Below are 57671 nucleotides of genomic sequence, written 5' to 3'. Positions count from 1 at the left end.
GTATTCAGTACATCCGCAGGTAATACCACAGTTTTGGCATTATTAGATTTAGCCATATCTTGCATGGCTTTGACGTATTGTTCACCCAGTAAGTACGCAACTGGAATTTCTTTATCGCCGACGGCTGAACTCACCATTTCAATTGCACGCTGTGAAGATTCTGCCAGTACCACTTGAGCTTCTGCATCACGACGAGAGGCTTCCAAACGACCATCCGCTTCTAAAATAGCCGCTTGTTTTTCACCGTCTGCCTTGGTCACTGTCGCACGACGTTGACGTTCAGCGGCCGCTTGCTCTTCCATCGCAGCTTGCATGGTATGAGAAGGTTTAATATCTTGAATTTCTACAGTTTTAAGCGTAATACCCCAGTCAGAGATATCGTCAGAAATAGCAGCTTTAAGTTTAGCCTTAATATGATCACGCGATGACAGTGCATCATCGAGGTCCATTTCACCAACAATAGACCGCAAAGAGGTTTGAACTAAGTTTTGAATCGCCCATGTGTAGTTTTCAATACCATAAACTGCTTTTTCAGGCGTGGTTAAGTTGATATAAGCCACAGCATTCATCAGCAGTACCGCATTGTCACGTGTGATCACTTCCTGAGAGGGAATATCTAACACGATATCTTTGGTTGTGACTTTATAAGCCACTTCATCGACATACGGAATCACAAAGTTCAGCCCCGGATTGAGCGTTGTATGGTATTTACCTAAACGCTGAACAATCCATTTATAACCTTGGGGAACAATACGGACACCTTTAAAAATGGTGACGGCTACAAAAACTAAGAGCGCTAAAAAAACAATAGAAACACCAGACATGTCATTTCTCACTTATTTATGGATTGTCAGTGGGGTGGTTGCTGCTGCTGTGCAGTTGGACGACTAAATCATTGCCTAAAATATCGGTCACGCGAACACGGTCGCCGACTTGAAGTGCATCTTGGGTACGGCAATGCCATTCGTCTGAACCTAAAACAGGCATCGGGAAGCGAACTTTAACGCTGCCATGATTGAGCTGGGTTTGAATCACCATACCCACTTGGCCAATCGTCGCTTCACGGGACAGACCTGCTTTGGTTTTATCAATGGATAAAGGCTTAATAAATTTGAACCACAAAAATGTGCAGAGCACGGCAAAAATAATCCAAACCACAATTTGGACATTAAAGTCCATGGATGGAAAGATCCAATATAAGATCCCAACCAAAATTGCAGAAACGCCAAACCATAGCGCAGCAAAAGACGGCAAAATTAGTTCAAAAAGCATCAAAGCGACGCCCAATACAAACCAGTGCCAAGGTTCTAAAATAAATTCCATACATCTACTCTTATATAAGGGTGAATTGATATAGATGAACCAGTATCTATATCAATGTAGCAGATGTATAACTCAATGAATATAAAAAAAATCGTTGAATTATATTTTCGCTTTTGGTGCTGGTTTAAAGGCCGCAGGGGACTGTTTAAAGTTATCGATCGCCTTAATAATGCTATTCACTTTGAGTTGTGCGGCTTTTTCACCTTCTAAAATCGTCGCATTGCTCGACTTCAAATCGAGTGTGCCGATATGTCCCACTTTAGGTTGAATCACGAAATTAGCATTTTTCAGTTCTTCATTAATACTTTGTTGTCCCATGATGTTAATGGTTTGATCGAGTAAACCAAACATGCTTACGGCTTTGCTACCATCAGGGCGCGCAGAAATATCCACCGCAATCACGATATCTGCACCCATATCACGTGCGGTTTTCACTGGAATTGGGCTGACTAAGCCACCATCGACATATTTCACTCCTGCAATGGTTGCAGGTACAAATACATTCGGAATGCTGCACGATGCACGTACCGCTTGGCCGGCATTACCACGGTTAAATTCAGTTTTACTGCCATTATCCAAACGGGTGGCTACAGCAACAAAGCGTTTTGGAAATTGTTCAATCGATTTATTGCCGACGTTTTTATTAACAAAGTCTTGCAGTTTTTGCCCTTGAATAATGCCTTGGCTATTTAAGGTTAAATCACGAATATCAGACTCTTTAAAGTTCAGGGCCAATTGCTGCATTTGATAAGGCGTTTTTCCACTAGCATACAAGCTGCCGACAAAACTACCCGCACTGGTCCCAGTCACAATCTTAGGTTTAATACCATGTGATTCGAGTACTTTAAGCACGCCAATATGAGCAAAACCTTTGGCACCGCCACCACCGAGCGCAATCGCGATCACAGGTTCACGTGCTTTGGCAGGTGTAGGTGTCGTGGTTGCAGGCGTTTTGGTTGCAGAATCACAGCCAGTGAGTGCCAATACAAAGAGGCTAGGAATCAGGTATTGCAAAAGTTTCATTGGTGAAATCTGATGGTTAAATATACAAAGTACACATCACATCAAAAAAAGAGCCATTTGACTAGGGCTTTTTCCAGTGCTTTTGTAACGGCAAGGCCAACCATTCGGGATTTTTTGGGGAAAATTTTCCATCATAAATCTTCAAAATTTTTTCGAGATCAGTTTCAAAATCTCCACTGGGTTCAAAAACACCCAAGCAATGAATGGTTTTCTTTGCATAATCAAAGCTAAACATCACAATAGGTATCTGTGCTTCATAGGCAATATAGTAAAAACCACTGCGGATTTTATCGGCTTTTTTTCGTGTTCCCTCAGGTGCCATTCCAATCCAAATTTGATCTGTCGCTTGGACAATTTCAGTAATTTCACGCGTCAGTCCATGTGGATTTTCACGCTGCACAGGGATCACGCCGACCCAATCCAAAAGTGGTTTTAAGGGGGTATCAAAAAGGGTGTTTTTACCAAAAATGGTTATTTTTATCCCGATTCCAAGCAAGGCGAGAAAACCATGCCATGCATCTATATTAGAAGTATGCGGAGAAATGATCGCTACAGCTTTGGCAAGGTTGGGAAATTCGCCGTCAAATTTCCATCCTTGTGCCAAAAAAAGTTTTTTAAAAATAGCGCGGCTCAGGGGGGAGCCGCGTGATGGAACTTGATCGGGCAAAACTGGAAATAATTGAGTCTTTTGATTCATTGCATATTCTTATATAAGTGAAATCCATTTTCGACGTGATGCACTTTAAAAATACGGCATCAGTATTGACCTTTATCTTAGGTCGATGATTTTTTTAGATCATTGGCAAAATAGCCGTATTTTGACTACTCTAAATGTAACTTCAGCGCATTCAACATTTAGGAACTTATGATCCAGCTTCGTCAGCTCTATCTTTTACTGTTTTCCTTATATTGGGCGCAAGGGTTACCTGTCGGTTTTATGACGCATGCTTTACCAGTGATTTTAAGAGCGCAAGGTGTATCTTTGGCGCATATTGGTGGTTTTGGATTACTCATGCTGCCATGGTCGATCAAAGTTTTCTGGGCACCGTGGATTGATCGGCATGGTTCAAGGTCCAAAGGGCACTATCGGAGTTGGATTATTCCAATGCAGTTGTTGTCCGTGGTGGTCTTGGTCTTCCTGTCTTTTTTGCCGATCCAAAGCTTGAATGAACCAATGTATTTGCTGCTGTTTTTTGTGGCTTTACTCAGTATGAATTTGGTCGGTGCAACTCAAGATGTCGCAACCGATGGCTTGGCCGTCAATATTTTAAAAACTGACCAACAGCACTGGGGCAATACCTTTCAGGTGATTGGTTCAAGACTCGGCTTTATCGTGGGCGGTGGTGCTGTACTTTGGGCCTTGGATTGGTTGGATTGGCAAGCCACCTTTCTGTTTTTAGCGGCATTGGTGTTCATGAATACGATTCCTATTTTTCTCTATCGAGAACCTTCAAAGCCACAGCTCAATATAAAATCCTCTCAAGAGCATGATAACAACCATAAACATACTTCAGGCTTGTTCTACGCCATTCGCCAGTATCTGACTTATTTTACTCAAACTAAAACTCTCACACTGTGGCTGATGATTTTATTGAGTTTTAAGCTTGCAGATGGTCTAGCAGGTCCTTTACTTAAGCCACTGATGGTCGATTTAGGATTGAGTTTTAGTCAAATTGGTCTGTATGTCACCATGCTAGGTGCAGTGGCTGCTTTAATTGGGGCAGGGCTTGCTGGTCTTAGCTTGAAGTATATTTCTCGGGCGCAAGCCTTGGTTTTCTATTCGGTATTGAAAATATTCAGTTTATTGGCCTATGCATGGCTGGCTTTGCAGTTCGAGGCAAAACGGCCCGTCCATGAATGGCTGATCTATGGGATCAATGCTGCCGAAGACATGATTTCAGCCATGCTGCTCGTGATCATGCTGACTTTGGTGATGCAATATAGTCGTAAAGCATTTGCAGCAACGGACTTTACATTTCAGGTTGCCATTATGGCTACGGTGAGTGGGGGGCTGTATAGCATCAGTGGCATAGTGGCCGATCAGTTGGGTTATAGCACTTATTTATTTTGGATCACAGGTTTGGCTGCATTGAGCTTAGTCCCGATTCTATTTTGGGGAAAAGCATCAAAAAATGACCAAAATCACTTCTAAATCATGATTTTGGTTGTTTTTTATCAGCTAAAGCACTAAAAGAGCAATGCAAATATTATTTTAATAATTTTGTAATATGTTTCGCGTGTGTAATATCTGTTACAAAATAATTTAAGGAAAATTTTTGATGAAAACTAAGTTAGCAGCGGCTATCGCATTGAGCCTTTTGGCTGGGTCAACCTTTGCAGCACCAACCTTCTACGGTGAAATTGATGCGTCAGTTGATTATTTACCTGAAGATAATAAAACGGGTGTTTCAGATAAAGATGTCGTTGAAATCAGTTCAAACAGTTCTTTCTTGGGTTTAAAGGGCGATGAAAAACTGACTGACCGTTTAAGCGCAGTTTATGCAATTGAATGGGCATTTAACTCAGACGGCGAAGGCGATGACTGGTCTAAGCGTAACCGCTTCGTTGGTTTGAAAGATGCGAAACTTGGGACATTGAAAGTCGGTGCACACGATACACCATTAAAACAATTGTCTAGTCCAGTTGATACATTCAATAACTACGTGGGTAACCGTGCTGATGTTACAGGCATCATGACGGGTGAAAACCGTGTAGATAACGTTGTTGTCTATGAATCACCAGCATTTAAAATTGCTGAAGGTGCAATTAAAGTTAATGCATTGCTTGCAACAGGTGAGTCTTCAGGAATCAAGAGTGATAAAGGTGTAGTAAAAACTGCAGGTCGTGGTCTTGGCGATGCTTGGTCGGCGTCTGTTGTCTATGACAGCCCCGTTGTTGTTGCAGGTTTAGCCTATGACAAAGCCATTCCATCGAACTTTGGTGGTGTAGGGATCTTAAATGCTGAAAGTCCTGAAGTTGCAGGTACAAAAGCATTTGCTGCTGCAAATACCGTTCGTGCGATTGGTCGTGTAAATCTTGAGGGTGGTTTGGCACTCAAAGCACTGTATCAAACATCAGAGGTTGAGGCTGCTAAAGGTAATGATGTTGCAGCAGCAAATATTGATGATGCTCAAGGTTGGTTAGTCGGCGCAGAATACAATCTACCTTCTGCAAAAGCTTGGACAGTAAAAGCACAATATAGTCAAAATACCACGACTTATAAAGCAGGTGAGGATTACGAAGCTCAGCAATTCATTGCAGGTGCGGATTATGCATTTAGCAAACAAGTGAAAGCTTATGGTTATGCAGGTTACTTAGCACTTGAAAAAGGTTCGAATGAAAGTGAACAACCTGTTCTAGGTACAGGTCTAGAATTTAAATTCTAAAACTTTGATTTAAGTTGTTCAAAAGGCGATGTTTTACATCGCCTTTTTTGATTTTTCTTGCTTGGTTTTGATCAGTTTTAAGTGATTTTTAAGTTTGAATTTTTAGATTAGGGCATCAAAGATCAATAATTGATGCCAATATGCTTCAGGTCATAGCTAAAATACAGCAAAAAATTCCAAGACTTAGTTTAAGTCAATTTAACCTCGTGCTTGCCTTATGGCTTGGGGTGGTTTTGAACCTCGCGTTTTATCAGCAAATCCAGCAGCTCACACCTTATACGGGGCTGAAGGCCGGACTATTTTTAGCGGCAACCGTACTGGTGGTAGTGGCACTTTATAATGTGCTGATGCAACTCCTGCAATGGCGATGGAATTCAAAACTTTTGGCGAGTGTTTTGCTGATCATTGGTGGCTTGAGTGCCTATTTCGTCAATAGTTTAGGCGTGACCATTACATCTGACCAAGTGCAGAACATGATGCAAACAGATGTAAAGGAAGTGCAGGATTTAATCTCGCTACAATTTTTTATCTGGGTCTTTGGACTGGTTATTTTGCCAGTGCTATTGATCTGGCTTTTGCCACTGCATAAAGAAGCCCTAAGCACGGTCGTAGCCAAAAAGGGTCTACATATAGTGCTATCGCTCATCCTTTTGGGTGCTTTGCTGTTTGTTTATTTTGTCGATTATGCTGCGATCTTTCGTGAGCATCGTGACTTAAAAGGCATGCTCTCACCACAAAACAGTATCGCTTCGACATTTTCCTATTATCACAAAAAAGCACCGAAACAGAATTTGCCATTGCTGAACTATGGTGAAGATGCACATATGGTTGAAAACGTAAGCGCCAAAAGCTTACCAAAATTGATGGTCTTAGTGGTTGGTGAAACTGCGCGCGCGGAAAGTTTTTCACTCAATGGTTATGCTAAAAATACCAATCCTGAACTCAGTCAGCAAAATATTATCAATTTTAGCCAAGTCAGCTCATGTGGCACCGCAACCGCTGTGTCTGTTCCTTGTATGTTCTCGGGTATGCCGAGAACCGAATATGATGAACAGCTTGCAAGTCATCGCGAAGGTTTACTCGATATTGCACAGCGTGCAGGCTATAAGGTGACGTGGCTAGATAATAATTCAGGCTGTAAGGGCACATGCACACGTGTTGAAAAATATGAATTTCCTGAAGCGCTGAAGAAAAAGTGGTGTGATGCCGATGGCGAATGTCATGATGAAATCTTAGTGGATGGTTTGAAGGCATATTTGGCTTCGATCCCCAAAGCAGATCCAACTCCCCGTTTGATTGTATTACACCAAATGGGCAGTCATGGCCCTGCTTATTTCAAACGAAGTACCGCAGCGTTTCAAAAATTTAAGCCAACCTGTAATAGCAATGCCATACAGGGATGTAGCTCTATAGAATTAATAAATAGTTATGACAACAGTATTATCTATACCGACCATGTGCTGAGTGAATTGATTAACACCTTAAAAGTGACTGACAATTATCAAACAGGACTGTGGTATTTGTCCGATCATGGCGAGTCGACAGGTGAGCATGGTTTGTATTTACACGGTTCTCCATACGCAATTGCACCGTCACAGCAAACTCATGTGCCGATGTTGATGTGGTATTCACCGGCGTGGCAAAAAAATAATTCAGCGCAATATACTTGTTTAATGGCACAAAAAAGCCAAAAATTAAGTCAGGATAATCTATTTCCATCGCTATTGAGTTTGCTCGATGTGCAGACTCAAGTGATTGATGAAAAAAACAATATGTTGCAACAATGTACTTCAGTACAGCGCAGGACTTAAGCCATGCACAAAATACTTATTATTGAAGATGATTTCATGATTGCCGAATCGACTAAAACTTTGTTGAACTATCAACAGTTTGAAGTCGAGTGGGTGAATAATGGTATCGATGGCTTAAAGCTCATAATGCAAGGGGGAATTGATATCGTCTTGCTAGATCTGGGTTTGCCGATGATGGATGGTATGCAAGTCCTGAAACAAATTCGTCAAATGCAGCCCAAATTGCCGGTATTAATCATCTCGGCACGTGATCAATTACAAAATCGTGTAGATGGATTAAACCATGGGGCAGATGACTATCTGATTAAGCCTTATGAGTTTGATGAATTACTTGCACGGATTCATGCACTCCTTCGACGCACAGGGCTGAGTTCAGTCGAAGCACCACTGAAAATTTTAAAACATGGTGAATTGATTTTAGATATCGAACAGCATCTTGCACGCTATAAGGGGCAATATGTTGATTTATCAAACCGTGAATGGGCGATATTGATTCCACTGGTGACGCATCCGAATAAGATTTTTTCAAAAGCCAATTTAGAAGATAAGCTTTATGATTTTGATAGTGATATCAGCAGTAATACCATTGAAGTGTATGTGCATCATCTCAGAACAAAATTAGACAAAGATTTTATTCGCACCATTCGTGGTTTAGGTTATCGACTCGGTTAAGGCAAAGGAATTATCGACCATGCAGCAGCCTTATTCTCTGAAAAAGAGACTAATTATTTATGTGTCTGTTTTCAGTATGCTTTTGGGCTGTCTTTTGGTGTTTTCAGCTTATCGAATTGCACTTGAAGAAATTAATGAAATTTTAGATGCGCAAATGCAAAATTTGGCGGAACGTGTTGCAGAGCATGATCCGCAGCCTATTCGCAGCGAATTTGATCAACATAAGCATTATCATGAAGAAGATTTATTTGTTGATGTGTGGACCTATCAATCCAATGCGCATCAAACTCATCAATTAAAATTATTGGTCGCGCCTCAGCCCAAAGCCGGTTTTTATACCCACAGTACCCAACAGGATGAGTGGCATACCTATATTTTGCCACTCGCAGATCGGCAAATTCAGGTCAGTCAGCAAGAGTCGGTTCGGCAGCATCTTGCTGCTGAATTGGCCAGTAGCATGTTTATTCCCTATTTGGTTTTTATACCTTTTGCATTATTCGCTTTGGGATGGTTGATTCAACGCAGTTTAAACCCACTGGAAAAATTTAAAAAAGAACTGGCAAAACGGGATGCCTTTGAACTTTCTCCAATCTCTCAAATGCCGTATCCAGAGGAAATTGCACCGACTATTATTGAAATGAACCAGTTGTTTGAACGAATTTCATTGTCACAGCAGGAACAGCGCCAGTTTATTGCTGACGCAGCGCATGAGTTACGGACCCCGATTACAGTACTGAATTTGCAAATGCAGATTTTGCTACAAAAATTTCCACAAGATGACGCTCTACAAAATTTGAGTAAAGGTTTAATTCGTATTCAGCATTTGGTCAGTCAATTATTGAGTTTGGCAAAACAAGATGCCTCGGTCTTTGAACTTGAGCGCAAACAACATTTTGATCTTAAGCAAGTCGCAACCAATTGCGTGGAGCAACTGGTACATTTGGCGATGCAAAAAGATATTGACCTTGGCATGGAGCAACAACAAAGCATTGCCTTATATAGTCTTGAGCCAACGGTACATTCAATCATTTTTAATTTGATTGATAATGCCATTAAATATACCCCTGCACAGGGCATGATTAATGTCTCCGTCTTTGAACATGCGGGGCAGGCGGTTGTACAGGTTGAAGATAGTGGGCCTGGCATCGACCCAGCTTTATATGAGCAAATTCGAAAACGCTTTTATCGAATTTATAATCATGAAGAAATTGGAAGTGGTTTAGGGCTAGCGATCGTGGATAAAGCCGCAAAACATATCGGTGCGGATTTGAAATTTTCTAAAAGTGAAACATTGGGTGGTCTGAAAGTGAGTTTACAGATCCCATTTAGTGAATCATGAGTGACTCAATCATTTTCAGATCAAGCTCAATTCAGGGACTTAATTAGATCCATGTAAAAGGTTTGCTGTTTTGCTGCGTAGTCGATGCAGTGAAATGGCGAGAAAACAGCACATACATGACACAATTAAATGCCCAAATGATCCATACGGTCCAAAGGTTATGACTCAGAAAATGCGCACCCCGCATCATTTGCGCCCAGCCAAAAGCAAAGCCTAAAATCAGCCCTGCAGATAAAAAGAAGTAGGCACGGGCAGGTCGATGTATTCGATAAACAAAATATCCAGTGATTAGGGCAAAACCAGTTGCAGCATGACCACCGGGAAAACAGTGTCCTTGGCGTGCTGAAAAATCCCAAGAAAAGCCATGGGCTGTAGCGACTGTCATATTCCAAGGGCAGGCATGTGCAGATTGTGATTTGAGCAACCCAATGATTGCCGTGCTGAGTAGAGCCACTACGATAAAATAACCAAATTCAAACTTGCGTGCTTTTAGATGAGGATATTTAAAACTGCATATCCATGCTGCGATATAGAGAACATAAACGCCTATGACGATATTCTTGATATAGCGATGGTTCAGCACAGCAAGTGCCCAATCATTACGATGAGGAAAACTACCATGTAGGTCGACCCAAGGCTGAATAAAAGCTTGGTCGAGCGAACCACCAACGGGGAAAAAATAAAGTAGGCCAATCATACTGAGCGTGAGCAGCAGGGCTTGTCGTAATAAAAAGGAACGGTTTGAGAGCATAAGTCGTGTGATGTGCTGAAATTATTTTGTTTGAATGCTGCTATTTGAAACCACGAAGCTTAAATCAGACTTAATCGGCTATTTGAACTGTATCGATATCGATAGTGAAGAAGGTGCATAAAGCAAAACGGGCATTGTGTTAAAGTTTTTGAAAACTCAGTAATAAAGATTTATGAGCATACGTGCAGTCCTTTTTGATTTAGATAATACTTTGACTCACCGAGATCACAGCGTTCAGGCGTATACGCAGTATTTAGCCAAGTCTTATCAGTCGACGCTGGTGGAGGTAGACCTTGTACAGATTAAACGTATTATTAACCGTATAGATAATGGGGGATATCCGAAAAAAGAACTCCTTACTCATCCGAGTATTGGGGCATCTGTCGCTTATGCTCTACAAACGGAGCTGAATTGGATACATCAACCCGATTTTGATGAGCTCACAAAATTTTGGTTTCAGTACTTCGGTCAGTTTGCCGTGGCGATGCCTGGGGCATTGAGCTTGCTGCAGCAACTAAAACAACAGCAGTATAAATTGGCGGTGGTGTCGAATGGTGGACATGCCACACGACTGAACATTTTAAATGGACTAGGTTTTGCATCGTATTTTGATCAGATCATCAGCTCGGAAAGTGCCGGGATCAGTAAGCCCAAAGTTGAAATATTTCAGCATAGTTGTCGTGAATTGGGCGTGGCTGAAACCGAGTGTTTATTTATTGGTGATCATCCTGTCAATGATATTTATGGTGCGAGCCAAGCAGGGATGTCTGCCGTTTTGCTTGAAGGCTTTCATGCTTTAAGTGCAGAACAACAGCACAGCATTCCCAATAAAATTCAGCATTTGGATCAGGTCTTAGATTTTCTAAAATAAGGTGATTTAAACTCAAGCTTTAAGCGAAGTTCAGGGTAAAAAAAGCGGCATAAATGCCGCTTTAGATTGTGCTGTTTAGAACATGTTTTCTTCAGAGTTTGCCGAAATACGGTGAATACTTAAGTCTGCACCACGGAATTCTTCTTCTTGATCTAAGCGAATGCCCATTGTGACTTTGAGTAGACCATAAACGATGAATCCACCTGCCAATGCAATCAAGATTGCGAGTAGCGTGCCGATACATTGAGAGATCATTGAAATACCGCCTAAACCGCCCAACCATTTTTGTCCAAATACACCCACTGCAATACCACCGAAAGCACCACAGACACCGTGTAGTGGCCATACGCCAAGTACATCATCGACTTTGAGTTTGTTTTGAGTGTATGTAAATAGTTTGACAAAGATCAGACCTGCGATAGCGCCGATAATTAACGCACCGACAGGATGAACTACATCTGAGCCTGCACAGATTGCAACCAAACCTGCTAAGGGACCATTATGTAAGAAACCGGGGTCATTTTTACCCATAAAGTTTGCTGCAAGCGTGCCACCCACCATTGCCATGAGAGAGTTAATCGCAACCAGTCCTGAAATGGCATCCAAACGTTGTGCACTCATCACGTTAAAGCCAAACCAACCGACGATTAAAATCCAAGAACCTAAGGCAAGGAATGGAATACTTGAAGGCGGGTGCGCGCTGATACGACCGTCTTTTTTATAGCGTCCATGACGTGCGCCAAGTAAAAGTATTGCAGCTAAAGCGATCCAACCGCCCATCGCATGTACCACGACCGAACCTGCAAAATCATGAAATGCTGCGCCAAATGTGCGTTCTAACCATGCTTGTAGCCCAAAATTACCATTCCATGCCATGCCTTCAAAGAATGGATAGACCAAAGCGACCAATAATAATGTGGCAATCGCTTGAGTCCGCATTTTTGCACGTTCAGCAATACCACCTGAAATAATCGCTGGAATGGCTGCGGCAAAAGTCAGCAGGAAGAAACAACGCATTAAGTTGTAGCCATGATCGGCTGCTAAAGTGTCCCCAATATGGAAAAAGTGCTGACCATAAGAGATGTAATAACCCACAAAAAAGTATACAATTGCGGAAATAGAAAAGTCAGTCAAAATTTTACTCAGCGCATTGACCTGATTTTTATGTCGTACTGTACCTAATTCTAAAAATGCAAAGCCAGCATGCATGGCAAGAACCAATACTGCACCAAGAAGGAGAAAGAGGAGATCTATATTTTGCATAAGGTGTTCCAGTTTAGTGCGCTAGTTCACGAAAAGAACTTCAGTATATCGAGCGAAAAAAAATGGAAAAGAGATTGGCGCTAGGGAAATTTTGATTAAAAAAACTTAAAAATACATAAGACTCGATATAAAGCAAAGACTTGCATTTAAAGCTTAAAAGTGCACCAAAAAGATGCGCATCAATATTTACAAGAGAAAATTAACTAAATGATTCTTAAATGGAAAAGGCTGAAAAGTGAATATGTTTGAAACTTATTTAATTTTATAGCGCCAAAAAGGGATTAATTCAGGGCATTGAATATTTTTTGAATTTTCATCGGAATGCGAGAAATTTGGGCATGTATTTGAGTTTACTCGCAGATATTACGGTGAGCGGTTATTATTGTGCAAATGAAATGAAAGTTGAGAAGAACACAGCTTTAAAATTTGCCTATCATTGGGTCATTTTGTTCATTGAGTTGGTTATTCTGTAGTGCAAATACATGACAAATTATTTCAAAGGGCTTTTATTAGAGTGTTGTAGCGGAAATGCGGTTTTGAGCTCTTTTAGTTCCGGTTGATGAGGAGAATACTAATTTAAGCGAGACGTTGAGTATTGATTGCCTCCGCCCAATCACAGCATCCACATCGTGGGCAAACATCTTGTGCGCCATGGATATACATAGTTTTACCGCAATGCGTACAGGCATAGAGATGATGCATTTTGATATCTCGAACCGCTTTATAGGGTTTCGGAAATAGTGGCAGTCCATAACGCACTTGTTCAGGTGGGTAAAACAAAATACTAAATTTTCCATCACTTTCTAATAAACCAACTCGAACTTGTCCAAGATGCTCCACATTTTGCTGACGCATTTCAGAGAAGAATTCATCATGTGACATTTTACCTTGTTTAATCTTTTCTAAAACCAATTCACCATCTTCAACAATGTAGAGGGCTTTGCCTTCAATTAAATCTTCAAAGGGTTGGTATTTCATCATGAGCCAAGTGATTACTCGGTATAAACCAATTACCACCGTCATCACAATGAGAGCTTGCAGGAGGGGGAGCTCCTCTTCAAACATTGGGTCGCCTGCAATAGAACCCAAAGCAAGGAGGATGGCAACTTCAAAGATGGATAACTGACGTACGCCGCGTTTGCCTGTTAGGCGTAAGAATACGATGATTAAAACGAACATAATGACGCTACGCAAAATCACTTCGGCAGCAAAAGTCCATGTGGTGTCATGGATGAATATTTGGGCTAAATCCATGTCTCATCCTTTTTTATCGTTATATGTTTTAACTTAGCAAAGCGCTAGGCAATAAAGCAGCTCAATTGTGTTAATTTTTAAGCATTATTTGAAAATGGATTTCATGCTAACGGTATTGTATGCATGAGATATTTGATGAAAAAAGTGCTTTAAAATAGCCATAAAAAAAGCACCGACGAATCGATGCTTTTGATGTGGTCTGGCAATTTTTAAAGATGCTCAGTTATTTAATATGTTCTGCAATATCCGTAAAGATTACACCTAAACCATGTGCGCCAGCATCTGGATAGCCAAGACTGCGGTCACCCACAGTGCCTGCACGTCCCATACGCGCCACGATTTCTTTGGTCTTCTCAGCGCCTTGAACCGCCGCTTTTGCACCAAGGACAAAGTTTTCTTTAAACGATTTATCGGTATGGGCAGACCAAGAGTCTGCACATGGCACTAAGGCATCAATCAGGGTTTTATCGCCAACTACTGCACCACGTCCAAATGAACGCTCTCCAGTGGTTTGAATGTCTTTGACCGCAGCTTGCAGCATCTCTGCGAAATCAGCGACAGTTAAAACTGATTTGCCTTGAATTGATTTCGCTGCCGCACGGAATGCTGAACCCCAGATTGGGCCAGACGCGCCACCACAATGTTCCATAATGATCATTGAGCAGTTCAGCATGAATTCATCCATCTGCTGCGCTTGAATCAGACTTTGCCATTCACGTTTTAATTGCTTAAAGCCTTTCGCCACGCTCATACCGAAGTCGCCATCACCTGCATGCGCGTCTAGTTCACAGAATGGCACTTCATTTCTAATGATGCAGGCAGACATCACATCCACCACATAGCGCATGTTTTCGATGGTGAATTGCTCATTGCTGATCACCGCATGTTCAGGCTGTGTTTCAACTTGTGTGTTTACTACAGCTTCGGCTGAAGCATCTTTGGATATAAAAGTTAAAGGCTGTGCTGCTGAACCATCCATTTTAAATGCAGGGGTGTTGGCTGCTGCGTCGAGGTAAGTTTTCAATTCATTATCGACAGCAAGTAAGGACACAGATGCACCATTCATGTCGATACTGGTCATATAGTTGCCGACAAATGTGCGGTAAATTTTGATGCCTTTACGTGCAAGGTGTTCGCATACATCATGGTTAAAGACATACAACTCTTGCAGCGGTGTGCTACCAAAGCTATTGACCAAGACTGCAACTTCTTTCATGTCTGGGCGGTCAAGGAACAGGTCATCCACGATGCGCTGTGCCATTTTTTTGGATGGCAAGATTTTTTCACGACGGATGCCGGGTTCACCGTGAATGCCGACGCCATATTCCATTTCGTCATCAGCCAAAGTAAAGGTTGGCGTGCCTTTGGCTGGAACAGTACATGAGCTATAAGCAAAACCAAGGCTAATGACGTTGTCCGCAGCTTTTTGAGCAATCGCTTTTACGTCTGCAAGTTCTAAGCCTTTTGATGCTGCTGCGCCTGCAATCTTATGTACAAATACTGTGCCTGCAACACCACGACGACCGACTGTATATAGGCTGTCTTTAACCGCAATGTCATCTGCCACTTTTACATAGTCAACTTTAATGCCGTCTTCAGTTGCAAGGGCTGCGCCATTCTGGAAATTCATCATATCGCCAGAATAGTTTTTGATGATCATCAGCACGCCTTTGTCAGTCGCGACTTGCTGTAAGGCTTTATAAACCTGAATTTGCGACGGAGATGCAAATACGTCGCCGCACACAGCAGCGTCTAACATGCCTGTGCCTACAAAGCCTGCATGGGCAGGTTCGTGACCGCTACCACCACCACTGATAAGTGCCACGTTATTGTGTTTTTCTTTACGTGAAATGATTTTGTGTGACTCGTTAAATGCGAGTTCTGGATGGGCAAGGACAAAGCCTTTGCACATTTCAATTACGATGTTTTCTGCACCGTTCATGAGTTTTTTCATGGATCTACCAATCTGTATTTATAGGGGAGAATGTAAAAAGTTTATTATTATCGAAATGGGATAAGTTTGCTGACATAAAAGTGTAAAAAAGGGCGGTTTTAGATTGAAGAGTTAGAAAATAAACATTTTTTGATATATAAATCTTGTTGGAATGAATCCCCTAAATCCCTCTTTATCAAAGGATGGTTAGGAGTATTGAGAAATTGAAGTGATTTTGTTTATAATTTTTTGATTTTAATAAAAATATTTGGATTTCTAAAATGTTGATTTGTAAAAACTGTATTGAAAAAAATATACCACCATATACATATGATAATGAAAATTTTGAAATTCAACCTTGTAATGTTTGTCAAATCGAAACTCAGCATTTGGATTATGAGGTTTTTAAAAATAAGTTATTTGAGATAATTTCTAAAAATTATAGATTTTTACGGGATTTGCCGTGGAGAGCAGGATGGTTTTTTGAAGGTCATGATGAGGACGGAGTAAGTAGTTTTTATAATTTAATAGAGAGTTTGGAGTTTAGTGATGAGCTCACAGAAAAATTAGCCGAGGATGGAGAGAAGGTATTTGGTGATGAATTATTAGTAATTTATGATGATTTCTTAGAAGAATATGAAGGTTGTGATAAAGAAATTGAATGGGGGAATATTCAAAAGAGTTTTCAGCACGAATTTAGATTTTTCAATTCAAAGTTGAAGGAGTTTTTAGATCATACATTTGAATATTTAATGGATCATGGAAATATCAGGTCATCACTTGTAAATACTATCGTACCTAATACGATTTTATATCGTGGTAGGAGTTTTGATAGTTTTAATGCTCTAATGAGAGAAATCAATGAAGAAAATTTATCATTTGAATATGAAGAAGAAAATGAAGAAATGTCAAAGAATATTAGGGATAAATTTGGATTAGTACCATCATTCTTAGCTAGCGATCAAAGAATGACACCTTTTGGAATTTCAGCTCTTTATTTGTCGACAGATAAAATGTCATGTGTAGCTGAAATTAGAGCTTTAGTTGGGCAATATATTGGTATTGCTCAATTTTCTAATAGGGTAGAGCTAAAATTATTAAATCTGAATAAATTAGCACAGGGGCTATATCCTCATCATTTAGATGAAAAATATTTGGAAAAATTGGATGTTTATATATTTTTTAAAAAATTAATCGCGAATATTGCTAAGCCTAAGCTTGAAAGTGGTAGATTTGATTATTTAATAAGCCAATATTTTTTTGAGTATTTAAGAGTAAAGTTTAGCGAACAAGTACAAGGAATTTTCTTAAAGTCAGTGCAATTACCTACAGCTGATAACATTATCTTGTTTCCAGAGACTACTAAGGAGGGAATAGATAGTTCAATTATATCGGGAAATAATAAAATTTATTTCTTATGGAATAAGGATTCAAGATACGGTCTAAGCATCTCAAAAGTTAAATCAATAGAAATTAAGACTGAAATTGAATATATATCTCACCCACGGATGAAAGAATCATCCGATTGGATTTAATCCCTCCCAGCCTCCCTTTAAAAAGGGAGGAGCTGTCACGTAATTAAATTGATACGCGAAAGTCCCCCTTTGAAAAAGGGGGATTTAGGGGGATTAAAAAATAAAAGCCCTCACTGTGAGAGCTTTTATTAATGCAAATTATTGAACCGAATCATCCAAATTCGGCGCTAACCAGCGTTTCGCTTCATCCAAAGTCCAGCCTTTACGCTTCGCATAATCCTCAAGCTGATCGCCTGCGATTTTACCCACGTTAAAGTATTGGCTTTCAGGGTTTGCATAGTAGAAACCGCTGACAGATGAAGGCGGCCACATCGCAAAGCTGGTGGTCAATTGCGTGCCAATCTTGTCGGTAGAGCCTAACCAGTCAAAGAGTGGTGCTTTTTCAGAATGCTCAGGACAAGCAGGGTAGCCCGGCGCAGGACGGATGCCTACATACTTCTCTTTAATCAATTCTTCATTGCTTAAGGTTTCAGACGCTTGGTTGCCCCAGAACTCTTTACGAATGCGCTCGTGCAAATGCTCCGCAAACGCTTCCGCAAAACGGTCACCTAAAGATTGTGCAAGAATTGCAGAGTAGTCATCGCCTTTAGCTTTGTACTCATTGGCCATTTCTTCTGCACCAAAGATCGATACAGTGAAACCGCCCAAGTAGTCTTCTGCGACACCTTTAGGCGCAATAAAGTCCGCTAATGACAAGTTTGGTTTACCTGTCACTTTATCAGACTGTTGACGAATGTGATGGAAGGTATGCGTAACCGATTGACCATCTTCGCTATACACTTCAACCGAATCCGCTGCAGAACGGTTAGCAGGGTAAATACCAAACACAGCACGAGCATCAAAACGTTTGTTGTCGATGATGTCTTTTAGCATGGTCTGTGCTTGTTCATACAAGTCAGTTGCTGCTTCACCTACAACTTCATCCGTTAAGATAGCAGGGAATTTACCTGCCAAACTCCAAGAAATGAAGAACGGTGTCCAGTCAAAGTACTCAACTAATGTTTCCAATGGATAATTGGTCAGCGTTTGCTTACCAATAAAGTTTGGCTTCACAGGCGCATTGGCAGCAAAGTCAATTTTTAAGCCATTTTCTACAGATTCAGCATATGTCAGCTTGGCAGCTTTTGGCTGTTTATTGGCAATACGCTCACGGACTTTTTCATATTCAGCACGTGTGTCTTCAACAAATTTAGGCTTCATTTCTTTAGAAAGTAAAGTTGTTGCTACACCCACAGCTCGTGAAGCATCGGCAACATAAATGACTGCATCATTTGAATATTGCGGATCAATTTTCACTGCCGTATGCGCTTTAGAAGTGGTTGCACCGCCAATCATCAATGGAACATTAAAGCCTTTGCGCTGCATTTCTTTCGCAACAAAAACCATTTCATCCAGTGACGGCGTAATCAGGCCAGATAGACCAATAATGTCGACTTTCTCATCAATGGCAGTTTGCAGAATCTTCTCGCAAGGCACCATCACGCCAAGGTCGATGATGTCATAACCATTACAGCCAAGTACTACGCCCACGATATTTTTACCGATGTCATGTACGTCACCTTTCACGGTTGCCATCAGGACTTTACCCTTAGATTGGCCAGCTGTTTTTTCCGCTTCAATGAACGGATTCAGCCAAGCTACAGCCTGTTTCATGACACGTGCAGATTTCACCACTTGCGGCAGGAACATTTTGCCTGAACCGAACAAATCACCTACCACGTTCATGCCGTCCATGAGTGGGCCTTCAATTACATCTAAAGGACGTTTAGCTTTCAGGCGTGCTTCTTCAGTATCTTCATCAATGAATGTGGTGATGCCTTTCACTAAAGCATGCTCAAGGCGCTTTTCTACGGGAAGCTCACGCCATTCCAAGTTTTCAACTTGTTTTTGTGCAGCGCCTTGACCACGGTATTTTTCAGCAACTTCAAGCAGCTTTTCTGTAGCTTCTTGATGGCTTTCACCTTGGTTTTGGTTCAAGATCACATCTTCAACCGCAGCTTTCAGTTCAGCATCAATATCATCATAAATCGCCATTTGACCTGCGTTGACGATACCCATAGTCATGCCTTGCTGAATGGCATGGTATAAGAACACTGAGTGAATCGCTTCACGTACAGGCTCGTTACCACGGAAGGAGAACGATACGTTAGACACACCGCCTGAAATCATCGCATGTGGTAAGTTTTGCTTGATCCAGCCTGTTGCTTCAATAAAGTCCACAGCATAGTTGTTGTGTTCTTCGATACCTGTTGCCACTGCAAACACGTTCGGGTCAAAAATGATGTCTTCAGCAGGGAAGCCAACTTCATTGACCAATACATCATAAGAGCGCTTACAGATTTCTTTTTTACGTGCAGCTGTATCGGCCTGACCATTTTCGTCAAAGGCCATCACAATCACGGCAGCCCCATACTGACGGCACAAACGCGCTTTTGCAACGAACTCGTCATAGCCTTCTTTTAAGGAAATCGAGTTAACAACCGCTTTACCTTGTACACATTTTAAGCCCGCTTCAATGATTTCCCATTTAGATGAGTCAATCATGATCGGCACACGTGAAATTTCAGGTTCAGAGGCTACAAGATTAAGGAAGTGCACCATTGCGCCTTCTGAATCCAGCATGCCTTCATCCATGTTGATGTCGATAATCTGCGCGCCGGCTTCAACTTGCTGCTGTGCAACTTCTAAAGCTTCGGCAAAGTTTTCTTCACGGATTAAGCGTAAGAATTTTTTAGAACCTGTTACGTTGGTACGTTCACCCACGTTCACAAAAAGTGATTCTTCAGTGATGTTAAATGGCTCTAAACCACTTAAACGACACGCAGGTTTAGTCTCTGGCACTTGGCGCGGGGCAATGTCTTTTACGGCATTGGCAATAGCACGGATGTGATCCGGCGTTGTACCGCAGCAGCCGCCAGTGATGTTAATCAAGCCACTTTCTGCAAATTCTTTAATAAAGGCAGCGGTTTGTTCAGGGGTTTCATCATAACCGCCGAAGGCATTTGGTAAGCCAGCGTTCGGATGCGCCGAAACAAAAGTATCGGCAACGTCAGCAATGGTTTTTACATGCGGACGCATGGCATCTGCACCTAGGGCACAGTTAAAGCCAATAGACAATAAGTCACCATGACGCACAGAGTTCCAGAACGCTTCAGCAGTTTGGCCAGTTAAAGTTCGGCCAGAGGCATCGGTAATCGTGCCTGAAATCATCAATGGCAATTCATAGCCAAGCTGATTAAACACTTCTTTCACTGCAAAAATGGCAGCTTTACAGTTTAAGGTATCGAATACAGTTTCAATGAGCAGAATATCGGCACCGCCTTCAATCAGGGCATGCGCAGCTTCAATATAGTTTTCTTTAAGCTCATCAAAAGTAATATTACGGAATGCAGGGTCATTTACATTTGGCGAGATTGAGCAAGTACGTGAAGTTGGCCCAAGCACACCAGCCACAAAACGTGGTTTTTCAGGTGTTGAGTATTTTTCACAAGCGGCTTTGGCAATACGCGCTGCTTCACGGTTGATCTCTGATACCAAATCTTCCATGTGGTAGTCAGACATTGAAACTTTAGTGCCGTTAAAGCTGTTGGTTTCAATGATGTCTGCGCCAGCATCGAGGTAGGCTTCATGAATGCCTTGAATAATTTGCGGCTGAGTCAACACCAATAGGTCATTATTGCCTTTGAGGTCAGATGCCCAATCTGCAAAACGCTCACCACGGTAGTCAGCTTCTTCGAGTTTATGACGCTGAATCATGGTGCCCATTGCACCGTCGATAATCAGAATCCGTTGAGCGAGCAGCTCTTTTAGGGTGGCAAGCGTGGACATAAATAACCCCAATCCGATGGAATATAAAATCGGCAAATATATTAACAGAATTCATTGCAGTTTTATTGATATTCAATCATCTTCACAGCGCGCAATTATTAGCTTGTTGAATTAATGAGCAATATTGCAACTTGTTAATTTCATATAAATGTATGGAAAGCTTCATGAATTTGTCATATTGCTCAGGCAAGATTAAAAAACATCCATTAGGGGTATGCAATATGACAAAAAACATGACAGATGAAATATAAGCTGAAACATTGGGTTTCAAAGAAAATAAAGTTTAAATACGCAGATTAAATAACTGATTTACTTTATGAAAGTAGAGTAGGGAAGTCGGTTTTTAACACTTAAAAAAAACAAATAAAGCATGAAAAATTGCTTTATATGACACCGCTTTGTCATATAATTGTCATAATTAAATTGAACAATATGGGGATTTTAAAATCCTCTATTCCTGCCTGCATGAATTCTAAACAAACTCCCGTAGATTCAGCGCACACGTCGACTCCTCAAAAGTCCACGAATGTTCATGTGCCTACACCGAAATTCTTTATGCCGGTATTTTTGACGGTGATTATTTCAACGTTGATATATATTGGTTTTCAGGTGACTGCCGATTTAGCGCATGTTCCGCCTTTAAGTCTTTATTCAATGATTTTATTGGGCACAGCCTTATTCATCGCACTTGGCTTTGAATTTGTAAATGGCTTCCATGACACTGCAAACGCAGTGGCAACAGTGATTTATACCAACGCCTTGTCAGCACCGGTTGCAGTAATGTGGGCGGGTTTCTGTAATTTTCTGGGTGTAATGGTTGCCAGTGGTGCAGTTGCTTACGGCATTATTGCTTTATTACCTGTTGAATTGATTATGAATGTCGGTTCAGGTGCAGGTTTTGCCATGGTTTTCGCTATGTTGATCGCAGCGATTTTGTGGAATTTAGGGACTTGGTTCTTGGGCATCCCGGCGTCTAGTTCGCATACTTTGATTGGTTCCATTCTTGGCGTTGGCATCATGAACTACCTGTTAAATGCAGGCGGTGGTGCGAGCGGTGTAGATATGGAGCAGGTGCTTAAAGTCGGTAAGGCGTTATTGTTCTCTCCACTGATTGGTTTTGCATTTGCAGCACTCGTTTTCTTGTTGGTGAAGCGTATTTTCCGCAAACAGCTTGAATTATTTCAACCACCAGAAGGCAATAAGCCGCCACCACCATTGATTCGTGCAATTTTGATCTTTACCTGTACAGGTGTAAGTTTTGCGCACGGTTCAAATGATGGTCAAAAAGGTATGGGTCTGATCATGCTGATTTTAATCGGATGTGTGCCATTGGCTTATTCATTGAATAAGAACTTAGATAATCAACATATTCAATCTTTCCATCAGTTATCTGCTCAAACTGCGACTGCGATCTATGCAGAGCATAATGATATTCCTGATGCACAAGCACGTGATGTACTCACCAAATACATTCAAACCAAAGAAGTCAGCCCAGAAGTTGTGCCAGCTTTGGCAAGTTTGACCGATCATTTAGGTGAGCGTGTTGCACAGTATGGCGACTTAAAAGATATTCCTGAACAAGAAGTATCTTCGATTCGTAATGACATGTACTTAAGTACTACTGCTTTTAAACGTCTAGATAAAGCTGAACAACTACCAGCAATGGCAGAAGCTGAACAAAAGACAGTGAAGGAATATCGTAGTCACTTAGATTCGTTCTTACAGTACATTCCAACATGGGTGAAAGTCGCTGTTGCATTGGCACTGGGTCTTGGAACCATGGTGGGTTGGAAACGTATTGTTGTGACTGTCGGTGAACGTATTGGTAAAAACCACATGACCTATGGTCAGGGCATGTCTGCCGAGCTTGTTGCTATGTCAACGATTGCTGCTGCGGATGGTTTTGGTATGCCTGTATCGACTACACACGTACTTAACTCAGCGGTTGCAGGTACCATGGTCGCGAATAAATCGGGTCTGAACTTTGCAACAGTGAAGACCATTCTATCGGCTTGGGTCTTCACTTTACCTGCAACGATCTGTCTATCAGGCTGCTTGTACTGGTTATTCTTGAAAGTGTTCTAAGCAACTCAAATTCCAGATATAAAAAAACGCTGCTTCGGCAGCGTTTTCTTATGGCTTTATCTCAGACATCACCGATTTTAATGGGATGACTGAGAGCTGAATTAGAACAATCAAACTAGCGAGTTGAAGCTTTGCAAAGTTCAACACTTATTTGAACCAATGCAGTTACGCTTTTTTAAACAGTCCCAATACTTTTTTCACGGGCAATTTCTCTTCAGCAAAACCATACAGCGCTGCAAAAGGTAAGGCAGTACGCGCCAAATAAGCCACACGCCATAAGCCACCATGGTTGGCACCATGCATCATGAGTTCTAATGGGTGGTCTAGCGCCGTTTCAGGGTTAGCAACCGATTGAGGGTTTCTCAAGTCGTGAATCCATAAAGCCGCCATGAGTGCATTGGTGGTTTCAGGTTGGAAGGATTCCACATCAAATAAACTCGCACCATTAAATGCGGCTTTTAATAATGGATTCTTCGTCACTGAGCGGGTCGTGGTGGATGGCGCAATATTGATACTAACCCGCTGACCATTTTGACGTGCCACAGTTGCACGCCATTGTTGGATACGTTTTGCGAGTGCGTAGTTTGGACCTTGTTCCACCACCAGACAGTCAGCAATACCATAGGATTTTCCATTGTCTGCTGTGGTGGTTTGCTCATTATTTTGCTTAAAGAAATGCTGACCTGTGACTTTGGCAATACTTTGTGTCAATAGTTTTTGTGCAGAAGCACGGTTTTGGAATTTGGCTTGCGCTGCCGTAACAATCTCTTCTGGAACCGCATAGACATCGGTCGGAGTACACATAAACATCAAGCTGGTGTCGGCTTTTTGTTGGCTGACATAGGCCATGATGCTGTCCATTGCCATTGCAACACGAACATGCTTTTCACCATCTAAATAGGCAATTGCAGCCAGATCTAGTTGATGTTCACTTTGTGCAAGCCATTGTGCAATTTCAGGAATGTGTGTCAGTAAATTGGCGCCCAATTTGTGTTTTAGTTCTTGAATGGGTGTGTCTTCATGCACAGCGTCGAGACTTGGTGCATATAAAGTGGCATTACCGGATTGAACCGTGCTTAAAATTCGATCCCAAACACGTTCATTATTGAGGTCGATTGCCACAATATTGGCTTTCCATTTTGCTAACCACGTCAGAGGGCCAGCTTCGGAGGCAGCACCAAAAAGCACCATAGTCCGATCTGACAAATCGAACCATTCTGGGTGTGCAATGGCTTCACGTAATGCGTCGGCATGACTGGCTTCAATGATGCCAGCATCTTGCCATTTTTGAATCTGAGCCAGTAAAGCCTCACCTTGAAGTTTTTGACCATGATAGGGCACATACCACTCAGGCGCTGCGTCACTTTCACCTTTTAATTTCACGGTATGCAGCGGATGTGCAGTCAAAGCTACTGCATCTTTGAGCGTATACTTTTCTTGATTACGATAAAACTCAAAGACGTGATGCGCTTTATTTAAACCTTGCTCAGCAATGTTGATCGCAGCTTCAGATGATTGAATTCCTTGTTCAACCAAGGCTTTAAAATATTCAGGATATTTTTTACGCCAGTTTTTTTCTTGTTTTGCACGTACAGAAGAGTGATGGTCAACTGCAGCTAAGGCTTCAGCGATAATTTCACGACCAGTTTTAGATGTACTCGGCTTTTGGTTTGAAGCCGAAATGGGAAATTGAAGACCTTCAGTTGAACTCGACATGCAAAATATCTCAGCTAATTTTGTCATTAATATACAGATGTATACATTATCTATGCCAAATTAAAAAATAGGGTGGCATAAAGTGCCAGATTTATATGATTTGTCATGTGCTTTTGTGAACTTTCGTAGAATATACAGCTTCAAATTTTATTGCTGGAATTGAAAAAGCCTTCGGTTTGAAGGCTTAAAAGAAGAGGGCATGAAATCAGCAACGGCAAATCAACAACGGCCTTTTTTAGCCTGTCCGGGCGGGCAAAAGTCGCCATGTCGATCTGGGTAATTGTAAGGATAGTGATTACGATCTGGGTCGACCACGATACTGCCTTCACGAGTGTGAACGGCACAAGCACTCAACACGCAGGTCAACAGCAAACTTGAGAACATCAGGACTATTTTCATTGGAATTTTCCCTTTTTTATTCTGTGTCATTTCAGTTTAAATCAGGGCAAGGGAAGATAGCGTTTCAATCTGCTGTGAAATTGTATAGCTCGATATTCAAAGTGCGGTGTTGTAGATATGGGAAATTGGCTAAAGAAAAGATCAATGGTCATGAGGTTAAACTCGGCGCAATAAAAAAGCCTAAACTGAAACGGTTTAGGCTGTCATTTTTTAGGTTAAATCCAGCTGATTTTTTAGACTTAACGTTTAGAAAGGAACGTTTAATAACTGACTTAAGAAATGTGGAATGAGTTTTGGTTCAAGAATAATCGTCATGATTACACCATACGCTGCGCCCCAAAGGTGTGCGCTGTGGTTAATGTTGCTGTTGCCACGTTTACCTGACCAGATACTATAAGCCACATATAGCACGGCAAAAATAATTGCAGGAACAGGAATAAAGAATACAAAAATCAGTTTCCACGGTTCAAACAAGATATACGCAAAAAGTACCGCAGACACTGCCCCAGAAGCTCCTAAACTTGCCCAATGGGTATCATGCTTATGTTTTAAATAACTCGGAATAATTGCAGCGATCAAGCCGCCCAAGTAAAACAGCACAAAGCCCATGTCGAAGAAATATTGGCGATAAAAACTTTCAATCACGCTACCAAAGAAAAATAAGGTAATCATGTTGAATAATAGGTGCGCACCATCTGCATGAATAAAGCCATGGCTAATAAATCGGTCATACTCGCCACGACTGAGGGCTGGCGGCCAAAATAACAAACGATTCATCACTTTCTGATTTGAAAATGCAATCAGTGAAATCACCACCGTAATCAGGATAATGGTCACGGTGTGGTTAAAGGGTAGACCCAACATATATGACTATTCTACTTGTTAAAATTTATGCTCAATAATGCCATTAAAACGGCTTAAAGCGTGAACTTTCAGAATAATTCCGACAATTTTAGTTGATTTTTTTCTAATGCCCCGCATCTTAAGTTAAAATAGCGACTTCAGCTTGAGGAAATATTGTAATGTCGACTGAGAACAACAGCACAGCAGTTGCTGAAGAAATTCCAAACCTATTGATCACTCCAAATGCCCAAGAGTATTTGAAAGATCTTTTGGATAAACAAAATACACCGGGCATTGGTGTACGTGTTTTTGTGGAAAATCCGGGTACGCCACGTGCTGAATGTTGTATGGCTTACAGTGCACCAGAAGAAGTTGTGCCTACAGACTATAAACAAGACTATCCAGATTTCCCTGCATTTATTGACACACCGTCTATTCCATATCTTTTGGATGCGGTAATTGACTATAACAAAGACCGTTTTGGTGGTCAGTTAACTTTCCGTGCACCAAACTCAAAAGTGCCACGTGTGGGTCCAGATGCCTCTGTAGAAGAGCGAATCACTTATGTTCTACAGTCAGAAATTAATCCTGGCCTTGCCGGTCATGGTGGTAACTGTGCATTGGTAGAAGTGGTTGAAGATGCAGAGCATGGTTTAACTGCAGTGCTTAAATTCGGTGGTGGTTGCCAAGGTTGTTCTTCAATCGATTTAACCTTGAAACAAGGTGTTGAAACAACATTGAAGCAGCATGTACCTGAATTAATGCGCGTTGTTGACCAAACGGATCACAGTAATACTGAAGGTGCTTATTTCAAATAAGTTCAGTATTGTTATAAAAAAGCCGCAATGTTGCGGCTTTTTTTATTTTCTAAATGAAATAACACAAAGATATTTTCAATGGTTTCTTTGATCGTTACATCGAGATGATAAGGCATATCCAAAATATAAATGAGAATGATTATTAAAATTATTTGCATTATTGTTTGTGTCCGTTACAATGTGCAACACATTATTCTAGATTTCTCCATAAATACGTTCATTTGGAAGCACTCAATGACCAAACAACTATTCAAATCAACGCTGACACTTTCAATCCTCTGTGCATTGGTGAGTTTGTCGCATGCAGAAGATGTGCAAACTGAAGCAACAGACGAATCCGTAACGAAGATGGAAACCATTGTTGTTACCGCAGCAGAACAGGTTAAACAATCATTAGGTGCTTCAAAAATTACGGCAGAAGATTTAGAAAAAATGCCGGTTGTGAATGATATTTCAGAGTATGTGCGCCGTATGCCGGGTGTAAATTTGACTGGTAACAGTGCCACAGGGCAACGTGGTAATAACCGTCAGATTGATATCCGTGGTATGGGGCCTGAAAACACGTTGATCTTAATTGATGGCAAGCCTGTAAATTCGAGAAACTCAGTACGTTATGGCTGGCGCGGTGAGCGTGATACACGTGGTGATTCGAACTGGGTACCTGCAGATGCTATTGAATCGATTGAAGTGCTGCGTGGTCCAGCAGCAGCGCGTTATGGTTCAGGTGCGATGGGTGGTGTGGTCAATATTAAAACCAAGAAAGTGACCAACGACGTGCATGGCTCTGTGGAAGTTTTTACCAATCAACCTGAAGACGCTAAAGAGGGTGCTAGTCACCGTGAAAGCTTTAACTTGAGCGGGCCAATTCTCAAAGATGTCCTTTCATATCGGTTATACGGTAGTTATAACAAAACCGATTCAGATGCTGCGGATATTAATGCCTTAATGGACAATGGCGCGCGTATGGCGGGTCGAGAAGGCGTTGAAAATAAAGATATCGCAGGGCGCTTGGCTTGGCAGTTGAACGATCAACAAGTCTTGATGTTTGACGCAAGTGTTGGCCGCCAAGGCAACCGTTTTGCAGGTGACAGTCAAAACAGTGTATTTGATCCAGCCGATCCAAACAAAGCGCCTATTCTATCGGCTTTAATTGGTGAAGAAACCAATACCATTTATCGTGATAGTTTTGCATTAACCCATGAAGGTACGTGGGGTTGGGGCGATAGTAAACTCATTGCGCAATATGACAAAACCAAAAATAAACGCCTACCTGAAGGAACAGGCGGTAGTACTGAGGGACAGATTAATAATCTTGAAAATAAACAAACGTCATATCTAGAAACCATTCGTTTTAATGCAGAAGCCAATCTACCGTTCCAATGGTATGTTCCACAAGTATTAACTTTAGGCGCTGAATGGGTTGAAGATGACTTTACCGATACGGTTAATACACAAGCTGGCACAGGCGGTTTTGGTGATGTGTTGACCTCAGGTGACCGTTCACAAATGGATTCACGGATTGCGTCGGCCTATATTGAAAACAATATGAACTTGGGCGAAAGCACCGATGTCGTTTTGGCACTGCGCTATGATAATCATAGCAAATCAGGCGATAGCTGGAGTCCAAGTCTCAATATTACGCAAAAGCTTGGCGACTATTGGACATTAAAAGGTGGTGTGGCTAAGGCGTATAAAGCACCCAATATGTACCAAAATGCGGAAGGTTATCTGTTAAGTACTCGCGGTAATGGCTGTCCGATTGGGCTGAGCCAATGTCTATTACAAGGTAATGGCGATCTCAAACCTGAAACTTCAGTGAATAAAGAGTTAGGTGTGCAGTTCGAAAAAGACATCGTGAATGCAAGCTTTGCATGGTTCCGTAATGATTATAAAAATAAGATCGTTGCGGGGGATACACGTCTGGAAGAACTAGAAGTAAATGGTACAACGTATAATGTACTGCGTTGGATGAATACGCCGGAAGCTTTGGTGGAAGGTGTTGAAGGAAGTATTTCTTTAGATTGGGGTGATATCACGTGGACCAATAACGTTACCTATATGATCAACTCTGAAGATAAACGTACAGGCAATCCGCTTTCAGTGATTCCGAATTACACACTGAACTCTATTTTGAACTACAACATCACGGATCGATTAGACAGTAACTTTGTCTATACCCAATATGGTCGTCAAAAGCCACGTCAATATGCAGAAACCAGTCTCGAAAACAAAGCTGGCTTAGCGATGGATAGCGTGAAAAGTTATGGCATTGCAGGCATTAACTTTGGTTATAAATTTAATGCGGATTTGAGTGCTCGTATCGGTGTGAATAACCTATTTGATGAGCAGAAACTGCGTGATAAAACGGTCAACCAAACATATAACGAGCCGGGTCGTGCTTACTATGCAAGTTTGAAATACCAGTTCTAAGTATGTCCAAAAAAAAGCCGCTTCACGCGGCTTTTTTTATGTTGGGATATTTAAAATTTTCAGTGCTTCACTTGAGTAGTAAAACTGTTCTAAATATAGGCGTGAACGCTCACGTATATAACCTGACTCAATCATTTGTTGAACGATAGGATTGAGTAAATTTTGAAGTTCATGCTGAATCAGTGCTTCATCAATATTTAAATCACGCAGCAATAAATCAAAAGGGCGTTCTGCATTGCGCACGTACCAAGCGTATACGCCATCATGCACTTGCTGTTTCATATACTCAGACTGTCGCATAAAGTCCCAAATTTCATGACCCATAGCGACGGTTTGCGGCAAGTCCTGAACTTCAACATAGTTCTTTAATACCGAAACTGGCAGCGCTTTAATTTTATGCCACAAATTGGCCTGAAAATGGTACAGCTTATGATCATCAAAGTGCTGATTTAACACAGTTTCACTCATTTGACTGAGCTTTAAAATATTCTTTTGCAAATATTTACTGACTGCATTATCTAAATTGGTATCTGTGACGTTTTCCAGTACCGATTTCCCCATTTTCATAAATCGTGAAACACCGGGTACAGATTTTGCAATCACCGAATTATCTAAATAATCTTGTATCGCATGTTGAATCAATTGACTGATCATGGCTGAAAATGCAGGATTGTTGACCATGGTATGAATTAAACGCTGACGATGTCCCTGTTTACTTGCCACATACTGTGCAATTTTATCGATGGTCAACACTGGAATGATTTCGGCAATCGTAATGCTGTCATTTGCAGGGTGAATCAGTGCAAATTTGATATGTTCAGCAATTTGCTCAATTAGAAATTGACTTGTAGGGGTATTTAAAATTTGTTTCTGCAACAAGGCATTGATTTGATCAAAACTCCAAATTTGCTGCAAAGATTGTTTACGAAACCATTGATAAAAATGGGTGAATTCAGTGGCTACGGTATCATTGTGTGAAAAGCTCTGATCTAAAAAGTTCAGTTGAGCGTCAATCAACTGCTCAATCATCGGGTTTTTCTGCATACTTTCCCTGAAGCCCCAGTGATGGGTATCTAAAAATGGCGAATGCTCAGTTTAACTGAATCAGTTTATCTACCAAAGGATTTTTAAACTTTTGACTTTTCGCAAGGAAAGGTAAGTAATGGTCTGCAACTTGTTGTTCGGCTTCTAAGATTGGCATATGACCGACGTTATTTAAAATTACAGGGGTTTCTGCACGTTTCAGTAACGACTTGAGTTCGCCAGCCACTTCAACATTAAAGATTTTATCTTGTTTGCCCCAAAGGATCAGGGTTGGTGCTTCCACCGTTCGTGTTAATCGAGCAAAAGTTTCAGGGGTGTAGATTCGATTGAGCGTGACGACTTGATCGATCATTTTACTGGTGAAGGGCGCACGCGCAATTAAGATATTTTCCTGCGCTTCTTTAAGCTGTGTCGGAACATTAGGCGGATTCTGCATGAGTTTATGCATAACATCATCTAAATCCCCCGGTTTTGAAACGATTAAATTTTTAAGTTTATACGGGTCACGGGTATAACTGGTATTGGCTTGTTTATAAATGCCCGCGCTGTTGAGTAAAAATAAACTTTGGGTATCAAAAGGATATTGAGAGGCATATACCGTGGCAATGGAACCACCCAATGAGTGACCTGCAACATTCAGTTTATCTTCAATATCTATTTTAAGGACAAACTGGCGTAGTTGTTCCGTGACATTCGGGACAGAGACATCAAAATCGACAGGGACATGGGTATCGCCATTGGCCGGAAGGTCAGGGATGATCACGTGATAGTTCGGTGTTAAATAATGCGCAACACGGTTCCAATTATCACGTGTGCCACCTAAACCATGAATGAGCAAGATGGTCGGTTTAGAGCGTTGACCACCTTCGCTATAACTCCAATTCACATTCCCGACTTGAACACTGTGTGTGACTAAACCAGCCGCTTTACGTTCTTGGCTCAAATAATTTTGCACGATAGAGGGTACGGCCAGGTTTTTGCTGATGGGAGACGGATTTGCAGCCAAAGCATGGTTGGCAGTAAACGTCATACAGCAAATTGTTGCTAGCTTGAAAAAGCCAAAAACGCGTGAATGATGTCCTTTCATTGACGTTTACCCCAGTTAAATCGAATCGATATATTTTTTAGATCATTTATATGACTATTATCAGAATGGGCTGAAATAGCAAAAGCGTATATTTATGAAATATATTGTAAATTAAAAATGACCTTTGTCATCCATTGCTTTTTTGACGTGGTTAAACTTGCGTTTTAATAATGTGAACCATTACAGAAAAAATATTTTTTTTTGATGAATGTAGACTAGCATTTTCTATCAAGTAGCATCGTCTTATAAAAAATTCATAGCAATTGTTTTTGCAAGTGACAATCGATTCGACTGGGATTAAAATATTGCAACTTCGGATAAGGGTAATTAGAACATGCTAACAGCAGCAGAAGCTTTAGATCGTTTAAAAAAAGGGAATCAACGTTTTGTAGACGGTGAAACGAATCACCCAAAGCTTTTGACGCATCAACAACGTGCTGAAATGGCCGAAAGCCAAGAACCTTTTGCGATTATTTTAGGGTGTTCAGACTCACGTGTTCCTGCTGAAATGGTATTTGACCAAGGCTTAGGCGATTTATTCGTGATTCGTGTTGCAGGTAATATTGTGGCACCGTCTCAAGTCGGTAGCGTGGAATTTGCAGCAGAAAGCTTCGGTTGTCCTGTGGTCATTGTACTGGGCCATACACACTGTGGCGCGATTCATTCTACGATTGAAGCTTTAACTAACCCTGCGACACCACCATCAGCTAACTTGATGTCGATTGTGAATCGCGTTCGTCCATCTGTAGAAATACTCATGCAAACTGAATTGAAAGATGACCTTGAAAAACTTTCAATGCATGCAGTACGTTCAAACGTTTTTGCATCAGTAAATCAACTTCGTCATGGTTCAGCAGTCCTCGAAAACTTAATTGCGCAAGGCAAATTAAAAGTGGTGGGCGCTGAGTATTCACTCGAAACGGGTGAAGTAAGCTTCTACGATTTCTAAGCAAACTACAGTAAATACAAGATTTAAAAAAAGGCGCTCAAATGAAGCGCCTTTTTTAACGAATCCATTTTCACCCACTAAATTTATAAACTTGCTTTGATCAATGGATAAGCATTATTCAGCAAAATTGGTTGCGCTTTGGCATTTGGGTGAATTTGATCTTGTTGCATCAAATTTTTATGCCCCGCCACGCCTTGCATAAAGAAAGGTAATAATTTGACTTTGTACTGTTGGCTCAACACTTGATAGTTATTTTCAAAAGCTTGGCTATATGCCTTGCCATAATTCGGTGGAATTTTCATTCCAAATAAAATCACTTTCGATTTGGCCTGTTGGCTTTTTTGAATCAGCTGCGCTAAATTTTTTTGAATTTGTGCAGGGGGCTGTCCGCGTAAACCGTCATTACCACCTAACTCAATCACCACAAGGTCTGGACGATGGGTCTGCAACAGTTTAGGCAGTCGTGCCAAAGCACCACTGGTGGTTTCACCGCTGACACTTGCATTGACCACTTTATGTTGTTTCGGATACTGTTGGTCTAGACGTTTTTGTAATAAGTGAACCCAGCCTTGCTGCACTGAAACACCATAACCCGCACTTAAGCTATCGCCCAAAATCATAATGGTTTTGGCAGAGAGCAGCATCGGGCAGAACATCAGTGCAATAGCCAGCAAGTAACTCAATAGACGATTATTTTGAATGCGATTTTGCATATAGGGAAGATATGACCCAACTCACGACAGATGTTGACATCATGCCACAGGCGATTATTTCTGCACAGCAATTGACACAAAAGATACAACTTCCACAAAAACAGTTATCGATCTTTGAACACCTCGATCTTGAAATCTTTGCAGGGGAACAAGTTGCAATTACTGGTCGTTCTGGTTCAGGTAAATCCACCTTGTTGGGGATTTTAGCGACACTAGATCAGGCCAGTTCTGGACTGTTACGGGTCTGTGGTCAAGACATTCATCTATTAAATGAAGAACAGCGTGCTCAAGTCCGTTTGGCCCATATTGGTTTTGTCTTTCAGTCTTTCCAGTTGTTGCCACATTTAACGGCACTGGAAAATGTCATGCTACCGCTACGGTTACAAGCAAATTTTCAGGTCAAAGCTGCCGAAGAAAAAGCATTAAAACTGTTAGCAAAGGTCGGACTAGAACGCCAAGCGCATCAAGCCCCTAAAGTTTTATCGGGTGGTGAGCAGCAACGGGTTGCGATTGCCCGTGCTTTGGTGAGTGAACCCGATCTGATCTTTGCAGATGAACCGACAGGTAATTTAGACAGTGCAACGGCACAGGAAATTGAACAACTGTTATTTCAGTTAAATCGTGAAATGGGAACCACTTTGGTATTGGTGACGCATGATGCCGATTTGGCCCGTCAATGTCAGCGCCACTTTGAATTGGTCAATGGTCAATTGATTGAGCATCGAACAGGAGATGCTGCATGAATCTTTTGGCATTGTTTCGACCACTCTTACAGCTGAGTTTTAAAACCACGGGTGTGTATTTATTATTGATCACACTGACCTTGGCGATCAGTGCCACCACGGCTTTAAAGTTTAGTAATGTACAAATTCAAAATGCTGTAGCGCTACAAGCTGCTGAAATGTTGGCAGCAGATTTGGTGCTGACAGCCAATGAACCAATTCCACAAGAGTGGCAACAACAAGCCAAAACACAGCAATTAAAACAATCGAATGTCACGCTATTTAGCAGCATGGCGCACACTGATCAGCAATTTGTCATGGTCAATGTCAAAGCCGTTGATGCTGCATTTCCACTAAGAGGTGAACTCGAAACAGAACCAAAACTAAACCGTTCCATACAAGCAGGTGAGGTCTGGTTAAGTCCTCGTGCCATGGATTTATTGGGTGTAAAGGTTGGAGATCAGATCAATATTGCTGATGCTGCTTTTCAAGTCAGTGCCAAAATCATCCATGACACCAATCAGGAACTCGGTTTCAGTGGTTTTTCACCGACAGTTATGATTGCGCAGTCTGAGGTGGCGAGAACCAATGCCATCCAAGTCGGGAGTCGGATTGAATATCGCCTGTTAATGGCAGGAGATGCACAAAATACCCAGCGCTTTGAAAAACTGTATAAGCAGAAATTTGGCGATCAAACAGAAAGTGGTGCTGCCAATTCAGATCAAGCGCAGGTTCAGGATGCGGCTCAAAGCAGTTTGAAATTGAGAAATGCCAGTGAAGGCAATACCCGCTTGATGAAGCCGATAGCCAATCTTGAAACGTTTTTACAGCTGGCCAATATTTTAACTATTTTACTTTGTGGCATCGCCATCGCATTAACCAGCCAGCGCTATGTTCAACAAAATCAAGATGCTATTGCACTGATGCGCTGTATTGGATCGACCAAACAGCAAATATTAAGTGCTTATCTGGCTTTACTGTTGGTTGTACTCGGGCTTTCAATCCTGTTTGGAAGTTTGATTGGTCTGGGATTGGGCTATGGCTTATTGCAACTGATGCTACAGCTGATTCCAAATTTACAATTAGAGTTTTCAGCCCTTTCCATGCTGCTTGGCCCGCTTCCAATTGCAATATTCACCAGTGCAATCGTGCTATTAGGTTTTGTTCTTCCGAGTCTTTGGCAATTATTAGGGACACCGCCAGCACGGGTGATACGACAACAAGAGCGTTCTGTACGTTCCATACTTTGGATGCTCAGTTTCGGCACACTCAGTTTGGTGGTGTTTTGTGGGGTATTAACTGAAAATTTACAACTCACCCTGTGGCTGATTTGCGCCATCATCTTCCTGTGTGTTGGCCTATATATGATGGTCTGGCTCAGTTTAAAGGCTTTGAAAAGTTGGGGGACGAAAATCTCAGCGTATATACGCACACCGTATCAAACGGCATTTCAAATTACCGCATTAGCATTGGGTCTAAGTCTGATTACGGTTTTAGCGGTATTACGTACAGATTTGCTGGAACGTTGGCAACAACAATTACCACAAGGGACACCTAACCAATTTGTCTATGGATTACCGCCATTTGAGTTGCAGGATTTTAATCAACAACTCAAGCAGCATGGCTGGCAAGGGACGCCGATGTACCCGAATATTCGTGGACGATTAGTTGCCAAAAATGATCTCCCTTTTTCGGATGCCTTAATTAAAAGCAATAATTCATTACGCCGTGAATTGAATCTTACGCAGGCTGCAACTTTTCCGAAAGATAATCAAATCATCGCGGGCAGTCAGCAGTTTCAACAGGTTAATGAAGTATCGGTAGAGGTGAAAACCGCACAAGAGCTGGGTATTCAAATTGGAGATCGACTGAGTTTTAGCCTTCCTGAAGGGATTTTACAAGCCAAGGTGATCAACCTTCGCAGTGTGGAGTGGGAAAGCTTTAGTCCAAACTTCTTCTTTATTTTTTCTCCCCAAACCATGGATGAAAATGCAGGCAGCTATTTGGGGAGTTTCTATGTTCCACCACAAGATAAAAATCAGTTAATTGGTCTAATTCAGCAGTTTTCGAATACCGTGTTTATTGATGTCAGTCTGATTTTGGATGAGATCAAACGCATCGTCAGCGTATTGGTTCAGATTATTACTATCTTGGCGCTATTGGTCAGTATTTCAGGCATTTTGGTCTTGATCGCATGTTTGAACTTATTTATGGATGAACGCAAAAAAGAAGTGGCATTACTGCGTTCCTTTGGCAGTTCCAAGCAAAAGCTAAAGTCGATGCTCAGTTTGGAAGTTGGTTTGATGGGGCTAATTTCAGGTGTCGTGGCGTGTATTTTTGCCGAAGTAATCAGTGCGATTGTCAGTTATAAAATGGAACTGGTCATCCAACTACATGCCGAGATTTGGTTGATCCTCCCACTGGTAATGACCATACTCTGTACATTGATCGGACGTTATCGCTTAAGTTATCTTTGTGATATTCCACCCTTAGAAAGTTTGCGTGAACTAAATAGTTAAGCGTGGAGAAGGTTAACGGTTGAGCTAATTAAAAGTGGAGCAAGAACCTAGTGCGTAGTTCAGGTTTAGACATGATTTGACGTGTTTTCAACATGTCTGTGTTATAGCCACAGGGTTCATTCCACTATTTAATGTGCTGTGAGCGATTGCTTCATCAGCAGGATAAAGTGTTCCCAAAGCGGTAAAATCGGTTGGATTAATTGTTGGCAATGTAGATAAAACAGATAGCATCCGACAGTTGCGGCGATTAGACCGATCATTTGAATGAGCAGGGATTGATGTAATTTTTGTCCCACATACCAAATGAAAGCCAAGGCAGCACCCATCAACATGCCGCCAATATGCGCGGCATTATTAATTCCACTAATCATAAAGCCCATAGCGAGGTTAATCCCCATCACCATTAATAAGGTTTTTTTATCCAGATAAAATTGCTGTTTAGGTAACATAGGGAGCAGTGAAATAATCGTTAACGCTGCACCGAGACCCATCACTGCACCTGATGCACCTGCACCAATACTCGGGAAAAGCTGCTGATTGGCTGCACCTTCGGCCAATAATGCATAGCTGTCCTGAATGGTTAAATACCCACTCAATAAGCTTCCCATCAGTCCGGCTAAAACATACAGACCGAGGAAGTAGAAACGACCTAACATTTGCTCGGCAACACTGCCAAAAATATACAAAGCCCACATATTCAACATCAGGTGAATCAGGCCAAAATGAAAAAACATACTGCTGAATAAGCGGATGGGTTCCTCTAAAAAGGTTAAAGGTGCATAATCAGCACCCCAACGCAAAGCATCCAGTGTGTCGGGTTGGCTAACGTTCATTCCATGCAACACTTGCCAGCCAAAGAGTCCAACATTGATGGTAATTAAGAGTGCCGTGATCCACCACAGTTGGATTTGCAGCTTACGGGTTGATACAGCAGGAGGGCTGAGTTCAGACATGCTATTCTTGTACTGTGTCAAAATATTTAAAAATAAGCTTAACATGAAAAAACAGAATTTCTGGAGTAACACACTGACATGAAAGCCTTTATTGTTCGTACATTGTTAATTCTTGTCAGTCTTGTGCTTTTGGTACAGCTTTGGATCTTTGGTAGTCTGGTGTGGTGGCGTACACATCCTGTGGAATCGACGATGATGATGCGTTTAGATTATTGGTCTGAGCCATCCAAACCGATTAAACACGAATGGCGTGATTACGACCAAATCAGTGATTATGTCAAACATGCTGTTGTTGCCGCGGAAGATGGCAAGTTTTTACAACACAAAGGTTTTGATTGGGAAGGCATGCAAAATGCTTTAGAACGCAATAAAGATAAAGGCAAAGTGGTTGCAGGTGGATCTACCATTTCTCAGCAATTGGCAAAAAACTTATTTTTATATAATAAGCGTTCATTTATTCGAAAAGGGCAGGAAGCTGTTGCAACATGGATGATGGAACGCATGTGGACGAAGCAACGCATTTTAGAGGTATATCTCAACTCGGTTGAGTTTGGGGACAACATTTACGGCGTAGAAGCTGCAACACAGCACTATTTTGGTAAAAGTTCACGGAGTTTGAGTCGAGAACAAGCGGCATTTATTGCGGCTATTTTACCCAATCCAAAATATTATGATGAAAATCGACAAGATCGTAAGCTAAATTATCGTAAGCGCATGATCCAAAAATATATGCGTTATAGCCATATCCCAGATTAAAAACGATCTAAACACTCGTCAAATGGCATGGCAGCGATTTGAATTACAATAAAAAGCTCATATTAATGGGCTTTTTTTATGAAATTGTCACAAATTTGAAGCATACTAAACTGAGTACAGCACACATTTTTTAATATGGGTTTGAAATGAATACCGCAGCTGAAGTCGCGCAAGTACCTACTGAATATACTTATAATGATCGTTATATTAATCGAGAGTTATCGATTCTCGACTTTCATCTGCGTGTGCTCGAACAAGCGGTTGATCCGATACATCCATTACTTGAACGCATGAATTTCTTGCTGATCTTTTCACGTAACTTAGACGAATTTTTTGAAATTCGTGTTGCGGGAATGATGGAACAGCTAGACTTAGGCAATGAAAGCCGAAGTCCAGATGGTTTGACACCAAAACAAGTATTAGATGAAATTTCTGCGACTGCGCATGCGGCAATAGAGCGCCAGTATCGTATTTTAAATCAAGAAATATTACCTAAACTGCGTGAAGAAGACATTTGCTTCTTACGTCGTGGTGAATTAACCCCTGCACAGTCGGCATGGGTAAAAAAGTATTTCCAAGAACAAGTTGCTCCGGTCTTAACGCCAATTAGCTTAGATCCTGCACATCCATTCCCTCGCTTGGTGAATAAGTCGCTGAACTTTATTGTGACTTTAGAAGGGAAGGATGCGTTTGGTCGTCAGATTGACTTAGCCGTTGTACCTGCACCGCGTTCGCTGCCACGTGTCGTTCGACTCCCTGATGAATTAACCGGTGGAAAAGAACATCACGTGATGCTATCGGCAATTATTCATGAACATGTCTCTGACTTGTTCCCCGGTATGACGGCGACGGGTTGCTACCAATTCCGCGTGACGCGTAATGCCGATTTGGCTTTGAATGAAGATGTTGAAGACTTGGCCAAAGCTCTGAAAGGTGAGTTGAATTCACGTCGTTTTGGTCGCGCCGTTCGCTTGGAAGTGACAGAAAATTGTCCGCAGCATATTTATGAATATTTGCTTGATGAGTTCGATTTAGAAGAAGAGCAACTCTATAAAGTAGATGGACCAGTTAACCTTGCACGTTTACTGTCAAACTTTAAACGTCCACATCTACGTTATGACGCGCATATTCCTGTTATACCGAAAGTACTCAAAAAATCTGAAAACATTTTTAGTGCGATGCAAAAGCAAGATATTTTGCTGCACCATCCCTTTGAATCATTCGCACCGGTAATTAATTTACTGCGTGAAGCTGCACGTGATCCACAAGTTTTGGCCATTAAACAAACGCTTTATCGAAGTGGCGCAGATTCGGAGATTGTGCAAGTTTTAGCGGAAGCAGCACGTAATGGTAAAGAAGTCACCGCTGTAATTGAGCTTCGTGCACGATTTGATGAAGAATCAAATATTGCTGTAGCCAATGTATTACAAGAAGCGGGTGCAGTGGTGGTGTATGGCATCGTGGGCTATAAGACCCATGCCAAAATGATTTTGGTGGTACGCCGTGAAAATAATAAATTGGTGCGTTATGTACATTTAGGTACGGGTAACTATCACGCGGGCAATGCGCGTATCTACACCGATTATGGTCTGTTAACTACCGATAAAGAACTCTGTGAGGATGTACATCGTATTTTCCAAGAACTGACCGGAATGGGCAAAATGGCGAAGTTGAAAAAACTGCTGCATGCGCCATTTACCTTACATACTCAACTGATCAATTATATTGATAATGAAATTGCCAATGCAAAAGCAGGTAAGCCTGCGCAAATCATTGTCAAGGTCAATGCATTAACTGAAGTTCAGTTGATCAATAAACTGTATGAAGCTTCACAAGCGGGTGTGCAGATTGATTTAATTATTCGTTCTATTTGTTGTTTACGTCCAGGTTTACCGGGGCTGTCTGAAAATATTCGCGTGCGCTCTATTGTTGGGCGCTTTTTAGAGCATACTCGAGTGTATTATTTCAGTAATAATGGTGATTCACGTATTTTTTGTTCAAGTGCAGACTGGATGGATCGTAATTTATTTAATCGCGTGGAAGCCTGTTTCCCAATTGAAGATCCAGCCTTGAAAAAGCGTATTTATCAATTAGGTTTAGTGAATTATCTAAAAGATAATCAGCAAGCTTGGTTGCTCCAAAGTGATGGGCGTTGGATTCGTACGCATGTTCAAGAGGGTGAGGAAGCACACAATTCACAGCATGTCCTTATAGAAGCATTTAAATAAATGCGTTAGAAAAGTAAAAGGGAGCAATGCTCCCTTTATTTTTTTAATTTATAAGTTTTTTTGAATCATTTATCTGAACTAAATTTAGCTGTAGCTACTAATTTTTCGGTAGATATTTTTAACAAAACCATCAATTTGATACGTTGAAAGTTTTAACTCACGGACCATCTGCTCTTGAGTCGCGCTATGGCTGACCATATCTAAAATTTGGTATTCAGCTGGATTCAGACTGAGCTGCTTCGGCGCTGCATTTTGCGGACTAAAAGTTTCACTCAATAAAAATTTAGCAAAACTAGGATGAAGGGCAGCCCCACCTCTTAAAATGGTTTTCAGTTGGTTATAAGTGTCTTCAATCGGTTGTTGAATCAGCATATAGGCGGTTGCACCGATCTGAATCGCATGTAAGGTTAAATCAGCAGATTGTTCATTGACTAAAATGATGAGATTACTCGAAGGATAGATCTTTTTAATTTTATGGATGAAAGAGATATCAGACTGTTGCGTGACCACTAAAAAGATTAAATTGGGCAATTGATTGAAAATTTGTTGTTCCGCATCTGCTAAATTTTCTGAAAATGTAATGAGGTCTTCAGGATAACCGAGGTCTCCTAAGATGTTAAACAGCACTGTTTTTGAAGTCATCGATTGATGATCAATAATCAAAACGGGTACTGGTAATAAAAATTCACTCATCATACATTTCGCTCATTTATTATTTTAATCAAATTGCATTTTCATAATTTGCACGAATGCGAATCATAAAAATATACCTAGAAGTTGGGATTTATACATCAAAATATAATTAAGTTATTGTGATTTAATAGAATTTAAATAGCGTATATTTTTGGTGTTTTTCATTATTTTGAATGAAAAGATTTATGGTTTTTTGTTTTTAATTTTAGATTTATTGGTTAAATAACAATTAAATTTGTATTCGGATTGAAAAAAATAATCGAAATGTGAATACCGTATTTTGACAACGGATAAATTGGACTGTTTCCGATATGAATTTATTTCTATCTATTGCTTAGTTATTTTAAATATAAAGTGTAGTAAATATTTAAAATAATGTGATTGATTTTTAGTCAACATTTATTCTATAGGACCTTATTTTCAATTCGCCTACTTTATCTAAAATACCTGAAACTAGTGATTTTAACGAAGGTTATATTTTAATAAGATGTATTTATCTTCTTACTTATCTGGCTAGTGTGAAGATATTATCGAGGCGATGAATTGAGATATACATCAAGTCATATATTACCTTATCAGGCTACCTATTTGGGTTAGCCTTTTCTTTTTTCTAGATGCTGTATTTCATTTTTTAACTGATGTTATATAGTAACATCAGAAGCGCGATTTGATTTAAATAAAAACCGATATGCGTAAGGCCATCCGCAAGTGTTTGAGACAGGATGACTTCTAATCAAAAATGTTTTTGCGATACTTTGAATAAGTAGACGCTAGTGAACGAGTTTTGCGGTGAGGAGCATTGCTCTGCAAGATGGTTTTCTTACGAAGCGCACTTCTCATTTTGCCGAATGAAGAAACAACGTTTCGTAAGAGTACCTCCAGCCGAAAACTAATCTCTTTATTCAATCCCTAGATGTAAGATTCCATCGAATAGATTTAAAAATGCGAAATTACTTTTACGTGAGTAACATCAGTTTTTAAATTAATATTAACTTCTGCACAATAAAAAAGAGAGCCATGTGCTCTCTTTGATATTCACGGATTGATTATTGATTAGTGTAGATTATTGGTGATTTTCTGCAAGATTTGAAGCAATACATCAAATTCACTTTGAAGCGGCGTACTCTTACGCGTCACCAATGCCAATGTGCGTGTAGGACTTGCTTCAATTTCTTTTACAGCCAAATCTTCATTGGCTTTGATCATATTGGTATGAACTGCAATTTCAGGCAATAAGGTAAAGCCTAAATCTGCGGAAACCATCTCAACCAAAGTTGGTAAAGAGCTTGCTTTTAAACGATGGTCATTTTTACGTTCACCAATCGGGCAAGCACTCAAAGCATGATCACGTAAGCAATGGCCTTCTTCAAGCAACATTAAACGAGATAAATCTAGGTCGTCTAAAGATTTCGCTTGAGCTGCATTTTGGTCAGCTTTGTTGTACACCAAGAACAATTTTTCTTTGTTTACTTCTGCAACTTTCAAGCTACGTGTATCGAAAGGAAGAGCAAGTAATACGATATCTAGATTACCGTGCTCGAGTTTCTCAACAATTTTTTCACTTTGTGCTTCATGTAAATGCAATTGAATTTTTGGTAGTTGCTTATGCACTTCTTCTAATAATGGTGCAAGTAAAAATGGCGCAATAGTAGGAATGACCCCTAGATGTAAATCACCCGTTAGAGGTTCGCTCATTTCACGACTTAAACGCATTAGGTCTTGCGCATCTGCCAATAGAACTCGAGCTCTTCCGACAACTTGTTCACCAAGAGGAGTTAAACGCACGTTTTGACGGTCGCGTTCTACCAATACGCCACCTAGTAAACGCTCAAGTTCCATGATCCCGCCAGACAAAGTAGACTGGGTGACAAAAGAACGACGCGCAGCTTCAGTAAAGTGTAGCGTTTCTGACAGTGTTACTAGATATGACAGCTGTCTTAAGGATGGTAATGCAGCCATAGTGTCCTAATTTATGATTTAAAGTGATCAGCAAACAAACCGCTAAGATATGGAATAAAATGCGGTGGGATATCATGCCCCATTCCATCAATTAATTCAAATTTAGCACCTGAAATAGCCTTTGCAACGGCCTTACCATGGCTTGGCGGCAGCAAACGGTCACGAGCTCCATGAACCACAATGGTTTTATGCTGAATTTGTTTATCCAACTGCAGCAGGGAACCTGTACATAATATTGCTAAAAACTGTTGAAGTACACCCGCTGGGTAATAACTCCGCTTATAGAGTTTACGTGCAGTTTGTATCACTTCAAGCTGATTAATATAGCCTGGAGAGCCTATAATATTAAAAACTTTCAGACTATGGTTAATAATGCCATCTTCATCGTTAGATTCAGGTTTTTCAATTAGACTAAATAATTGCTTTGGAAATGGCGGTGGAAGTAAGGGTTGGATGTTACTGGTAAAAAGCAAGCTTAAGTTGTGCACTTTGTCTGGATAGCGTGCTGCCACGATTTGAGCGATCATGCCGCCCATTGAAGCGCCTAAAATATGGACTTTATCGAGTCCCATACGATCAATTAATAGTGCAACATCGTCTGCCATATCGTATAGATCATAAGGCGCACCTTGATTCTCTAGACCTAAGGCAAAACGTCCCATCAGTTTAAAGGTGTTGAGGCGTGGGCCTGGGTTACGAATTTTACTCGACAGACCAATATCGCGATTATCAAAGCGAATAACACGGTAACCTTGGTCTATTAGGGACTTACAAAAGAAATCAGGCCAATACAACATTTGTGCGCCGAGTCCCATAATCAATAAGATTGCAGGATCTTCAGGATGACCACCCACCTCGACATGAAGTTCAATGCCATTGCCTAACTCTACGCGAGTTTCATGCATAAAAGAGGCATAAGGTGAAATATTAAACTGAAGGGCACTATTCATTTTTATTTTCCTTTAAAAAGGACGTCTATTATTATCAGGACGTCCTTGTATTTAAACCCTAAACTGAAGCAGGAATCAAGTCCGGAACCTGCTTAGTCAAAGTTAAGCGTTGCTTCCCAGCAGTTGCACCGAGCAGTACAAATCCACGTAATACGCCATCTTGATCGATCGCACGGGCAATCATGCCATCTTCAAGCTCTTCTGTTTCCCATTGAGTTTCAACATCAATAGGCGCAGGAAGGACAGTTAAAGGTGCTGCAGGTGTTTTAACGGCTACAGGCATAGCTGGATAATGCACAGCGGTATGTTCACCATTGAGGGTTTTTGCCAAAGCACGTGCTTGTTGCATGATCGGCATGACGTATGGAAGAAGGGTACCATTGACTTCAGCACAGTCACCGACAGCATAGATATCTGCCAAGTTGGTTTCTAAGCCTTTATTAGTTAATACGCCACGACTGGTGTGAATGCCGGCTTGTTTTGCCAAGTTAATTTCAGGCTGTAGACCAATCGCAGACAATACAACATCTGCCACTAAGCTTTGACCATTGGCAAGGCTCACTTGATAATCACCATTTTCAATACGTGACACTTTGTCGACTGTCGTACCTAAAACGAATTGAATACCCGTTTCTTCTAAATTGCTTTGGAATTTAGCTGCAACATGAGACGGCAGCAGACGACCCAAAGGTTGCGGAGCTAAATCGACCACCGATACTTTCGACCCAGTATTTTGGAGATCATTGGCAAATTCACAGCCAATCAAGCCTGCCCCTAAAATCACCACACGTTTATCTTCACGTGCTGCAAGCTGTTTACGGAAAGCTTTGTAGTGATCTAAATTGTTGACGACGTGAATGTCTTCACTGCCATCACCCGAAATGGCTAAACGAATTGGATTTGCGCCGACTGCTAAAACGAGTTTTGAATATAGTTGTGTTTGAGTTTCGTTTTGACTTTCAATAGTGAGCTCATGTTTTGCTGCGTCAATGGATTTAACCCAACTCTTATTGATGATTTGCATATTGAGTTGAGCCGACATTTTTTCGGCATCCCCTAGAGGGATTTGCTCAGGAGCTTTATTACCAACGAGCGCATTGGATAATGTCGGTTTAGCGTAGTTAATGGCATCATCCGCACAGATCATAATAAGTTCTAGTTTAGTATTTAACTTTCGAAATTCACGTGCAACGGCATATCCCGCCATACCAGAACCAATAATGACAATAGGGTGCATACTCAACTCCAAACACATTTCATATTTTTTTAAAGACAAAAAAAAGACCATAACGATGATGGCCTTAGATTCTATTTATTAGATTTCAACCATTTCAAAATCTACTTTTGAGACGCCACAGTCTGGGCAAGTCCAATCATCTGGGATATCTTCCCATTTCGTTCCTGCCACGATACCGTCTTGTGGCCAGCCTTCTGCTTCGTCATAAATCCATCCACAAACGATGCACTGATACTTTTTCATTCCATTCTCCAAAAACTGACACAAAATTAAGTCAGTAAATACTTCATAACTGTATAAGTTTATTCCTTAAGGTTAAATCACCTTATACAGTAGACTCTTATGCTAAATTTTTACGCAGTTCTGACTATAAAGTAAAGTGGCTAAGAGTTTAATGAGTGAAATTAAAAGCAGAATGGCAGTGAGGGACAATAAATATCATAAAAACCCCAGATCTGGGAAAAATTGTCTGACAATATTTATGCCTATTGATATGTGTATTCGAATACATTTCCGTGAATTGGGTTCTAAATACCGCTTTTTCTATCTTCATAGACTAAAGTCTTGCAGAAAAAATCTCTAAAATCTTTTATTTTATGATTAGGAAAATATATATTTGATATTTTTTAAATAAATACAATATTAATAATCAATAGCTTATGTGAATTCACTGTATTTTAAATATGCAATTTGGAGGGTTGTTAGCTGTTCTTTTCTCTCAAATCGCGTTAAAATTCACACATTCCTTCCTTAATTTATTTTCTCCTATTATGAGTAATTCTACTGCTGCGGCATTGTGGTCTAACATTCGTACTGTCCAAGATTTTCCAAAACCAGGAATTTGTTTCTTTGACCTTACGCCGTTATTTATGAATAACATCGAATCGTTAACTGATGCCCTAATTGCAAGTATTCCAGCTGAGCAATTGGCAGAAGTAGATAGCTTTATTGCAGTTGAAGCGCGTGGTTTTGTTTTGGCAAGCTTACTTGCTCAGCGTACAGGCAAAGGTTTGGTGTTGGTACGTAAAGCCGGAAAATTACCACCACCAGTTGTCGGTGTTGGTTATAGCCTTGAATACGGTTTAGATCGTCTTGAAATGTCAGCTGAAATCGAATCACAAAAAGTAATTATTGTGGATGACGTATTGGCGACGGGCGGTACGCTTCGTGCAGTGAAACAATTGGCTGAAAAATGTAAACACCAAGTTTTAGGCGCAAGCATTTTCTTAGATTTGCCTGACTTGCATAAAGATTTAGGATTAAATATTTGGTCTGTTTTAGATGATAAAACACGTCCTGATGCAGATGCTGCCTAAGCGTCAGATTTAAAATGTAAAAAGCCTTGTCTATGACAAGGCTTTTTTATGTCTGCTAAAACGACGCTGCTGCTTAAGCTTAATATTATGATTTATTTTTTTAAGTAATTTAATTCGAGATGTTGGATTAAATCATTAATATTTTCAGGGCATTGAAGGCGATGATGTCCGCCATCCATGACTTGAACCTGCATATAGTCTTCGAGTTGTTTTTCTGCCTCATACATATCCAAAATTTCATCGCCACGTTCGATATATGCAATTTGTGGAATATCATTATCCAAATCCATTTCATTGATTGCAGGGTAGTCGTCGCGAAAGTCTGGATGCAGACTGGGGTTGGCAATTACACATGGAATGCGATGAAACAGCGACATTTTTAATGCCCAATATGCCCCGAGACTATGACCGACGATGATATCGGGCTTAATGGTTTCAATACTCTCGTGGTAAAAGTCCGCAACAGTTTGAAAATTTAAGTTGCGATAGTCCACTTCAATACAGAATTTTTGTTTTGCATTGATGGCATGGAACTTCGTAGATTCACGGGAAGAATCCAATCCATGTAAAAACAGAATTTTCGATAAGCAGGAAGTCATTGTTTTTCTACACACTGTTTTCAAACATTTTTGGATGTGTTGAATATTTTATTTTTCAACAATTTTATGGCTTCATTGTAGAGAGAATTGTCAAAAAGAGAATTTAGCTTTTGGTCTAATTTCTAGGCATTTAAAAGACTTTAGTCTTAAAGAAAATAGATTAAAAGGTTGAATTAAGCTATTAAAATATATTTCAATATACTGATAGTTATAAATATTTTAAAGTACGTAGTTGTCATTGTAATATCGCTAAATATTGGCTTGCTAAGTTTAAATATTTAACTTTTATCTCGTGCATATCTGAAAGGTATGGATTAAGCAGACCTGAAGGTATAGCTGTCAAAACATCTTACTTTGATAAATTTCAACTTATTGAAAAAATGCGCACATTGCTTACTGCTCAATTCAAAGGAAATCTGCTATGCTATGCAACTTCCGTTTTTTAACTATTTGAGACAGAGATGACGCAACATAACGCTCAATCGACTTCTGAACAAGCCATTTCCGAAAACGATTTAATTGCACAGCGTCATGCCAAGTTAGAGCACATCAAAGAGCACGCCAAGGAAACAGGTGTTAGCCCGTGGCCTAACACATTTAAGCGTGAACACTATGCACAAGATTTACAAGACCAATTCGCTGAAAAATCAAAAGAAGAAATTGAAGCAGGCGAAAAGGTTTATGTAAAAGTTGCTGGTCGTGTGATGTTGAACCGCGGTTCATTCATCGTAATCCAAGATATGACTGGTCGTATCCAGCTTTATGTACCACGTAAAGAGTTGGATGCTGACGTTCTTGCGACCATTAAAGCACTCGATTTGGGCGATATTATTGCTATCGAAGGTTATATTGGTCGTTCTGGTAAAGGTGACCTGTATGTTCATATTGAACATTTTGAGCTTTTAACCAAATCACTTCGTCCTCTTCCAGACAAATTCCATGGTTTGACTGATACTGAAGTTAAATACCGTAAGCGTTATTTAGACCTCATCATGAACGAAGAAACACGTAAAACTTTTGAAATTCGTGCAAAAGTGGTGTCAGGTATTCGTTCATATTTGAGCAATGAGCGTTTCATGGAAGTTGAAACACCAATGATGCATGTGATTCCGGGTGGTGCATCTGCGCGTCCATTCGAAACTCATCACAATGCATTGGATATGCCTTTATTCTTACGTATTGCGCCTGAACTTTACTTAAAACGTTTGGTTGTCGGTGGTTTTGAGCGTGTGTTCGAAATTAACCGTAACTTCCGTAACGAAGGTGTATCAACACGTCATAACCCAGAATTTACCATGATCGAATTCTATCAAGCGTATGCAGACTACAAAGACCTGATGGCTTTGACTGAAAATATGCTTGAAAAATTGGCGATCGACATCTTGGGTTCGACGGATGTGCCTTATGGTGAAGAAGTGTATAGCTTCAAAGGTCCATTCAAGAAGATTTCGATGTTTGATGCGATTCTTGAACACAACCCAACGTTCACTGCTGAAAATGTGGCTGACCGTGAGTTCCTTGCTAACTTCGTTAAAAATGAACTGAAAGAGCAAGTAAAACCTGGTTTTGGTTTAGGTAAACTTCAAACCATCGTATTTGAAGAAACTGTTGAAACTGAACTTCGTCAACCGACATTCATCACAGAATACCCTGCGGAAACTTCACCATTAGCACGTCGTAATGATGATAATCCACATATTACCGATCGTTTTGAATTCTTCATCGGTGGTCGTGAGTTGGCAAATGGTTTCTCAGAGTTAAATGACCCAATTGATCAAGCTGAACGTTTCCAAGCTCAAGTTGCCGAAAAAGATGCAGGCGATGATGAAGCAATGCATTACGATGCAGACTTCATTGAAGCGCTTGAATACGGCTTACCGCCTACAGCGGGTGAGGGTATTGGTATTGACCGTTTGGTGATGTTATTTGCCAATGCTGCAAGTATTCGTGAAGTGATCTTGTTCCCACATATGCGTCATAAAAACTAATCATAAAAACTAATTAAGTTTTGAAATGAAAAACCCGCTTAATGCGGGTTTTTTATTTTGTGCTTTTATTGAGCATTTTAATCGAAATGATAAAAAATTAGGGTAGATACAGTTTCGCCCTTGAATAAATGAGTTGAAAAATCTAAGGTGGGCTGTGAATTAAACTTGAGAAAAAGAGCATGTATTTAAGAAAGTCACTCTATGCTGCTGTACTGTTTGGATTATCAGTTCCTGTTTTTGCTCAGGGGATTGTATTAAATAATGAAGAATTACGCGCAGATTTAAATTGGTTAAATCAGCAAGGCGTCATTCAAATTAGCACCTCAACATGGCCGATGAGTGGTGATGAAATACAGCGCGCTTTATCTGCTGCAAAAGCGACGACATCTGTACAGCAAAAAGTATTACAAAACATTCAAAATAAATTGACTGCTGAAAATACACTATTAAAAGCCGAATTATTTGCTGAGTCAGATAAAAATAATTTACCGCAAAATTTTGGTGATCATCAAAAAGCGCAGTATCAAGGTGCACTTGAACTGAACGTTGGTGGTGAAAATTGGGATGGTCGTTTACGTGTAAATGCTGAAGATAAACAACAAATTAATAATGATCAAGATGTAAATGTAGAAGGCACATACATTGCCGGGAAGCTTTGGAACCAATGGTTAATTGCAGGTCAGATTCCGACTTATTGGGGGCCTGGTCATGACGGTAGTTTAATCCGTGGTGATGCGAGTCGCCCTGTGTATGGTTTTACTGCACAGCGTGCAGAACAGAATGCTTTTGAAACACCGTGGTTATCTTGGATCGGCCCTTGGCAGTATCAAGCTTTTGCTGGTCGATTAGATGACTATGCTGCGGTTCCAGATACGAATTTAATTGGTTTTAGACTTACAGCACAGCCATTACCATATCTTGAGTTAGGGGCTTCACGTACTTTCCAAATTGATGGGGAAGGGCAACCAGGAAGTGCTAAGGCGTATTGGAATGCATTCATTGGCAAAGATAATGAATGTACAGATACGGGTTGCGCGGGTGAAGGAAATCCCTCAAATCAATTGGCTGGTTTTGATGCGCGTTTGAATTTACAACCATTATTGCAAGTTCCAGCCAGTCTGTATGGCCAATATATTGGTGAAGATGAAGCAGGTGGTTTGCCTGCAAAAAGCATGTATCTTGCTGGGGTTGATTATTCTTCAAGTGTGAAAAATATGCCTTATCAACTCTATACTGAATGGGTCGATACTCGAACCAATGGTGATGCTAAAGGCATTTCTTATAACCACCACATATATACAGATGGCTACTATCAACATGGCTATCCACTAGGTCATGCCTTAGGTGGTGATGCTCAAATGGTTTCAGTGGGTGGAAATATACGTATTGATCAACTAAACCGTCTAAATGGTCGTGTACTGTTTGCAAAAGTTTCTGAAACAGAGCGTGCTGCTTTGAACAACGCAGCATTTCCTGAAAAAGATGAATTGAAAGCTCTAGACTTAACTTGGACACATTATTTACGTCCAGATATGCCTTTAAAAATTAACGGTTGGGTAAGTGACTCAGATTTAAATGGTAATGATGGTGGAGTGTCAATTGGAATTGAACTACCATTAGATAACCGTTTATTTCATTACTAACTGATGTTACGCGCGTAAAAGTAATTACGCATTTTTAAAATGATTTTTTTAAGTCTATTCGACGGAGTCTTGCATCTAGGGTTTGAATAAAGGGATTAGCCTTCGGCTGGAGGTACTTTTGTTTCGGCAAAAGTACCCAAAACCATTGTCATCCGCAAAACTCGTTTACTAGCGTCAAATTACTCAAAGTATCGCAAAAACTTTTTTGATTAGAAGTAGTCCTGCCTCGAACAGTTGCGGATGACGTTACTGCGTATCGTTCTTTTATTTGAAGAAAATTGCGCTTCTGATGTTACTGCGTAACATCAGTTACTAATTTATATTCATTTTTAAAATGATGTATTCATTGAAAAGTCCGCTTATAGTGGACTTTTGGATATTGGTAGTTGCCAATTTTCAGACAAAAAAATACGCAATGATTGGGGTGTTCATTGCGTATAACAACGAATCTGTTTTCACAGGTTCGGTAAAGGAGAAATGTTATGAATTTAGGTATTCCTAAAACATAAATAGATAATAGAGTGAACGGTCAGTCATTTCATTGGTGTTCACGTTAAGTGATGTTACCTAACGTTAAAACTAAGGAGATTTTGTGAATACCTTCACAAAAAGTGCCTATAAAAAAGCCTTTCACATTGGAAAGGCTTAATTTTATAGAATTTTTTAAATTTAGAAGTGGAAAACACCCAGTCCAGATTTAATTTCATCTAACGTTTGTTGGGTAATATCACGGCATTTATCGGTACCGGTTTTTAAAATATCCATGATGTAGTCAGGATCTTTTTGCAATTCTAAACGGCGTTCACGGATCGGGCCGATCAGCTCTTTTAGCACGCCTTCAAGACGCTTTTTCACAGTACCATCGCCTAGGCCACCACGACGATAGTGTTCTTTCAGCTCTGCAACAGCTTCTTTATCAGGATCGAATGCATCGAGGTAAGTAAATACGACGTTACCTTCAACTTGACCTGAATCTTCAATACGTAAATGATTTGGATCGGTATACATTGCATTAACAGCTTTCTTGATATCTTTATCAGTCGCGTCAAGCACAATGGTATTGCCCAAAGATTTAGACATTTTTGCTTTACCATCAAAACCTGGTAAGCGGCCTACATTAGAGAGTAAAGCTTTACATTCAGGAAGTACGTCACGACCAATTTGACGGTTTAAACGACGAACAATTTCGTTGGTTTGTTCAATCATTGGAATTTGGTCTTCGCCCACTGGAACGACAGATGCTTTAAACGCTGTAATATCGGCAGCTTGAGCTACTGGATAGCATAAGAAACCTGCAGGAATATCACGCTCAAATCCACGCATTTGAATCTCAGATTTGATGGTTGGATTACGCTCTAAGCGAGAAACCGTCACAAAGTTCAAATACAACATGGTCAATTCATTCAATGCTGGTAAGCATGATTGAACGCAAATCGTGGTTTTGGTTGGGTCAATTCCTACAGCAAGATAATCGGTTGCGACTTCAATAATATTGCGACGAACTTTTTCGAAGTTATCGGCATTATCAGTTAAGGCTTGAGCATCAGCTAAAAGAAGATGTTGATGATGCGAATCTTGTAAACCTACACGTGAACGTAAAGAACCTACAAAATGACCTAAATGTAATTGTCCAGTCGGACGGTCGCCAGTCAAAATCACTGGACGATTATCTTGAGTACTCATTATCTGTTCCAAAGTGGTAGTCAAAGCTACGGCTGATTTTCAAAGAATGTCCCCATTGTACGGCATTCTATTTTTGATTGTTACTGACACAGCACAATTGACTGAAAAATGGGTGAATATTTTGTTAATTATTAAAAAACTAAATACAATTTTAGCGTTAAATAGAATTAGAATATTAAAAAATGCCTAAAGGATAAAAATAATGGCGAGTAGCTTATTAATCTTACTTGATGATATTGCAACTGTGTTGGATGACGTTGCTGTGATGAGTAAGATGGCAGCCAAAAAAACAGCGGGTGTCCTTGGAGATGATTTAGCACTGAATGCACAACAAGTCAGTGGTGTCCGTTCCGATCGTGAACTTCCTGTCGTTTGGTCTGTCGCCAAAGGATCTTTTGTTAATAAATTAATTTTGGTTCCGGCTGCTTTATTGATCAGTGTGGTTGCACCTTGGCTGATTACACCGCTTTTGATGATTGGTGGTTTGTTTTTGTGCTATGAGGGTGTGGAAAAAGTCCTGCATAGTTTGCATCATAAAAAAGCCAAAACAGAAGAAGTTGCTCGTGAAGAGATGACCCATATTGAAACGGATTTGGTGACTTTTGAAAAAGAAAAAGTCAAAGGTGCCATCCGGACCGATTTTATTTTATCTGCTGAAATTGTGGTGATTTCATTGGGTACGGTTGCAACTGCGGCATTTGGGACTAAGGTCATGGTGCTTTCGGTGATTGCAATTATAATGACCGTTGGTGTTTATGGTTTTGTCGCGATGATTGTCAAAATTGATGACTTAGGACTTTATCTCACGCAACAAGCATCACAATTTAAAAAGACCGTTGGACAAGGTTTGTTAGCATTTGCACCTAAGTTGATGAAGACATTGACCATTGTTGGTACGATTGCCATGTTTTTAGTGGGTGGTGGCATCATTACCCATGGTGTGCCTCTGCTACACCATTTTATTGAAGGCTCTGTGGATTATGCAGAACATATTCCTACAGTTGGCAGTATTGTGGGTGCATTAACACCGACTTTAATCAATTTAGTGACAGGTTTTATTGCAGGTTTAATCGTGCTGTGCGTCGTGTCTTTAGTTCAAAAAGTATGGCCAAAGTAGCAAAAGGATTAATCTGTAAACGCACGGATATCAACTATTTTATATAAGGAAGATCACTATGCGCTGGAAAGGTCGAAGAGTTAGTTCAAACGTAGAAGACCGTCGCGGTGGTGGCGGTGCAAAAGCGGGTGGTATCAGTATTCTCGGTTTGGTTGTAGCATTTGTTGCGTGGAAGTTTTTTGGTGTCGATCCGCAGCAAGCTTATCAGGCGACTAAACAAGTGACTTCACAGGGTCAAACGGCTGAAGTCAAAGGTTTGGATAATCCAACACCTGAACAACAAGAAGCGATGGATTTTGTTGGAACGGTTTTGGCCGATACGGAAGATACATGGACTAAAGTCTTCCAAGAACAGTTAAATGCCCAGTATAAAGCGCCTAAATTGGTCATGTTTAATGGTGTGGTCAACTCGGGTTGTGGTACAGCACAAGCTGCAATGGGGCCGTTTTATTGCCCAGCAGATCAGAAGGTCTATATTGATACTGCATTCTTTAAAGATATGCGTACGCAAATGGGCATCACGGGTGAACAAAATCAAACTGAATTGAGTCGTCAAGATCAGGCGGGTGATTTTGCGCAAGCCTATGTGGTTGCCCATGAAGTTGGACATCATATCCAAACGATTTTAGGTATTTCTGAGCAAGTCCAGCAGGCGCGTGCGCAAGCGTCTAAAGCTGAAGGTAATCGTTATTCGGTCATGCAAGAATTACAAGCAGACTGCTTTGCGGGTATTTGGGCGCATCATAATCAACAGCGTACCCAATTTTTAGAGCAGGGTGATGTAGAAGAAGCGATGGACGCTGCACATAAGATTGGTGATGACTATTTACAGAAAAGTGCAACTGGGCAAGTGGTCCCAGATAGCTTCACGCACGGCACCAGTGAACAACGTATGAAATGGTTCCAGACAGGGTTGAAATCAGGCAATATCAATAGCTGTGATACCTTTAACCAAACCATTTAAAACAAAAAAAGGAGGATGCAAACATCCTCTTTTTTTCATTGAAAAATAGATTGAAACTTATTTATTAAGAAATGATTTAAAGTTTCGAACAATACGATAGCTGACATACAATGCGGCAAATGCGAATAAAGCCACGCCAAAAACAGTATATTTAAGGCCTGAAATATCGTTTTGATAGAACTGTTTTAATTGGGCATCGCTATAGCGTAATTGTTGTTTTTGTCCAGTGCGGCTATTGGTGAAACTCACATTTTGGATATATTTAAATTGTCCAATTTTTAGTAAATCGAGGTGTTGAATTTGTCGGGTGTGTTGCTGATTAAATTCATCGAGACAAATATCTTGTGCATAGTTTTCACAATTCAGTTTGGCAAGATAACCATTATTCGCCAGCATGATAAAAATCGCACGATCGGGTGATTCATTATTGGAGACCAAAACCAATTGTTCTTTGGGTGTTGAATCCAGTGAGATCGTTTTTGCCTGACTAAAATAGTGCTCAGCACGTAAAATTTCCTGTAACTTGCTATAGCAAGTGAGGATCAGGGCCGCCGTAATGATAAAGATCACCGCAGCAAAAAAGAGTCGAAAAATAGTTTTAATGGTCTGATGCATAGGAGAAATAAATTAGAGGATAAAAATGCATAAAATCGATGCAGGCTTGCTATGTTAAATGATCTTGATAAAAGATGTGAAAAAAACTGAATTTATACACGGTATTTAGATAAAATTCGTTAAAATATTTTATTTTTAAATACCAAATAATTTAGTATTTATTTTTAAAATACCTATATCTCACTCTGTAGGCGACACAGCACCAAAATTGGGAACGAAATGGGAAATTATTTTTTTCTACAGGTTTTTACCGTTATTTTTGCACTTTCGATTGCAACCACCATTTTTAATAAACGTATCTTGGCTTTTCCACAAGCCATAGGTGTTCCCATTGTTTCTGCAATTTTTGTCTTTATTTTGCAATGGGGTGCGAGTTTACTCAATGGCAATCAATTTGTGACGATTAATTTACACAATATTGAAGAGGCAGTTCGTCATATCGACTTTTATGACTTTTTAATTAATGGCGTGATTTGTTTTATTTTGACCTCTTCAGCCTTGAAATTTAAAGTTTCAGATTTACGTTTACATTGGAAGCCGATCAGTATTTTGGCCAGTATTGCCTTGGTGCTTTGTGCGGTGTTTTTTGGTGTTGCTTTATATGGTTATCAGTTCTTAATTGGTCATCATGTTGATTTATTGGTGTTGTTATTATTAGGCGCTGCTTTAGGTGCGACTGACCCAATTGGGGTTAAAGGTGTATTAAGTTCTGTACGTGCCCCACATCATTTGATGGTGAAATTAGAAGGCGAATCGCTCTTTAATGATGCCATGTGTATTGCTGTGTTTATGACTTTACTCAATGTTTTGCAAGGTGAACATTTTACCGTCATTGGTACGCTTGAAACACTGTTATATGAAATTGTTGTTGCAGTCATTATTGGTTGGGCATTTGGTTTAGGGATTTTACGTTTACTCCGCGGTAAACATGAAATGGAGTCCTTGATTTTAACCACAGCATTATTGGCAAGTGGTTCATATCTAGTCGCTTTATTCGCACATGCATCTGCACCAATTGCATGTGTTATTGGTGGTCTGATCGTTGGGAATAAATGGAAAGAAATCCTCCAAGACCGAGAAATCAGGGAAGTGAACCATTTCTGGCATACGGTGGAAGGGATCATCAATTCCTTCTTATTTACCCTGATCGGTCTCGAGTTATTTATCTTAGATTTAAGTATCAGCTTAATTTTAGGCGGTATGGTGGCGTTTATCATTTTGCATGCATCGCGCTTTGCAGCAAACTATTTATCTTTTGCATTCTTCCCAAGTTTCCGCAAAAAAAGTTACAACGGTAGCCTTGCCATCTTATCGTGGGGTGGGGTTCGTGGCGGTATTTCATTGGCCTTAATCCTTGCTGTTGCCAATATTCCTGAACTCAGTGAATACAGCAGTATTTTGATTGGATATACATTTATTGCAGTCTTAATGTCGGGCCTCGTGTGTGGCCTAGGTTTACCCGCTGTGATGAATGCTTTTTATTACAACCCGAATGAAGAAACCAAAGGTTTCAAAGGTTGGTATCAAAGAATGTGCCATAAAATGAATAAAAAGGGTTTCCAATATATCGTGGGCGAAGATATACATGGTAATGAAACCATCACGGTATATAACCCAGAAGCATTAATAGATACCAAAGCGGATGATGGTGTTGCTGCTGTACATAATCCAGAGAAAGTGCAAGAAGTTCGTCGATTAGAAAATCCCGAAAACTTCTAAATTGCTTTGTTCGATTTAAAAAAAGGAAATGCTTGAGCATTTCCTTTTTTTATTTCTAGCTGTGTTCCATCATGAAACAGCAAAATGTGGGAAATTATGACTGGTCATTCAGCAGGAGATAAAAACATATTGATATTGCGATTAGCTATCAAAAAAGTTCTGATGGACTACATCTACTTGTTGACTCTATAGGTTTGAAGTTATTAGCTGAAGGTGAATCGAAACCTAATAAACATCAGTCTGAAGGTCGACGACAATGGCGTAAACTTCGTATTGGTATAGATGCTGAAAACATTGCAAACATGGACAATTCAGCTCATGACAACAATGTCAGCAGTTCATAAGTACTAGAAAACTTACTTGCATAAATTTCACCTAGTGAGCCAATGAATTCTAGCTATACCGATGGCGCATATGACACAAAATGCTGTAGGCATATCATTTCAGATTTATAAGCACTCTAGTCATTCCTCAAAGAAAAAATGCGAAACCATGAAAAGACAAAAAACTGTGGCTTTGGGAAGAAATGAATTCTTAAAGACAGTCCGACGTGTAAGGTGTGCCGTCATGAAGCTTTTAGTCACATCATGATAAAGTTTATTTGAAGTTCTGCTTTAAATGACGCTGTCTTTTTGCATAAGAAATACGATATCTCGCCATGTTTTTAATTGCATAAATGCGCTCTCTACCAAGGGGCGATATTTATACAAATGGTTGTCATAGCCCAAATGTGTCGATAAAGTTGAATTACTCACTTTGAAAAATACCGATGTGACTTTACAAGATCTAATCGATCACAACCAATTACTGTACTAGGGTCTGTTGACATTTGTTGATTAAAAAAATAGCGAGATAGTAAAATTAAATCGCCAAACCCAATTTTACACTCGCTATGCCTCGAACAATGCTAAATGATCAACACTGGTCCAAGTTACTT

Annotated in this window: 45 protein-coding genes and 1 pseudogene (1 of these 46 running past the window's edge); 22 read left to right on the top strand and 24 right to left on the bottom strand. The window is 40.4% G+C overall.

From position 1 onward, the window contains the following. The 4 genes from FTU06_RS09055 to FTU06_RS09040 all read right to left on the bottom strand — a co-directional run. Positions 1-824, bottom strand: the 5' portion of a protein-coding gene (locus tag FTU06_RS09055; RefSeq protein ID WP_078189969.1) for an SPFH domain-containing protein. 31 nt of this gene lie to the left of the window's left edge; 824 of the gene's 855 nt are visible here — the first part of the coding sequence; it begins with the start codon at positions 822-824; its stop codon lies beyond the left edge, outside the window. Between the two features lie 16 nt (positions 825-840). Beyond that, positions 841-1323, bottom strand: coding sequence for an NfeD family protein (locus FTU06_RS09050; protein ID WP_180024071.1), 483 nt, complete (start codon positions 1321-1323; stop codon positions 841-843). Positions 1324-1422: 99 nt separating this feature from the next. Then, entirely contained in the window at positions 1423-2346 is a 924-nt protein-coding gene (locus tag FTU06_RS09045) for a patatin-like phospholipase family protein (protein WP_180108924.1), read from the bottom strand. 61 nt (positions 2347-2407) lie between these two features. Then, positions 2408-3043 (bottom strand): 1-acyl-sn-glycerol-3-phosphate acyltransferase, encoded by a 636-nt coding sequence (locus FTU06_RS09040; RefSeq protein WP_180146153.1) that lies wholly within the window; start codon positions 3041-3043, stop codon positions 2408-2410. Between the two features lie 168 nt (positions 3044-3211). On the opposite strand from FTU06_RS09040, the gene FTU06_RS09035 reads away from it, so the two are divergent. From FTU06_RS09035 to FTU06_RS09015, 5 genes are all read left to right on the top strand, one after another. Then, positions 3212-4498 (top strand): MFS transporter, encoded by a 1287-nt coding sequence (locus FTU06_RS09035; protein WP_180026491.1) that lies wholly within the window; start codon positions 3212-3214, stop codon positions 4496-4498. Positions 4499-4625: 127 nt separating this feature from the next. Next, a complete protein-coding gene (locus FTU06_RS09030) occupies positions 4626-5732 on the top strand; it encodes a porin (protein WP_180146150.1) in 1107 nt (368 codons plus the stop codon). 140 nt (positions 5733-5872) lie between these two features. After that, complete coding sequence (locus FTU06_RS09025; RefSeq protein WP_180146148.1) at positions 5873-7543, top strand: phosphoethanolamine transferase; 1671 nt, start codon at positions 5873-5875, stop codon at positions 7541-7543. 3 nt (positions 7544-7546) lie between these two features. After that, positions 7547-8215 carry a response regulator transcription factor gene (locus tag FTU06_RS09020; protein ID WP_180146145.1) on the top strand — a complete coding sequence of 223 codons (669 nt, stop codon included), beginning with the start codon at positions 7547-7549 and terminating at the stop codon, positions 8213-8215. Positions 8216-8234: 19 nt separating this feature from the next. Beyond that, positions 8235-9554 (top strand): ATP-binding protein, encoded by a 1320-nt coding sequence (locus tag FTU06_RS09015; RefSeq protein WP_180146142.1) that lies wholly within the window; start codon positions 8235-8237, stop codon positions 9552-9554. A 43-nt stretch (positions 9555-9597) separates the two neighbouring features. Here the strand turns inward: FTU06_RS09015 and FTU06_RS09010 are convergent, their stop codons facing one another. Then, complete coding sequence (locus FTU06_RS09010) at positions 9598-10305, bottom strand: phosphatase PAP2 family protein (RefSeq protein WP_180051090.1); 708 nt, start codon at positions 10303-10305, stop codon at positions 9598-9600. A 172-nt stretch (positions 10306-10477) separates the two neighbouring features. Between FTU06_RS09010 and FTU06_RS09005 the strand changes: the two genes are divergently transcribed. Beyond that, positions 10478-11176: an HAD family hydrolase gene (locus FTU06_RS09005; RefSeq protein WP_180146139.1), complete on the top strand. Its 699-nt coding sequence runs from the start codon at positions 10478-10480 to the stop codon at positions 11174-11176. 75 nt (positions 11177-11251) lie between these two features. Here the strand turns inward: FTU06_RS09005 and FTU06_RS09000 are convergent, their stop codons facing one another. From FTU06_RS09000 to dhaK, 3 genes are all read right to left on the bottom strand, one after another. Further along, positions 11252-12439, bottom strand: coding sequence for an ammonium transporter (locus FTU06_RS09000; RefSeq protein WP_180146137.1), 1188 nt, complete (start codon positions 12437-12439; stop codon positions 11252-11254). Positions 12440-13015: 576 nt separating this feature from the next. Continuing rightward, positions 13016-13693: a DUF421 domain-containing protein gene (locus tag FTU06_RS08995; RefSeq protein WP_180007438.1), complete on the bottom strand. Its 678-nt coding sequence runs from the start codon at positions 13691-13693 to the stop codon at positions 13016-13018. Positions 13694-13916: 223 nt separating this feature from the next. Continuing rightward, positions 13917-15647, bottom strand: a complete 1731-nt coding sequence (gene dhaK, locus FTU06_RS08990; protein ID WP_180146133.1) for a dihydroxyacetone kinase subunit DhaK — start codon at positions 15645-15647, stop codon at positions 13917-13919. Positions 15648-15907: 260 nt separating this feature from the next. On the opposite strand from dhaK, the gene FTU06_RS08985 reads away from it, so the two are divergent. Continuing rightward, entirely contained in the window at positions 15908-17161 is a 1254-nt protein-coding gene (locus FTU06_RS08985; protein WP_180146130.1) for an RES domain-containing protein, read from the top strand. Positions 17162-17299: 138 nt separating this feature from the next. Here the strand turns inward: FTU06_RS08985 and metH are convergent, their stop codons facing one another. After that, a complete protein-coding gene (gene metH, locus FTU06_RS08980; protein WP_180146127.1) occupies positions 17300-20989 on the bottom strand; it encodes a methionine synthase in 3690 nt (1229 codons plus the stop codon). Between the two features lie 465 nt (positions 20990-21454). Between metH and FTU06_RS08975 the strand changes: the two genes are divergently transcribed. Beyond that, on the top strand, positions 21455-23074 hold the full coding sequence (locus FTU06_RS08975; protein WP_180146124.1) for an inorganic phosphate transporter: 1620 nt from the start codon (positions 21455-21457) through the stop codon (positions 23072-23074). A gap of 165 nt (positions 23075-23239) precedes the next feature. Here the strand turns inward: FTU06_RS08975 and FTU06_RS08970 are convergent, their stop codons facing one another. The 3 genes from FTU06_RS08970 to FTU06_RS08960 all read right to left on the bottom strand — a co-directional run bounded on the left by FTU06_RS08970 (position 23240) and on the right by FTU06_RS08960 (position 26053). Next, a complete protein-coding gene (locus FTU06_RS08970) occupies positions 23240-24790 on the bottom strand; it encodes a hypothetical protein (RefSeq protein WP_180146122.1) in 1551 nt (516 codons plus the stop codon). 219 nt (positions 24791-25009) lie between these two features. After that, a complete protein-coding gene (locus FTU06_RS08965) occupies positions 25010-25189 on the bottom strand; it encodes a hypothetical protein (RefSeq protein ID WP_180005268.1) in 180 nt (59 codons plus the stop codon). Between the two features lie 246 nt (positions 25190-25435). Next, a complete protein-coding gene (locus FTU06_RS08960; RefSeq protein WP_111884441.1) occupies positions 25436-26053 on the bottom strand; it encodes a rhomboid family intramembrane serine protease in 618 nt (205 codons plus the stop codon). A 158-nt stretch (positions 26054-26211) separates the two neighbouring features. On the opposite strand from FTU06_RS08960, the gene nfuA reads away from it, so the two are divergent. Together nfuA and FTU06_RS08950 are read left to right on the top strand one after the other, a co-directional pair. Beyond that, positions 26212-26850, top strand: coding sequence for a Fe-S biogenesis protein NfuA (gene nfuA / locus FTU06_RS08955; RefSeq protein ID WP_078189947.1), 639 nt, complete (start codon positions 26212-26214; stop codon positions 26848-26850). A 234-nt stretch (positions 26851-27084) separates the two neighbouring features. Next, on the top strand, positions 27085-29280 hold the full coding sequence (locus tag FTU06_RS08950; RefSeq protein ID WP_180146119.1) for a TonB-dependent siderophore receptor: 2196 nt from the start codon (positions 27085-27087) through the stop codon (positions 29278-29280). Positions 29281-29316: 36 nt separating this feature from the next. On the opposite strand, the gene FTU06_RS08945 is transcribed toward FTU06_RS08950, so the two are convergent. Beyond that, positions 29317-30324 (bottom strand): hypothetical protein, encoded by a 1008-nt coding sequence (locus tag FTU06_RS08945; RefSeq protein ID WP_180113879.1) that lies wholly within the window; start codon positions 30322-30324, stop codon positions 29317-29319. A 46-nt stretch (positions 30325-30370) separates the two neighbouring features. Beyond that, entirely contained in the window at positions 30371-31411 is a 1041-nt protein-coding gene (locus tag FTU06_RS08940) for an alpha/beta fold hydrolase (protein ID WP_373423849.1), read from the bottom strand. 334 nt (positions 31412-31745) lie between these two features. Here FTU06_RS08940 and FTU06_RS08935 point away from each other — a divergent pair, with 334 nt between their 5' ends. Further along, positions 31746-32360, top strand: coding sequence for a carbonic anhydrase (locus tag FTU06_RS08935; protein WP_111884438.1), 615 nt, complete (start codon positions 31746-31748; stop codon positions 32358-32360). Positions 32361-32443: 83 nt separating this feature from the next. Here FTU06_RS08935 and FTU06_RS08930 read toward each other — a convergent pair whose 3' ends face one another. Then, a complete protein-coding gene (locus tag FTU06_RS08930) occupies positions 32444-33073 on the bottom strand; it encodes an arylesterase (protein WP_078189940.1) in 630 nt (209 codons plus the stop codon). An 11-nt stretch (positions 33074-33084) separates the two neighbouring features. On the opposite strand from FTU06_RS08930, the gene FTU06_RS08925 reads away from it, so the two are divergent. Together FTU06_RS08925 and FTU06_RS08920 are read left to right on the top strand one after the other, a co-directional pair. After that, the gene (locus FTU06_RS08925) at positions 33085-33816 is read left to right on the top strand and encodes an ABC transporter ATP-binding protein (RefSeq protein WP_180146116.1); all 732 of its coding nucleotides are present in this window, start codon (positions 33085-33087) and stop codon (positions 33814-33816) included. Continuing rightward, positions 33813-36314 (top strand): ABC transporter permease, encoded by a 2502-nt coding sequence (locus FTU06_RS08920; protein ID WP_180146113.1) that lies wholly within the window; start codon positions 33813-33815, stop codon positions 36312-36314. Before FTU06_RS08925 ends, FTU06_RS08920 begins: the two co-directional genes overlap by 4 nt. 128 nt (positions 36315-36442) lie before the next feature. On the opposite strand, the gene FTU06_RS08915 is transcribed toward FTU06_RS08920, so the two are convergent. Next, entirely contained in the window at positions 36443-37267 is an 825-nt protein-coding gene (locus FTU06_RS08915) for a rhomboid family intramembrane serine protease (RefSeq protein ID WP_180146110.1), read from the bottom strand. Between the two features lie 78 nt (positions 37268-37345). Here FTU06_RS08915 and mtgA point away from each other — a divergent pair, with 78 nt between their 5' ends. Next, positions 37346-38023 (top strand): monofunctional biosynthetic peptidoglycan transglycosylase, encoded by a 678-nt coding sequence (gene mtgA / locus FTU06_RS08910; RefSeq protein WP_078193019.1) that lies wholly within the window; start codon positions 37346-37348, stop codon positions 38021-38023. Positions 38024-38169: 146 nt separating this feature from the next. Next, entirely contained in the window at positions 38170-40251 is a 2082-nt protein-coding gene (gene ppk1 / locus FTU06_RS08905) for a polyphosphate kinase 1 (RefSeq protein WP_180113884.1), read from the top strand. An 84-nt stretch (positions 40252-40335) separates the two neighbouring features. Here the strand turns inward: ppk1 and FTU06_RS08900 are convergent, their stop codons facing one another. The 5 genes from FTU06_RS08900 to rubA form a co-directional block, all read right to left on the bottom strand. Beyond that, complete coding sequence (locus FTU06_RS08900) at positions 40336-40947, bottom strand: response regulator transcription factor (RefSeq protein ID WP_180066510.1); 612 nt, start codon at positions 40945-40947, stop codon at positions 40336-40338. Between the two features lie 1050 nt (positions 40948-41997). Beyond that, entirely contained in the window at positions 41998-42903 is a 906-nt protein-coding gene (gene oxyR, locus FTU06_RS08895) for a LysR family transcriptional regulator OxyR (RefSeq protein ID WP_180007453.1), read from the bottom strand. Between the two features lie 11 nt (positions 42904-42914). Continuing rightward, positions 42915-43853: an alpha/beta fold hydrolase gene (locus FTU06_RS08890; protein WP_218947575.1), complete on the bottom strand. Its 939-nt coding sequence runs from the start codon at positions 43851-43853 to the stop codon at positions 42915-42917. Between the two features lie 58 nt (positions 43854-43911). Next, entirely contained in the window at positions 43912-45090 is a 1179-nt protein-coding gene (locus FTU06_RS08885) for an NAD(P)/FAD-dependent oxidoreductase (protein WP_180146107.1), read from the bottom strand. A gap of 78 nt (positions 45091-45168) precedes the next feature. Continuing rightward, positions 45169-45333 carry a rubredoxin RubA gene (gene rubA / locus FTU06_RS08880; protein ID WP_005179369.1) on the bottom strand — a complete coding sequence of 55 codons (165 nt, stop codon included), beginning with the start codon at positions 45331-45333 and terminating at the stop codon, positions 45169-45171. A 527-nt stretch (positions 45334-45860) separates the two neighbouring features. On the opposite strand from rubA, the gene FTU06_RS08875 reads away from it, so the two are divergent. Continuing rightward, positions 45861-46406, top strand: coding sequence for an adenine phosphoribosyltransferase (locus tag FTU06_RS08875; RefSeq protein WP_180146104.1), 546 nt, complete (start codon positions 45861-45863; stop codon positions 46404-46406). 92 nt (positions 46407-46498) lie between these two features. Here FTU06_RS08875 and FTU06_RS08870 read toward each other — a convergent pair whose 3' ends face one another. Beyond that, positions 46499-47005 carry a YqiA/YcfP family alpha/beta fold hydrolase gene (locus tag FTU06_RS08870; protein WP_180077258.1) on the bottom strand — a complete coding sequence of 169 codons (507 nt, stop codon included), beginning with the start codon at positions 47003-47005 and terminating at the stop codon, positions 46499-46501. A gap of 461 nt (positions 47006-47466) precedes the next feature. Here FTU06_RS08870 and lysS point away from each other — a divergent pair, with 461 nt between their 5' ends. Then, positions 47467-48993 carry a lysine--tRNA ligase gene (gene lysS / locus FTU06_RS08865; protein WP_180003896.1) on the top strand — a complete coding sequence of 509 codons (1527 nt, stop codon included), beginning with the start codon at positions 47467-47469 and terminating at the stop codon, positions 48991-48993. Between the two features lie 179 nt (positions 48994-49172). Further along, positions 49173-50636 (top strand): capsule assembly Wzi family protein, encoded by a 1464-nt coding sequence (locus tag FTU06_RS08860; protein WP_180063451.1) that lies wholly within the window; start codon positions 49173-49175, stop codon positions 50634-50636. A 669-nt stretch (positions 50637-51305) separates the two neighbouring features. Here the strand turns inward: FTU06_RS08860 and trpS are convergent. After that, positions 51306-52319, bottom strand: coding sequence for a tryptophan--tRNA ligase (trpS, locus tag FTU06_RS08855; RefSeq protein ID WP_180146101.1), 1014 nt, complete (start codon positions 52317-52319; stop codon positions 51306-51308). A gap of 202 nt (positions 52320-52521) precedes the next feature. Between trpS and FTU06_RS08850 the strand changes: the two genes are divergently transcribed. Continuing rightward, the gene (locus FTU06_RS08850) at positions 52522-53436 is read left to right on the top strand and encodes a DUF808 domain-containing protein (protein WP_180146098.1); all 915 of its coding nucleotides are present in this window, start codon (positions 52522-52524) and stop codon (positions 53434-53436) included. A gap of 58 nt (positions 53437-53494) precedes the next feature. Beyond that, on the top strand, positions 53495-54400 hold the full coding sequence (locus FTU06_RS08845; RefSeq protein WP_180059509.1) for a neutral zinc metallopeptidase: 906 nt from the start codon (positions 53495-53497) through the stop codon (positions 54398-54400). 57 nt (positions 54401-54457) lie between these two features. Here the strand turns inward: FTU06_RS08845 and FTU06_RS08840 are convergent, their stop codons facing one another. Then, entirely contained in the window at positions 54458-55015 is a 558-nt protein-coding gene (locus FTU06_RS08840) for a hypothetical protein (protein ID WP_180146095.1), read from the bottom strand. A 219-nt stretch (positions 55016-55234) separates the two neighbouring features. Between FTU06_RS08840 and FTU06_RS08835 the strand changes: the two genes are divergently transcribed. Both FTU06_RS08835 and FTU06_RS16870 read left to right on the top strand, forming a co-directional pair. After that, a complete protein-coding gene (locus FTU06_RS08835) occupies positions 55235-56734 on the top strand; it encodes a sodium:proton antiporter (RefSeq protein WP_180007461.1) in 1500 nt (499 codons plus the stop codon). Between the two features lie 122 nt (positions 56735-56856). Next, positions 56857-57289, top strand: a pseudogene (locus FTU06_RS16870) (transposase); the annotation flags it as partial. Between the last annotated feature and the right edge of the window lie 382 nt (positions 57290-57671).

The organism is Acinetobacter sp. YH12052 (assembly GCF_013419835.1).
Lineage (GTDB): Bacteria > Pseudomonadota > Gammaproteobacteria > Pseudomonadales > Moraxellaceae > Acinetobacter > Acinetobacter amyesii.
This window is presented reverse-complemented; position numbering and strand designations above follow the sequence as displayed.

What these genes read in the sequence shown, in the direction of transcription:
- FTU06_RS09050 (WP_180024071.1), bottom strand. Translation starts at nt 1,323, where the DNA reads ATGGAATTTATTTTAGAACCTTGGCACTGGTTTGTATTGGGCGTCGCT.
- FTU06_RS09045 (WP_180108924.1), bottom strand. Translation starts at nt 2,346, where the DNA reads ATGAAACTTTTGCAATACCTGATTCCTAGCCTCTTTGTATTGGCACTC.
- FTU06_RS09040 (WP_180146153.1), bottom strand. Translation starts at nt 3,043, where the DNA reads ATGAATCAAAAGACTCAATTATTTCCAGTTTTGCCCGATCAAGTTCCA.
- FTU06_RS09035 (WP_180026491.1), top strand. Translation starts at nt 3,212, where the DNA reads ATGATCCAGCTTCGTCAGCTCTATCTTTTACTGTTTTCCTTATATTGG.
- FTU06_RS09030 (WP_180146150.1), top strand. Translation starts at nt 4,626, where the DNA reads ATGAAAACTAAGTTAGCAGCGGCTATCGCATTGAGCCTTTTGGCTGGG.
- FTU06_RS09025 (WP_180146148.1), top strand. Translation starts at nt 5,873, where the DNA reads ATGCTTCAGGTCATAGCTAAAATACAGCAAAAAATTCCAAGACTTAGT.
- FTU06_RS09020 (WP_180146145.1), top strand. Translation starts at nt 7,547, where the DNA reads ATGCACAAAATACTTATTATTGAAGATGATTTCATGATTGCCGAATCG.
- FTU06_RS09015 (WP_180146142.1), top strand. Translation starts at nt 8,235, where the DNA reads ATGCAGCAGCCTTATTCTCTGAAAAAGAGACTAATTATTTATGTGTCT.
- FTU06_RS09010 (WP_180051090.1), bottom strand. Translation starts at nt 10,305, where the DNA reads ATGCTCTCAAACCGTTCCTTTTTATTACGACAAGCCCTGCTGCTCACG.
- FTU06_RS09005 (WP_180146139.1), top strand. Translation starts at nt 10,478, where the DNA reads ATGAGCATACGTGCAGTCCTTTTTGATTTAGATAATACTTTGACTCAC.
- FTU06_RS09000 (WP_180146137.1), bottom strand. Translation starts at nt 12,439, where the DNA reads ATGCAAAATATAGATCTCCTCTTTCTCCTTCTTGGTGCAGTATTGGTT.
- FTU06_RS08995 (WP_180007438.1), bottom strand. Translation starts at nt 13,693, where the DNA reads ATGGATTTAGCCCAAATATTCATCCATGACACCACATGGACTTTTGCT.
- dhaK (WP_180146133.1), bottom strand. Translation starts at nt 15,647, where the DNA reads ATGAAAAAACTCATGAACGGTGCAGAAAACATCGTAATTGAAATGTGC.
- FTU06_RS08985 (WP_180146130.1), top strand. Translation starts at nt 15,908, where the DNA reads ATGTTGATTTGTAAAAACTGTATTGAAAAAAATATACCACCATATACA.
- metH (WP_180146127.1), bottom strand. Translation starts at nt 20,989, where the DNA reads ATGTCCACGCTTGCCACCCTAAAAGAGCTGCTCGCTCAACGGATTCTG.
- FTU06_RS08975 (WP_180146124.1), top strand. Translation starts at nt 21,455, where the DNA reads ATGAATTCTAAACAAACTCCCGTAGATTCAGCGCACACGTCGACTCCT.
- FTU06_RS08970 (WP_180146122.1), bottom strand. Translation starts at nt 24,790, where the DNA reads ATGTCGAGTTCAACTGAAGGTCTTCAATTTCCCATTTCGGCTTCAAAC.
- FTU06_RS08965 (WP_180005268.1), bottom strand. Translation starts at nt 25,189, where the DNA reads ATGAAAATAGTCCTGATGTTCTCAAGTTTGCTGTTGACCTGCGTGTTG.
- FTU06_RS08960 (WP_111884441.1), bottom strand. Translation starts at nt 26,053, where the DNA reads ATGTTGGGTCTACCCTTTAACCACACCGTGACCATTATCCTGATTACG.
- nfuA (WP_078189947.1), top strand. Translation starts at nt 26,212, where the DNA reads ATGTCGACTGAGAACAACAGCACAGCAGTTGCTGAAGAAATTCCAAAC.
- FTU06_RS08950 (WP_180146119.1), top strand. Translation starts at nt 27,085, where the DNA reads ATGACCAAACAACTATTCAAATCAACGCTGACACTTTCAATCCTCTGT.
- FTU06_RS08945 (WP_180113879.1), bottom strand. Translation starts at nt 30,324, where the DNA reads ATGCAGAAAAACCCGATGATTGAGCAGTTGATTGACGCTCAACTGAAC.
- FTU06_RS08940 (WP_373423849.1), bottom strand. Translation starts at nt 31,411, where the DNA reads ATGAAAGGACATCATTCACGCGTTTTTGGCTTTTTCAAGCTAGCAACA.
- FTU06_RS08935 (WP_111884438.1), top strand. Translation starts at nt 31,746, where the DNA reads ATGCTAACAGCAGCAGAAGCTTTAGATCGTTTAAAAAAAGGGAATCAA.
- FTU06_RS08930 (WP_078189940.1), bottom strand. Translation starts at nt 33,073, where the DNA reads ATGCAAAATCGCATTCAAAATAATCGTCTATTGAGTTACTTGCTGGCT.
- FTU06_RS08925 (WP_180146116.1), top strand. Translation starts at nt 33,085, where the DNA reads ATGACCCAACTCACGACAGATGTTGACATCATGCCACAGGCGATTATT.
- FTU06_RS08920 (WP_180146113.1), top strand. Translation starts at nt 33,813, where the DNA reads ATGAATCTTTTGGCATTGTTTCGACCACTCTTACAGCTGAGTTTTAAA.
- FTU06_RS08915 (WP_180146110.1), bottom strand. Translation starts at nt 37,267, where the DNA reads ATGTCTGAACTCAGCCCTCCTGCTGTATCAACCCGTAAGCTGCAAATC.
- mtgA (WP_078193019.1), top strand. Translation starts at nt 37,346, where the DNA reads ATGAAAGCCTTTATTGTTCGTACATTGTTAATTCTTGTCAGTCTTGTG.
- ppk1 (WP_180113884.1), top strand. Translation starts at nt 38,170, where the DNA reads ATGAATACCGCAGCTGAAGTCGCGCAAGTACCTACTGAATATACTTAT.
- FTU06_RS08900 (WP_180066510.1), bottom strand. Translation starts at nt 40,947, where the DNA reads ATGATGAGTGAATTTTTATTACCAGTACCCGTTTTGATTATTGATCAT.
- oxyR (WP_180007453.1), bottom strand. Translation starts at nt 42,903, where the DNA reads ATGGCTGCATTACCATCCTTAAGACAGCTGTCATATCTAGTAACACTG.
- FTU06_RS08890 (WP_218947575.1), bottom strand. Translation starts at nt 43,853, where the DNA reads ATGAATAGTGCCCTTCAGTTTAATATTTCACCTTATGCCTCTTTTATG.
- FTU06_RS08885 (WP_180146107.1), bottom strand. Translation starts at nt 45,090, where the DNA reads ATGCACCCTATTGTCATTATTGGTTCTGGTATGGCGGGATATGCCGTT.
- rubA (WP_005179369.1), bottom strand. Translation starts at nt 45,333, where the DNA reads ATGAAAAAGTATCAGTGCATCGTTTGTGGATGGATTTATGACGAAGCA.
- FTU06_RS08875 (WP_180146104.1), top strand. Translation starts at nt 45,861, where the DNA reads ATGAGTAATTCTACTGCTGCGGCATTGTGGTCTAACATTCGTACTGTC.
- FTU06_RS08870 (WP_180077258.1), bottom strand. Translation starts at nt 47,005, where the DNA reads ATGACTTCCTGCTTATCGAAAATTCTGTTTTTACATGGATTGGATTCT.
- lysS (WP_180003896.1), top strand. Translation starts at nt 47,467, where the DNA reads ATGACGCAACATAACGCTCAATCGACTTCTGAACAAGCCATTTCCGAA.
- FTU06_RS08860 (WP_180063451.1), top strand. Translation starts at nt 49,173, where the DNA reads ATGTATTTAAGAAAGTCACTCTATGCTGCTGTACTGTTTGGATTATCA.
- trpS (WP_180146101.1), bottom strand. Translation starts at nt 52,319, where the DNA reads ATGAGTACTCAAGATAATCGTCCAGTGATTTTGACTGGCGACCGTCCG.
- FTU06_RS08850 (WP_180146098.1), top strand. Translation starts at nt 52,522, where the DNA reads ATGGCGAGTAGCTTATTAATCTTACTTGATGATATTGCAACTGTGTTG.
- FTU06_RS08845 (WP_180059509.1), top strand. Translation starts at nt 53,495, where the DNA reads ATGCGCTGGAAAGGTCGAAGAGTTAGTTCAAACGTAGAAGACCGTCGC.
- FTU06_RS08840 (WP_180146095.1), bottom strand. Translation starts at nt 55,015, where the DNA reads ATGCATCAGACCATTAAAACTATTTTTCGACTCTTTTTTGCTGCGGTG.
- FTU06_RS08835 (WP_180007461.1), top strand. Translation starts at nt 55,235, where the DNA reads ATGGGAAATTATTTTTTTCTACAGGTTTTTACCGTTATTTTTGCACTT.